The organism is Clostridium sp. BL-8, assembly GCF_002006495.1.
Taxonomy (GTDB): Bacteria; Bacillota; Clostridia; order Clostridiales; family Clostridiaceae; genus Clostridium.
On sequence record NZ_LZZL01000018.1, the window covers coordinates 1 to 57,671 of the forward strand.

The window sequence follows — 57,671 nt, forward strand, 5'->3', positions numbered from 1 at the left end:
GACGCAAAATATGCGTCGCATCTTTGGTCTATTATTTTCTTTCATGTGCCTTATTATTAGAAAAATAAAAAGCATTTTCTTAATTTATAGAAAATGCTTTTTATACATAAATAAAACTCTCTTCCGTGAGTTTTTTTATTTTAATCTCTTTATTCTTTCAACACTGCTTACTATATTAGTTATTCTTATTCCGAAGTTTTCATCAACAACAACAACTTCTCCAAGTGCTATCTGCTTTCCGTTAACTAATATTTCAACAGGTTCCTCTGCAAGTTTATCTAATTCTATTAATGAACCATTTCCCAAATTTAAGATGTCCTGAATGCTCTTTTTAGTTCTGCCTAAAACTACAGATATATCTAAAGGAACATCCAAAATTAAATCTATATTTTTTATTGGTGGAACATTGCTTTGAGGTACTAACGGTTCAAATGCTGCTGAATGTACCTCAACTGGCTGCTCCATTCTTTGCATTGGAGCTTCGTATTGTGACTGATAACCATAACTAGGCTGAGCTTCTATAGTTGCTTTATTATTAATTGATTCCTCACTTATACCTTTATTAATAATATTGTCTTCTTTTACAGCTTCTACAGTTTCTGTTTTAGCTGCTTTTTCACTATTCTCTTCCCCAGTCATTATTGCAACAATATTTTTTGCCGTCTCTATTGGAAATATTTGCATTATATTACTATCTACTATATCTCCAATAGTCATTTTAAATGATACCCTTACTATCGGCTGATCTTCTGGTATTGCATCTGATATCGGCATACTAGCCTCAGTAATCACTTTCGATGTAGGCGGTGATATATCAACCTTTCTTCCAAACATAGTAGCCATAGAAGTTGCTGCTGAACCTATCATCTGATTCATAGCTTCTGATACAGCACTTATTTCTATTTCAGATAGTTCATGAGCTTCTGGAACATTTCCATCTCCACCCATCATAAGGTTAGATATAACTAATCCATCTGCAATTTTTATAATTAAAATGTTTCTTCCTATTATACCAGAAACATACTCAATATCTAAAACTATATTTGGAGTTTCAAATCCTTCTTTTATTTCTCGGAGTGTTGTAACACTCACTACTGGTGTAGTTATATTTACTTGTTGATTTATAAGTTGATATAATGCTGTTGAAGCTGATCCCATAGAAATATTTCCGATTTCTCCAAGCAAATCTTTATCTAATTCTGTAATAGCATTAACATCTAATTCCGGTTTTGCTTCAGATGCTGACATATCTTCTCCTGCTAGTAATGCATTTATTTCTTCTTGTGACAAAAAGTTATTACTCATACCCATTCACTTCCTTATCTGCTATATCTAAAATCATAACGCCTATATTTTTACCTGTTACACCAGGTTTTGCGTAATAACACTCTTCATCTCCTACATATACTCTTATTGGGGATGAACTCTTTGTATCAAGTTTTATTACATCACCTACAGTTAATTTTAAGAAGTCATCTACTGTCAAGTTTGTCCTTCCCAATTCAGCCACTACATCTAATTCTACCTTATTAATTCCCTTTTCTAATTTTCCCCTTGATTCAGCCATTAAAGCTTCATCATCATTCCTAAATGCATATTGTACAACTAGTCTATCTAATATTTTTTCTATGCTCAAATACGGGATACACATATTTATAAAAGTACTGCGCTTATTCACCTCAACTGAAAATGTAATTAAAGCCACTGGATCATTAGGTGCCATAGTCTGATTTACCGCTGGATTAGTTTCAATTGCTTCAACTTCTGGCTCAACCTCTAAAATACTGTCCCAGGCTAACTTTAAATTACTTATCATTCCTGATGTAATCTGCTTCATTATATTTTTATCAATATCCGTAAATTCTTTTGTTTCAATTTTTCTGTCCCCTTTCCCTCCAAGCAATACGTCTATTACCTGAAGAGAAAATTGAGGGTTTGTCTCAAGCATAATTGTACCCGCAAGCGGCGGCATTTTGAATATTGTCATAATAGTAGGGTTTTGAACAGAGTGAATAAATTCCTCGTATGTAATCTGCTCTACAGTTTCTATCTTTACTTTTACATTTTGTCTTGTTTGACCAGTTAAGTAATTAGAAATAATTCTCGCGTAATTATCATGAATAAGTTCAAGAGTTCTTATATGTTCTTTCGAGAATTTTTGAGGACTTCTAAAATCATAAAGTTTAATCTTGTGTTTTTCATCCTCTTTACCAACTTCTTCTGATTCTAACTCTCCTGTAGACAGGGCAGATAACAAGGCATCTATTTCACTTTGCGATAAGACATCTGCCATATTTCTCCCTCATTTCAATAAATTAATTTAATAACTTGTCAATATCTATTATTGTTAGAAGTTTTTCATCATAATTTAATATACCCTTTATGTATGGTTGAACTTTATTAGCATCTTTATCTACTTTTTGTATATTTTTTTCATCTATATCTAAAACTTCTTCTACTTCATCTACTGATATTCCTATTTCTTCATCCTCTACTGTTAAAATAATTATGTTATTTTGTTGTTCCCCTGGAGTGACCTCTAATAACAAATTTATATCAACAAGAGACTTGATGCTTCCACGTAAATTAATTAACCCTTTAATATAACTTGGAGCTTTAGGAACTTTTGTAATCCCCATAGTATCATTGATGCTTTGAACCTTTTCTGTTTCCACTGCAAAATGTTCTTCCCCTAACTTAAATACTACTATTTGCATCCTTAACCCTCCTTTACACTTGATTAAATTGACAATTTACGATGTACAATTAATTCCCTTTATGGATACCCTGTGGGCAATTAAGGCAGAAAGCTATAAGCTTTCTCATTTATATTCAAAAAATCCTTAGGCCTTTTCCCCTAACTGTAAACTGTAAACTGTGCACTGTTAACTGACTTAACTATCCTACAACTTTCTTTATAGCTTCTAAAACTCTATCAGCTTGAAATGGCTTTACTATAAAGTCTTTAGCCCCTGCTCTTATAGCGTCCATAACCATTGATTGTTGTCCCATTGCTGAACACATAATTACCTTAGCATTTGGATCAAACGCTTTTATCTGTTTAACTGCTTCAATCCCGTCCATGTCTGGCATTGTTATATCCATTGTAACAACATCCGGTTTTTCTTTTTTGTAAAGATCCACAGCCACTATTCCATTGTTTGCTTCTCCTACAATTTCAAAATCATTCTTTTCTAAAATATCCTTTATCATCATTCTCATAAATGCCGCATCGTCTACGATTAAAACTCTAGCCATATACTTTTCCCTCCAAAATTAATTTATTCCTATAGATTTCAATATTTTTTCTAATGATCCCGGCATAGGGATGTAATAAAAATGTCCCCCTATATTTTCTTCAGTGTCATCATCCAAAAATACAGTTTCAATATCTAATATATATTCATCATATTGATTAGATTCAATAAATGTTGTTGTTAGTATTGCACCTAACATATCATACGAAGTAGCTGGTACTGATGGTGCGATAGCTAGATTAGTTAACTGTGCTATCGAATTCATATACGATGCTGATATTATATTTGCTATCTCGCATAATACAGAACTACCCATTTCACTTTCTGGTGACTGTTTACTTCCAACTAATTTCATTATTATATTTTCAGCAATTGGTTTTTCAAACACTAAGAGGATATTTCCTGCAATATCTCCAAGCACTCTTACAACTGTACCAGCAACCTCACACTCTCCATTTTCTTCAACAATATCTTCTAATCTTACCACATTTACTGCTGGCACTGTCATATCTACTTTTTTCCCTATCATCATGGAAAGAGCAGTTGCTGCATTTCCTGCACCTATGTTAGAGACCTCTTTAAGTGCATCTAATTGTAAAGCGCTTAAATTAGAATACTCCACTTATAACCCTCCTTCAAAATTTGTCCCATGTCTTTCGCTTTAACTTTTCTAAATATGCTTAAAGTTAAAGCTGGCAGCATAACTTTAAATAAGTTAAACTAAGTTAAGTAGAATCCTTCTTAAGAAGTTTAATCTTATAGTAATGCACCTATATCTAATATTAGTGTTACTAATCCATTACCTAATATAGTTGCACCAATATATTGATCTAAATTCTTTAATGTTTTTCCTAGCGGCTTAATAACTATTTCTTGTTGTCCAAGTAATGAATCGACTAATAATCCAATAGTTTTATCACCTACATTTACTATTATAACAAATTTCTTATTAGTTTCGCTAGCCTCTATATCTAAACTTTCATTTAATCTAATTAACGGAATTACATTTTCTCTGTAAACAATGACTTCTTTTCCATTACTTCTCTTTATATTCTCTTCTTTATAATCTATTACTCTATCTATAAAGCCTAGTGATATTGCAAGTGTTTCTTCTCCAACTTTTACAAGTAGAGCTTGTATTATTTGTAATGTAAGTGGAAGTTTAATAACAAATGATGAACCTTTTCCTTCTTCACTTACTACATCTACTGTACCTCCAAGTGCTGAAATTTTTGTCTTAACAACATCCATTCCAACGCCTCTTCCAGAAATATCTGTCACTACATCATTAGTACTAAAACCTTGTGCAAAAATTAAGTTCTTGATGTCACTATCAGACATTCCATCAGTATTTATTCCCTTTTGTTCAGCTTTTGCTTTTACCTTTTCAACATTAATTCCAGCACCATCATCTGTAACTTTTATTAATGCTTTTGTTCCTTCTTGATATGCAACAAGTCTTATTGTTCCAACTGGCGGCTTTCCTTGAGCTACTCTCTTTTCCGCTGATTCTATTCCATGGTCTGCTGCGTTTCTCAATAAATGTATTAATGGTTCGCCAATTTCATCAATTACTGTTCTATCAAGTTCTGTGTCAGCACCTTCTATAATAAAGTTAATTTCTTTATTTAACTCTACTGATACATCTCTTATCATTCTTGGGAATCTGTTGAATACTGTATCTAATGGCAGCATTCTAATCTTCATAACTAAATCTTGAAGATCTGATGTTGTCCTTCCAACTTGTTCTAAAGTTTCATTTAATTCTTGTGATTTATGTACATTCACAATTTGCTCTAGTCTTGTCCTATAAATTACAAGTTCAGAAACCATATTCATTAAGTTATCTATTCTTTCCAAATCAACTCTTACAGATTGATGTGCTTTCTTAACTTCTTTCTTTGGAGCTGTTTTCTTTGCTGGTACATTCTTAGCTTCTTCTTTTGGTACCTCTACCTTTTGTACCTCAGCTTTTTCTTCAACTTTAACTTCTTTAACATCTGCATCTTTAGGTTCTATTTCTAAATCATCAAATTCTATCAATGAAGCTTCAACTTTTGCAACTTCTGATATTCCATTTACAACCTCTATTATTTCATCTACTGTATCTTTAGTCACTAGAACAAATTTTAGCTCAAAATCAAATTCTTCATTTTCAATATCTTGAGTTGATGGTTCTGATTTTAATATTTCTCCATGATCTTCAAGGTCTTTCACAATTAAAAATGCTCTTGCTGATTTTAATAATGTATTTTCACTTAAGATAACCTTTATTTCAATTGAATTATATCCTTTTTCTCTTGCCTGCCTAATTACTGATGCATCGTATTGATTTAAATCCAAATCCTTAACTTCAGCTTCATCTGAAACTTCACTAGCTTGTACTTGTTTAACTTGAGTATCTGAGGCCTTATTTCCGTTATTCTTGATATCTGCTAATGCTTGCATTATTCCTTCCATCTCTACTTTTTCGTCTGATCCCTCCTGTACATTATCAACCATTTTTTCTAATGTATCAAGGCAATCAAACAATACTGTTACCACATCTTGAGTTACTTTAAGTTCACCTTCTCTAAATTCAGCTAATACATCCTCCATTTTGTGAGTAAGTTCTGCAAGATCAGTGAATCCCATAGTTGCAGCCATTCCTTTAATTGTATGTGCAACTCTAAATATTTCATTTACCTTATCAGTGTCTTCTGGGTTTTGTTCTAAATCCAATAGTGACTCATTCAATGTTTGCAAATTATCTAGTGATTCCTCTAAAAACATTGACATATATTGAGATGTATCCATCTTTATTCCTCCTTTATACTTTTTTATAAATAAAGGTTGACGCTTTTTCAAATCCATAGTCTCTATAATTATATATACTTTCTGTAGCTCCTACAAATAAAAGCCCACCCTTTTTTAATGAATTACTAAATTTTTCATAGATTTCTTGCTTAATATCATTATTGAAATAGATCACAACATTTCTGCATACAATTAAATCAAAATTATTATCATATCTATCTAATATTAAATCGTGCTTTTTAAAAGTTACCATATCTTTAATTTTAGACTCGATATAATATTTATCGTCTATTATTTTAAAATATTTACTTAAATCAGTATTTTTTATACCTTTCATTTCATTTTGTGTATATTCACCAATTTTCGCCTTTGAAAGTATAGTGTTATCTATATCAGTTGCTATTATATTATGTCTTCCACTCGGCGCAATCCTATCTAATATTATTCCTAAAGTATATGGTTCACAACCTATGGAACAAGCTGCACTCCAAATTTTTAAATTGCGGTTATTAGGTAACAATTCACTTGTAATTTGTTTTTCTAAATCAGCAAATAATTCAGGATTTCTAAAAAACTCTGTCACATTAATTGTTATAAAATCCAAAAATTTTTGTTTTTGTTCTGAGTTATTTTTTATAGCTCTAGAATATTCATCTAATGTTTTTATTCCAACCCTTGTCATTAAGCTATTTATTCTTCTATTAAGCTGCTCAGGTTTATACGCTGATAAATTTATTCCCAATTCTTTATGAACCCATTTATGAAATTCATTAAAATCCATGTCTCCTCCTACACCTGTTTTATTATGTTAATTATACTATTAGCTATTTCATATAGCGGAACTACAAAATCTACTTTTCCAGTTTCAAATGCAGCTTTTGGCATTCCATAAATTGTACATGTTGATCTGTCTTCTGATATTGTTACTCCACCACTATCTTTTATATTCTTTGTTCCTTCCGCACCATCTCTGCCCATTCCTGTTAAAATTGCAGATATTAAATTTCCCTTATAAACATTTATAGCAGAGTCAAATAGTTTATCTACAGCTGGTCTCACTCCCCAAATAGGCGATTCTTCATTAAGGTGTATTAAATTATCTAAGCCAACTGTCATATGTTTGCCACCTTTGGCTATGTATATAGTATCACTTTTTATTTTCATACCTTCCGCTGCTTCAATTACATTCATATGACATAATTTATCCAGCCTTTCTGAAAATACTTTTGTGAATCCTTCTGGCATATGTTGAACTACAAAAACAGGAACTCCTAAATTCTTTGGAAATTTAGTCAGCACTTCTTGAAGTGCCCTTGGTCCTCCTGTAGATGCTCCTATAACAACTGCATCTATTTTTTTATTCTTAGGTATGGACACTGACTTAGCTATTTTTGAGTTAAATTTTTTTTCTATATTTGTATTATTAGTAATAGAATCTTGTGTAACCTTATGCTTTACACTATTATCTATAGAATTAAACTTTTTCCTATATTTTGCAGCTGTAGTTATACTTTTTATCTGTTCAATCAAATTCTTCTGAACCTTAATTATATCTAATGAAATGCTTCCTGATGGTTTAGTTACAAAACTAATAGCACCATTATCTAAACATTCTAAAGTCAACTCCGATCCTTCAGTAGTTGCACTGCTTATCATTATAACAGGATAACTTTTACCTAATCTTTTTAATTCCTTAAGAGTTGCAAGTCCATCGAGGTCTCTCATATGTACGTCTAATGTGATAAGGTCTGGATTGTATTTATCTACCTTTTCAATTAGTTCTCTTCCATCTCTAAACTTTGCTATAACTTCAAACCTATTTTCCAGTTCTATCATGTCTGATATTGCTTTTCTCATAAAGGCTGAGTCATCAACAACGATAATTTTGACTTTATCCACCTAATCACACCTTTCCTTCTAAAATTTATAATTCTATAATTCCATTCCCTACAACTTTAAGTACTACTTTTCCATCACTTGCATAAAGAACCATAGTCCTTCCTTTATTTCCACCAGTTTCTTCTGCAATTATTGGAATTGCTTCATCTTTCAATGTTTTCTTTACTGCATCGCTGTTTCTTTTCCCAATATCACTTATTATGCTCTTATCAGAGAAATTAAACATCGATGCTCCTCCAGCAATCTTTGCTGTAAGGTTTCTCTTTTTACATCCCTGCTTCTCCATTTTTTCAATTAATATTGGAATAGCTAAATCTGCAAACTTCATGGGGTTTGTATTACTTTTAAATTGAGTACTATCTGGAAGCATTATGTGTGCTAATCCTGCAACCTTAAGTGCTTTATCATATAAGGCAATTCCTATACAGGATCCTAAGCCTATCGTCATTATGACTCCCGGATCTAGCACTAAATTCAAATCAGCTATTCCAACTTTTATCTCTGCACTTACCATTTTTACCCCCTAAAAAATATTCCCCTCATCCTCTAAGGATAAGATTTTCTCTAAATCTAATAAAATTACTATGTTATTTTCTAGTTTTATTAACCCTGAAATATACTTTTTATCTATTGTTGCTGTTATCGGTGGTGCTTCCTCCATTAGTTCACTATCAATATCCCTTACCTCATAAACATTTTCCACAATAATTCCAAACTTATTTTCTTCTCTTTTTATAACTATAATTTTTCTTTCTTCGCTTTCCTTATCTTCACCAAACTTAAATTTTTTTGATAAGCTTATTATTGGAAGAATTTTTTGTTCATAGTTTATTACACCTTTTACAAAGGATGGTGCATCAGGAAGAATAGTTGGTTCTTGATATCCAAGTATTCTTTCTACCTCCCTTATATCAGTTGCATAATGTTCTCCATTCAATCCAAATATCAGCATTTTAATCTCATTGCTTGCCATTATTTAAGCCTCCTATAAAACAAATTTATCAATAGTTATATCTCCATTTTTATCTAGATATACTTCTACATTTTTAGATGAAACTTCTAACATTTTTTGCTTTTCACCAAAACAAAAAATTGTATTATTATAAGCTATATCCGCCTTAATACGGCCACCCTTGGGAACTTTTAACATAGTATTAACTCCGGCTACGCTACCTACTGACTTTAATATTATTTCAGTACCAGCACTTAGTACACCGCCTCTACAGGCAGACTTTTCACCAGTAAACTCTATCTTATTTAAAGCTGTTATGTTAGATGTATATTGTCCCTTTCCTGTAACATAAATGCTTCCTGAAGCTTCTATGGTAGCCCCTTGAGCATATGCAAAATAAATATCAGTAGGAATTACTATTAATGTCTCTATTTCTTCAATTTCCTCCTTTAATATTTCTTGTAAATTAGTTAATTCTCTAAAGTCTTTTATTTTTAATGGTCCAAGGCCTAATAATTTATTTATTATAAATGTAGTTAGATCACTATGTTGAACTCCTTCAGACATATTATAATTTAAAATACTTCGCGATAACTTGGGTAATGATTTAAATTTATTTTCTATTAATATTTTAATTATTTCACCATCTTGCTTTTGCCCTAACAAATTATTGGCTTTTACTTGTTCAGTTGAAGCACTTAAATCACTTAGAATATCCTTCAAATTCACCAAATTATCTAAATATTGCTTTCTTTCAACATTTTCACTGCCTGCAGTTACAGTTGAATTTAATATGTTTCCATTTATAATAATTTCTCCTGAAGATCTAACTTTTGCTGATTCCACATTCTTTCCAACATGAAGTTCATTTCCCACCTTAACTTCCATTGCTTCGCAAACATCTCCAGCTATCTCAACATTTCCAACAAAGTCTATATTTCCACTTTTTAAATCAACTTGATCAACTTTGTATAGCTTGTTTACGGTAAATGTATTAGCCCTATATGCTGGTTTACCTTCCTCAGTCGCTATAACATTATTATTTTCAAGTTTACATCCCTCACCAATTTTTACAACCACTCTTTTGGCAGTTTTTCGTTTTATTGGTACTCCAAATATATTCTGTCCATCATCTCCAGGTCTTCCAGGCACTATTTTACCTATAATATCTCCTATGTTTGCATTTGCAATTAAAAATCTATTTCTATAATCAACTCTCTCGTTTGAGTCCTCGTAATCTATTACTTCCTCTAATTCTTTAAATAATACTTGAATTTCATCAGAAATATCATCTTTAGCAGGCAATCCTCTGGCTATTAATACATTATCAGCTCCATATTCACTGCATATTACCGCTAATTCCTCTTCAATAATTCCAAATAGAATACCTTTATTTTTTATTAATTCTCTTATCTCTGTCACCGTGTACCTCGGTGGATATTTATCACTATTTTTTTTCTTTGAAAGAACTAAATTCTTATGATATTCTTGATCTACCAATTCATACGTATGTGATGGAATATACTTTATTGTTATATAGGCTTCCATTTTATCATTCGTAATAGATATATCAACATTTCTTATTGGTTCAATTTCTTCAAATTTATATTCTACTGTATCTTCTGCTGTAACCGGAGTTATTCCATTAACCTCCTGTCCATTAATTAGCAACATCATGCCTGGGCATGGCTTTATTGTAATAATTTCATCTTTATTTTCAGACTCTGTTACTATTATTTTTCCATTTTCCACCTTTGCTCCAGAAGGTTCTGTCACCTCTTCTACTTCTGTAATTATATCTTTTCCCCTAATATCTATTTTATTTTCTTCTTCATTTATTACTTCTATTTCCACTACTTTTTTAAAAAATTTTCTTTCCTCTTTAGTTACCCTATACTTTAAGTCATCCTTAGAAATATCCAATTCAGTACATGCTTTTTCAATGCAATTTTCCAAAGATGCTGCAGAAAATTTCAACCCCATAAATATCTCCTCCATAAAAATGCTTCTTCTCTTAGTATACCACAGCATAATTTATTTTTATATCCATTATTTATATTAATCAATATTATTTTACAGTATTATGTAAAATAATTCATTTTCTAACAATTTCTAATATATGCAACAATCTTATCATCATATTCTTTCATAAGCTTCCTAATAATATCATTATTAGGATTTAAATCAATATCATTTACTTTTCTAATGGGTAGAACTTTAGGCGATGTTCCTGAAATAAACATTCCATCTAATTTATCAATATCCAAATATTTATACTCTACTTCCTCTACTTGAATTTGCATTTTTTTTGCTATTTCTATTATCTCTCCTCTGGTAACGCCTGGTAATACAGCTTTTACTGGCGAAGTCAAAATTATATTATCCTTAACCATAAATATGTTCGATCTGCTTCCTTCAGTTATATATCCGTTTTTATCAACTAATATAGCCTCATACACTTGCGTATCTCTTATCTCTTTGTTTACCTTTTCTCTAAAATTATCATTAATTATTTTTGCATTTGGATTCTCTCTCTCTCCAAAATATAAAATTGTTTCAACTCCATTTTCATACATTTCTTTAGATGGATATGAGTGCTCTACAAAAAATACATTTAATGTTTTTTCATTAACTGCATACGTTATCTTAATATTTCCATTGTCCTTATTCTCATTTTTTATTAATAATTTAATTCTATCGCTAATTTTTTCATAGGTTAATGTAAATTCCTCATTTATTAATTTAAATGAATTCTCCATTCTTTTTAGATGATTTTCCAAAAAAATTGGTTTCCCGTTCATTACTCTTAACACTTCATATATTATTTTATCACACATAATTTATCATCCTTTCTATTTCCATTTTAATATTTCTATATCATGACTTTTCTTGTAATTTATTAAATATGGTTTTCCAACCAAATCTAATAAAGGTTTATCAGATAAGGAATCTGAAAACATATATGATTCTTTAAAATCAACTTCTATTTTTTCATTCTTAATTACTTCCTGCAGCCTTCTTACTTTTTCCTCACCTTTACAGTTCTCACCATCCATTTTCCTTACAAAAGTTCCATTATCAAAACTAAACTTGGTTCCTATTATTTTATCTACCTCTTTTATATTATAAAACTCATTTATATAAAACTCAGGAGATGCAGATATTAAATATATTTCACACCCTTCTTTCTTGAGCCTTTTCATCATCTTAAGTGCATCTTCATACAATATTGTACTTAATTTCTCATGATAAAATTTTTTTACTAGGACCGCTAAGTCTTTTTCATTTATCCCATCAATAAATTTTAAAAACGTTTCTTTTACCTTTTTCTCATCATATATTTTAAGTGCATACATAATTCCACAATATATAGCCCTTGGTACAAATCGAATATTTTTTATATCATTAATTATCACATATTTAAATAATTCCATTAGTGTTTCTTTTTTTGTAATAGTATAATCTATATCAAATATAGCAAGTTTCTTCAAAATTAATTGTCACCTTCTTACTTTTTTCATTTAAATCATTTAATGGTAGGTAATTTCATTTATAGTTTACTACCCTCGTGTTCGAGAGCGCTATAAATGAATTTAACCTACCATTTCCAAGTAAAATCTTCACTCATTTTATGAAACATATATATTATATTATTTTATTTTGCTTAAAAATGTTGAAATTCTATCTATCCCATTTTCTATTATATTCACAGATGTTGCATAGGATAATCTTATATAATCATCTAATCCAAATCCAGCTCCTGGTATCACAGCAACTTTTTCTTCTTCTAATAATACCTTTGCAAAATCTACAGAATTATTTATTTCTTGACCTTTAAAAGTAGTATTTAAATATGCAGATATATTTACCATTATATAAAATGCACCACTAGGTCTTATTATTGTTACTTCATTCAACTTTTCTAATTTCGCTATCATGAAATTTCTTCTATTCTCAAATTCTTTCACCATGTTATTTAAATCTTCCACTGGTCCGTTTAATGCTTCTATTGCAGCATATTGTGCTATTGTATTTACATTTGATGTCATATGGCTTTGGATACTGGTCATGAGTTTAGTTATTTTTTCACTAGCTGCCACATAACCTAGTCTCCAACCTGTCATTGAATATGTCTTTGACACACCATTTATCACTAATGTTCTATTATATGCATCTTCATTTAATGATGCAATACTTATATGCTTTTCATCATCATAGATTAATTTTTCATAGATTTCATCTGATATGATTATTAAATTATGTTCTTTAGCAAAGTTCGCTATTTCAAGTAATTCTTCTTTATGATAAATAGTTCCTGTTGGATTATTAGGACTATTTATTAAGATTACTTTTGTTTTATCTGTTGTGGCTCTTTCCAAATCAGATATTGTATACTTATAATTATTTTCTTTTGCTGTTTCTACAAATACCGGTATCCCATCAGCCAATTTCACTAATTCTGGATAACTAACCCAATAAGGAACTGGAATCAGAACTTCATCACCTGGATTTAAAACAGCCATAAAAGCATTAGCTAAACATTGCTTAGCACCTGTTGAAATAGTTATTTGACTTGGTTTATATTCTAGGTTATTATCATTTTTAAATTTATTGCATATGGTTTGCTTCAACTCCAATAATCCCCCTGCTGGAGTATATTTTGTTTTCCCATCATGCATTGCCTTTATAGCTGCTTGAATTATATTTTCCGGTGTATTAAAATCTGGCTCCCCAGCCCCAAAACTTACTACATCAACACCTTGGCTCTTTAATTCATTAGCTTTTGCTGTAATTGCCAAAGTAATTGATGGATTGATATTCCCCGCTTTTTTAGATAATTGCATTGCTTTTCCCTCCAAGTTCAGGCATAAAAATAACTCATTAAAAATGCATATAATTCATAACTTATAATTGTTTAATATACTCTAAAAATTATAAGTAATAAATTAAATTCTTTATTTGTTTGTCTACATAAGATTACTTTAGTGTTTCTTTATTGTAATTCAGGTTTATAACTATTACGAAGCATTTTAATTTATCATTTATTATACATGCCTTAAATTCAATTATACATTCTTGTCATATACTAAAAATATATCATTAATATATAAAATTGTAAACAATATGAAACATAAGGCATAATCAGCATACAACAAGTCCATCTGTCAGCATATTTTCCCATGAAGGACGCTCGATTCCCTATGATGACACTTTTCCTCATTACCTAATGAAAAATATTCATGGACGCTTTAAGCTTTGGACTTATTATTTTATTTCATATGCCAAAAGACTTCAGTAATAAATTACCAAAGTCTTTTTAATTATATTTATTCTTCGCCTACTAATTCATCTTGATAGTAAGCAGATACTCTATCAAATTCCTCTTCATCTGGGACTACAAGTTCTTCTCCATCTAGTCTAAAAAGATAAACTGAATCTTCTTCTGGATTTTGAGCTAAGTAGTAGGAGTTATTTTCGTATTCAAATTCATCGATTATTGGGCATGTAACTACATTTCCATTTTCATCTTCTAAATCTATAACGAAGTTTTCATCTTCATCATTGCATCCACATCCGCACTCATGATCGTGATCATGGTCATTTCCGCAATTACATTCATGTCCTTCATCGTGATTATGTCCACCACATCCACATTTTTCTAAATCTTTTTCCATTCTTAAACCTCCTCTTGGTTATATACATCAAAAATAGCTGCTTTGTAAATTTATATCTACTGTTACAGTACTACATTAGTAATTTTCAAATCTCTAAAGTATCATACCACAAAATATGTACTCCTATGCAGTAATTATTTTTGATAATATCTTAATTAATTTTACCCTTTATTCACATAAATTAAAACCCTAAAATAAAAATATTTTTTTAAATCTATGTTAAAGCTAACACTTTTAAAAGTATAGTTTACAATTATAGATAGAATTATTTCTATATTCTTTAAAATTTTATTTTTTATTCCAAAAAGCTGTAAGCTTTTTTCTCTAAATTATCCATCATCAATTATTAATTGCCATCTTTCCTTATTTTCAAAACGCATCTACAGTTCTATCAAGTTATAACTTATTTAAAGAATAAAAAAAGAAGCCACTATATTTATAGAAATCTTCTATAAATAAGCGGCTTCTCCTTTTCGCGCAAATTTAGTTATTTAATTATTTTAATACTATTGTTGATTAGCTAATTTCTTGTATCCTTCTAATCTTTCCATAGCATCTTTCTTAGTCTTTTCAAATAAAGCATCTGCTTGTTCTGGGAATGCCTTAGCAAGTGAAGAGTATCTTACTTCTCCCATTAAGAATTCCTTGAAGTCTGCAGTTGGTTCTTTTGAGTCTAATGTAAATGGATTCTTTCCAGTATCTTTTAATTCTGGGTTGAATCTATATGTTTGCCAATATCCACATGCACTAGCTCTCTTAGCTTCTTCTTGACTGTTACCCATACCAATTCTTAATCCGTGGTTGATACATGGTGCATAAGCTATTATTAATGATGGTCCTTTATAGCTTTCAGCTTCTGCAATAGCTTTCATAACTTGGTTCTTATCAGCACCCATGTTAATTTGAGCTACATATACATAACCATAACTCATAGCCATCATTCCAAGATCTTTCTTCTTAGTCTTCTTACCACTTGCAGCAAATTTAGCTATTGCAGCAGTTGGAGTAGATTTAGATGATTGACCACCAGTGTTTGAGTAAACTTCTGTATCTACTACTAATATATTTACGTCTTCTCCTGAAGCTAATACATGGTCAACTCCACCGTATCCGATATCGTAAGCCCATCCATCTCCTCCGAAGATCCATTGTGATCTCTTAACGAAGTAGTCTTTTTCAGCTAATATTTCTTTAGCAGCTTCAGTGTTAGATGCTTCTAACGCAGCAACTAATTTATCAGCTCTTTCTCTAGTTCCTTCACCTTCATTAATGTTGTCTAACCATTCTTGTAATTCAGCTTTTGCTGGATCATTTGCAGCTATAGCAGCTTCAGCTTTTTCTGCAATTCTTTCTCTTATAGCTTTAACTCCTAAGAACATACCTAATCCATATTCAGCATTATCTTCAAATAATGAGTTAGCCCAAGCTGGACCATGTCCATTTTTATTCTTAGTGTATGGAGTTGAAGGAGCTGATCCTCCCCAAATTGATGTACATCCAGTTGCATTAGCAACCATCATTCTATCACCAACTAATTGAGTTATAGCTTTAACATATGGAGTTTCTCCACAACCTGCACAAGCTCCTGAGAACTCAAGTAATGGTTGCTCAAATTGGCTACCCTTAACTGTAGTCTTGCTCATTGGGTTCTTCTTAGCTGAAACATCATGAGTTAAGTAATCCCAAACATCTATTTGATCATGTTGAGATTCTTGTGGTTTCATAACTAATGCTTTTCCTGGAGCAGGACAAATTTGAGCACAGTTTCCACAACCTGAACAATCAAGTGGTGTTACACCCATTGTGTATAATAATGGTTCTTCAGTCTTTAATCCCTTAGCAGCTACAATTTTAGCTGCACCTGGAGCCGCATTCTTTTCTGCATCTGTTAATAAGAAAGGTCTTATAGCAGCATGTGGACATACCATTGAACATTGGTTACATTGAATACACTTTTCTGAATCCCATTCAGGAACATTTACTGCAATTCCTCTCTTTTCGAAAGCTGCAGTACCATTTTCAAAAGTACCATCTTCCATACCTGCAAATGCTGAAACTGGAAGTTGATCTCCTTCTTGTCTATTCATTGGAATAACTATATCTTTTACAAATTTAGTAGCATGCTTAATTTCTACTGCTTCTTCATCTGCAACTGTCTTCCAAGCTTCTGGAATATTTACTGCAACAATTGATTCAACACCTTTATCTATAGCAGCGTTGTTCATATTAACAACTTTTTCACCCTTCTTACCATAAGAAGTTACAACTGAATCTTTTAAGTGTTTAATAGCGTCTTCAACTGGGATAATGTTAGCTAACTTGAAGAAAGCTGATTGCATTATCATGTTGATTCTTCCACCAAGACCGATTTCTTGAGCAATACCTACAGCATTGATAATGTAGAACTTAATGTTGTTGTTTGCTAAGAATCTCTTATATGAAGCAGGTAATTTTTCTTCTAAATCTTCTGGAGTCCAGATAGTATTTAATAAGAAAGTAGAACCTGGTTTTAATCCTTCAAGTACATTGTATTTGTGGATGTATGATTGGTTAGAACATGAAACAAAGTCTGCTTTGTTTATTAAGTATGGTGACTTAATTGCTTTCTTACCAAATCTTAAGTGAGATACAGTAATTCCTCCTGATTTCTTTGAATCATAGAAGAAATATGCTTGAGCATACATGTCTGTATTATCTCCAATGATCTTGATTGCACTCTTGTTTGCTCCAACAGTACCATCTGATCCTAATCCCCAGAACTTACAAGATGTAGTTCCTTCTGGAGTAGCATCTATATCTTCAGTTACTTCTAATGAAGTATTTGTAACGTCATCAACGATTCCTATTGTAAATCCATTTTTTGGTGTAGCTTGTGCTAAGTTAGCATAAACTGCAGCAATATGTCCTGGATTTGGATCTTTTGAACCTAAACCGAATCTTCCACCAACAATAAGTGGTGCATCAGCTTGTCCATAGAATGCATTTCTTACATCTAAGTATAATGGTTCTCCAGTTGATCCTGGCTCCTTAGTTCTATCTAAAACAGCGATTTTCTTAACTGTCTTTGGAATAGCAGCTAATAATCTTTCATTTGAGAATGGTCTAAATAATCTTACTTTAACAACACCAACTTTTTGTCCGTTAGCATTTAAGTAATCTATAGTTTCTTCACAAACGTCAGTAGCAGAACCCATAGCTATGATTACTCTATCAGCATCTGGTGCTCCATAGTAATCGAAACAGTGATATTCTCTACCAGTTAATTTAGTGATTTCAGCCATATAGCTTTCAACTGTTTCTGGTAATTCATTGTAGAATTTATTAACAGATTCTCTTTCTTGGAAATAGATATCTGCATTTTGAGCAGTTCCTCTAGTTACAGGATGATTTGGGTTTAATGCTCTTTCTCTGAAAGCTTTAACTGAATCCCAATCAAGTAGGCTTGCTAATTCATCATATTCTAAAACTTCAATTTTTTGTACTTCATGAGAAGTTCTGAATCCATCAAAGAAGTTTAAGAATGGAATTCTTGTTTTAATAGCAGTTAAATGAGCAACTGCTGCTAAGTCCATAACTTCTTGAACTGATCCTTCTGCAAGCATTGCAAAACCAGTTTGTCTTGCTGCCATAACATCTTGGTGATCTCCAAATATGTTTAAAGCAGAAGTAGCTAATGCTCTAGCTGATACGTGGAATACTCCTGGTAACATTTCACCAGCAATTTTATACATGTTTGGTATCATTAATAATAAACCTTGTGAAGCTGTATAAGTTGTTGTTAAAGCTCCAGCTTGTAAAGATCCGTGAACTGCACCAGCTGCTCCAGCTTCTGATTGCATTTCCATAACCTTAACAGGTTGTCCAAAAATATTTTTTCTTCCTTGAGCTACCCATTCATCAACATGTTCTGCCATTGGTGATGATGGTGTAATTGGGAATATTGCAGAAACTTCTGTAAATGCATAAGATATATGAGCTGCTGCAGTATTACCATCCATAGTTTTCATTTTTCTCATCGCGTTTGACCCCTCTTTCTAATTTTAAAACTAAATTTAGAGTAATTTAAATTTATATAAGCTAGTCTGTAAGACCACCTAATATACACAACAATATTCAGCTAGTTAAAATATTATTCTTAAATTTACACATATAGAGTAAAAATCAGCATATTACTTTGCTAATTTTCTTCCTAATTCTTTAATAATATCTGATTGTACCTTAGTCGGTGAATCTTTAACTGCTAAATCTCCAATGACATTAAAACCATAGGATGTCATTTCATCCTTCCATATTTTCATGAAAGTATCCTCTATCCATCCATAGGTTGCAAATAAAATACATTTCTTATTCTTATTCTGTTCATTGAAATTTATTAACTGTTCTAGAAATGGTTTCATTTCCTCTTGTTCTATTTTAGTGGCGTCCACTGCAGGACTTCCAAAAGCAACAGAATCTGAATTCAACACATCTTCAACTGTAGCATCTCCCACATGTATTACATTTACCTCTGCTCCTTCTTCCCTAGCACCTTCTGCCATGACATTTGCAAGGGCCTCTATGTTTCCACCACAACTCCAATAAATGATTGACACTTTTTTCATCGAAACAGCACCTCATCTTTTCGTTAAATAATTAACTTACGTCTCTAACTAAAATTGAACTTACCCTTTTATTATATCTCACATATTTTTTTTTGCAAGATTTGATTGTATAATTTGTATTATTTTAAGTTATAAATATATATTTTATCGCCGCTAACCACATAAACATCTCAAATATGAATTAGATTTCTAGCCTGTAACTAATGTTTTTTATGGTTAATCAAGAAAATTTTTTAACCAGTTATTAGTCAAATAAGAAAAGCTCTTAGTCAGTTTACAGTTACGAAATTCAAAGCTTACAGTTAAGGAAAAAAGCATACAGGCTTTTCCAAAATATATATTTCAAAACTTCCTTTCAGGATTTCATCCTTAACTTATAACTTTCATAATATCAATTACTTTCTGATGCTTTCTAGTATTACATTTACTATCGCTTCAACACCATTTTTAGCTTGACTTTTCTCCATATTGTCTATAAGCTTTTTCTTTTTTTCTTTTAATTCTAAAATCTTTTCATATAATGAATTCTTATTAATTTCTTCTTCTTGAAGCATTAGTGAATAACCTTCTTTTTCGAAAGATTTAGAATTTAAAATTTGATCTCCTCTGCTAGCCTTCTTCGAAAGAGGTATCAACAATGTAGGTTTCTTTAATGCTAAAAACTCAAATATGGAATTTGCTCCAGCCCTTGAAATCACATAGTTTGCTGCCTTCATAAGATCTGGTAATTCCTCACTTACATATTCAAATTGCTTATACCCCTTTTTATCTATAAGATTTCTATCTATGTTTCCTTTTCCACAAATATGAATTAAATTAAATTCCTTCAGAAGCTTATCTAAAATTCCTCTTATTTCCTCATTTATTAACTTTGAGCCAAGGCTTCCACCCATGATGAGCAGAATTTCTTTATCATCATTAAAATTACATAGTTTCTTTCCTTTTATTTTATCTCCATGAAGTATTTCTTCTCTTATGGGGCTGCCTGTAAGAACTCCCTTATTTCCTTTTACATAATTTAAGCTCTCTCTGAATGTTACACATAACTTGTCGCAAAAAGGTGCTGACAATTTATTTGCAAGGCCTGGAGTCATATCAGATTCATGTGCTACTACTGGTATTTTTTTTATGGAAGCAGCAATTACAACTGGTACAGCTACGAAACCTCCCTTTGAAAAAATAACATCTGGGTTCTCTTTGGATAAAATCCTTAAAGCCTGCATAATTCCCTTCATTATTTTAAATGGATCTGTAAAGTTCTTTACATCAAAATATCTTCTTAACTTACCACATGAAATTCCGAAGAAAGGTATATTATTTTTATTAATAATTTCCTTTTCAATCCCATCGATGCTTCCAATGTATTTTATTTCAAATCCTCTTTCTTTTAATTTTGGTATTAACGCTAAATTAGGAGTAACATGACCTGCTGTTCCTCCTCCTGTCATTATTATTTTATATTTCAACAAAAAACACCCCTCTTAGTTAGTTTACAATTTACAGTTATAGAGAAAATTCATGTTTCCAAATATAAAATTTGGACATTCACTTTTTTGGCTTTTCCTTCAAATTTTGATTTTCACTTTTCCTCGCAGGATTTCTTTAATTTTATTAAGCTCTGAAAGAGTTTAATACTTCAACTGCGCACTGTAAACTGTGAACTAAATTAACTATCTGTAGTTTTGCACTACAATTTGAATTGTAACATTACCATTATATTCATTAATACTAGGATAGAATACTAAATCTAACCTTACATCATTATATGCTCCATCATAAAGTTTTTGCAGTTCCTCTACTCCAAACTTGTCTGTTATTAGCGCTTCAAATTCACTAATATCTCCAAAATAAATTGCATCAATGAACTTATTCTGCCTAGTCTTTACCTTCAATTTAAGTACATTATTATTCTTGCCAAGTATTGCGGCCTTTAACAGATTAACATCTTTTTCAGCAAATAAAGGTTTAGAATTTGCCTTACCGAACGGCTCCAATTTTTCTAAATTATTAATTAGTTCATAACTTATTGAGTCTAGTGGAAGCACACAATCTATAGTAATTTTTTTCAGCAAATCTTCATCATCTAAAGTTGTATTTTCATTCAATCTTTTTCTAAGCTCATCTATATTTTCTTCTTTTAATGAAAAACCTGCTGCCATGGGATGTCCTCCAAATTTTTCAAGTATATCTTTGCACTTAACAAGTTCCTCAAACATGTTATATTCTTCTATAGATCTTCCAGAACCTTTTGCGCCACTTTCAGATTTAGTTATAATTAAAGTTGGAACATTATATTTTTCTCGTATTCTTCCGGCTATTATTCCTGCCAAACTTTCATGTACATCTGGAATATAAATAACAAATACCTTGTCATCTATAAATCCATTCTTTTCAATAATTTCTGTAGCAGCCTCCACGCCTTTCATAGTCATGTCCTTTCTTTCTTCATTTAACCTGACTATTTCTTTTGCAAGCTTAACTGCTTCTTCCTCATCATCTGAAAGCAATAATTTTAATCCTTTTTTAGCAGAATCCAATCTCCCAGATGCATTTATACATGGTCCTATTATGAATCCTAAATGATATACAGATAAATTTTTCTCTCCTAATTCTGATTCCCGTATCAATTCCATTAATCCTAAATTAGTAGTGCTATTTATTAATTCAAGTCCTTTTTTAACAAAAATTCTATTTTCATCAACTAAATCTACAACATCACAAACAGTTGCTATTGCTAAGAATTCTATAAATTTATAAGCTTCTTCTCTACCTATACTTAAATTTTTATAAAGCACTTCTACAAGTTTAAAAGCCACTCCTGCACCACATAATTGTTTAAATTTATACTTGCATTCTTCCTGCTTAGGGTTCACTATTGCATCTGCACTTGGGCTAATAAATCTCCTATTCTCATCTTTCTCTTCGATAAATGGTATATCATGATGATCTGTTACTATTACAGTCATCCCTAAATCCTTGGCATACTTTATTTGTTCTATAGCTGATATACCATTATCGCAAGTTAAAATCGTATCTACTCCATCTTCTTTTGCTTGTTTTATTATATTGATATTTATTCCATATCCATCTCTAATTCGATCTGGAATTTCATAATCCACATTAGCATTACATCTTTTTAATGCCTTATATAAAATATAAATGCTTATAACACCATCTACATCATAATCCCCAACAATTCGAATTTTCTTACCTGACTTTATTTTATCAATAACTATTTGAGCAGCTTTATCTAAATCCTTCATTTCACCTGGATCATGAAGTTTATCTAATCCTGGATTTATATAACTTTTTATCATTTCATCATTTATAATATTTCTGTTTACTATAAGCTTACTCATAAGTTCTGTTATTCCATATTTTTTTGATATCTGCTTATAATCAGCTTTTATATTCTTAATGAACCATCGTTCTGTCATTATTTCTCCTCTACGCACCACTTCTAGTTATGAATTATAAATTATGAGTTATAACTAAGAAAATTGGGTTATCCTATAAACATTTTATATAACATACCTGAAGAAATTCCCTCTACCTTATGACTATACCCAAGAACTTCTAATAATTTATAAGCAAATGTCATTGCTGTCGCAGGTCCTCTGCTGGTTATTATATTTTCATCCACAACTACAGCTTCTTCTAAATATTCACAGTTTGGTAATTCATCCTCATATCCTGGATAAGATGTTATATTTCTTCCTTCAGTAAGTCCGGCTCTTCCAAGTACTATTGGGCCTGCGCATATTGCTCCTAATAATTTTCCTTCTTTATTTTGTTTTTTAACAAACTTTATTACTCTCTCATCATCTCTTAAATTAGTTGCTCCTGGCATCCCACCTGGAATAACTACAAGATCATAATCCATATTTTCTTCAAAAATCTTATCTGCCTCTACTGTTACCCCATGGCTTGATTGCACCTTTTTTCCTCCGATTGAAACTAAATCACATGTTACTTCTGCTCTTCTCATTATATCTGATACAGTTAAAGCTTCTATCTCTTCAAAACCTTCTGCTAATAATATGCATACTTTTTTCATATAAATTCCTCCTCAAATTTATGACACATCAAAAAATATATAATCAAATATTTTACTAACATGATTAAATGAGGATATTCTAAATTTAGTTTAGAACATCCTCATTCTATAAATTTCATATTTATATCTATATTATACCACCACAAATTCAAAGTTAAAAGTTATAAGTTGCTATATAAAATAATTTTCCAACTATAACTCATCACTCATAACTAGTTAAGTGTTACATCTTTTATTTCATCATCAAGTACAATCATCATTATACTTGCACCTCTTCCAGCTCTATTTTGAAGCTTTATATCATTTATCTTGACAACCGATTTTTTCTTTGATTTTGAAGTCAATACTATTTGTGCATCATTTGAAGATAATGTTACACTATTTCCTTCACTACTTATATAATTACTATGGTACTTTCCAAAAATGACTTCATCTTCGTCCCTTAAACTTATTCCCGTAACACCTGACGCTACTTTTCCCATAGCACTAACATTTTCAACTGGAAATCTTATAGCCATTCCCTTTTTAGTTATCGTAATCAAATGACCGAACTTTGCCTGATTTACCTCTACCGAGATTACTTCATCATCTTCAAATTTAAATTTATAACATACTTGTTTAAAAAATTCCCCTTCAAATTCTTTAAGTAAAGTCTTTTTAATCATTCCTTTTTTAGTAAACGTGTATACTCCTAGTTCATCATCATAAGAATCAAGTGAAGTTATACTGATAATCTTTTCTCCTTTTTGAAGCTTTCCTAAAAATGCTTCTACTGGCACTTCACCGGCTAATACGTTCTTCATTAAAAATACAGGCACTTTATATACATATCCTTTATTACTAAACATCAATAATTCCTTCAATGAATTAGTTTTAACCTTAAGAGGATCTTCCTTGATTCTCTCAAAAGCCTTAAACTTATTCTTATCCGTAATACCAATATTTAATTCAAAAAATTCTATTTCTTCGCTATCCTGAACTTCAACAATTTCATCATCTTGAGCAAAATTAAATAATTGAATAGGTAATATATTTCTAGAAGTATCTTCAAGTTTTTTTACTTCAAGAGTAAATTCAAGTCCTAGCTTGCTCTTGAATTTCAAGAACTTAGGTACTTCGTCTGAGTCTCTTATGGTTACATCTATCAATTCATCTTCATCCCTAAGCTTTAAAGCTTGAAGCTTAGCATATGATGTTTGAAATTTATCTAAAGAACTTAACTTAATTCCTCCACCTTTAGTTATAAATCTAAATGCTTTATCTGGAGTGAAATTATCTAAAGATATTACACCAACTATCTTCTCATTATCAAGATTTAATGATTTAATAATTCCATCTAATCTGTCCCCTTTTTCTTTCCATTTTAGTTCTGGAATATTAATACCTTTTGTCTGATACATAAAGCCTTTATCAGTAAATATTAACAATGTATCCTTAGTATTTGAATTTATTAAATATTTTAAGGAATCTCCTTCTCTATATTCAATATCTTCTGGCTCTGAGTTAGATCTATTATAGTTTTTAACAGGTATTCTCTTTGCAAATCCCTCTTTTGATATTGTGATTACTACATCTTCTACTACTATTAATTCTTCAATATCTATTTTACTTTCATTATCATCATGTATAATTTCAGTTCTTCTCTTATTAGAATATTTATCGCTTATTTCTTTCAATTCAGTTTTTATTACTTTTAGAAGTTCTTTTTCACTAGACAGAATTTTTTCAAGTTTTTTAATTAATTTTTCAAGTTGTGCATATTCCTTTTGGAATGTCTCTATTTCAAGACCTGTTAATCTATATAACATAAGTTCCAATATAGCTTGAGCCTGTGCTTCTGAAAATTCAAATTTACTTATCAAATTATCTGAAGCATCTTTTTTAGATTTTGAACTTCTAATTGTTGCTATAACTTCATCTAAAATGCTTATTGCCTTTATGAAACCTTCCACAATATGATGTCTTTTCTTAGCTGCATCAAGTTCTTTTTGGGTCCTTCTTGTTATTATTTCCTTTTGATGCTCTACATAGTATTTTATTATCGCTTTTAAACTCATGGTTTCCGGTTTACCATTTGCGAGCGCGACCATATTAAAGCTTATATTGCACTGTAAATCAGTCTTTTTAAATAAATATTTTAATACCTTATCTGCAATATCTTCATCTGCATTTTTCTTTAATTCTATCACAGCTCTAATACCATTTCTATCAGATTCATCTCTAATATCTGTTATAGACTCTAAAGCTTTTGCATGTCTTTTATCTCCTGTCATTTCAGATATGATTTGAAGTATCCTAGATTTATTTCTTCTATATGGGAATTCAGTTATTACTATTCCTATTCTTCCATTTTCTAGTTTTTCTATATTAGTCTTAGCTCTATATGCAACTTTACCTTCTCCAGTTTCATATGCAGACAAAATAGAATTTTCTCCAATTAAGATTCCGCCTGTAGGTAAATCTGGTCCTTTTATGTGTTGCATTAACTCAGAAGTAGTAATTTCATTATTATCTATATAAGCTAGTACCCCATTAGTTACTTCTTCTAAATTATGAGGTGGTATATTTGTTGCAAGACCAACTGCTATACCAAAAGCACCATTTACTAAAAGATTAGGATATCTGCTTGGTAATACTTTAGGCTCCATTTCACTATCAGAGTAATTCGGAACCATTTCTACAGTGTCTTTATCTATATCTCGCAGCATTTCCATTGCAATTGACGACAATCTTGCCTCTGTGTATCTCATAGCTGCTGCTCCATCACCATCTATAGATCCCCAGTTTCCATGACCTTCAATCAACGGTTCTCTTGTAGAAAAATCTTGGGCCAAAATCACCATTGATTCATAGACTGATGTATCTCCATGAGGATGGAATTTACCTAAAATATCTCCAACTATTCTTGCTGATTTATAATAAGGCCTATCTGGAAAAGCTTTAAGCATATACGCCCCATATAGAATTCTTCTATGTACAGGCTTAAGCCCGTCTCTGACATCTGGAAGCGCTCTATCTTTAGCAACTTCTATTGCATATGGTAAATAATTTTCTGGCATTGCCTCTTCAAGGGGAATACCAATTATGTTATTATCCTTAGGTATAATATTTTCATTTTTCTTTGCCATAACATATCCCTTCTACAATTAACATTTGACAATGTACAATTGACAATTACTGATGAAAAGCCTTCGCCTTTTCTAAATTATATATTTTATAGAAATCTCTTAGAGATTTCCTCCTTAACTGTAAACTGTGCACTGCAAACTGTTAACTAATTAAAATTCTCCGTATTTATACATATAATTCTTTCTAGGCTCTACAATATCACCCATAAGTAAAGAAACCATCTTTTCTGCCTTTGCAGCATCGTCTATAGTGACTTGTAAAAGAGTTCTGCTTTCAGGATTCAGTGTTGTTTCCCACAATTGGTCTGGATTCATTTCCCCAAGCCCTTTGTATCTTTGGATAAGAGCACCTTTTCCAACCTGTTTTTTAGTGCCTTCTAATTCTTCATCACTATATGCATATTTAACTATATTCTTACCTTTTGATTCTTTATACACCTTATATAAAGGAGGCTGTGCTAAATATAGATGTCCATTTGCTATTAACGGCCTCATATATCTATAAATATAAGTCATCCAAAGAGTTCTAATATGATATCCATCAACATCTGCATCACTCATGATTATTATCTTATCATATTTCAAATCTTCTTCTCTATAATTATCTAAAGTCCCCGTTCCAATTGCTGTATTAAATATTTTCAACTCTTCTGATGCTAATACATTTTCAAGCTTTTGCTTTTCTGTATTCATTATTTTACCTTTTGATGGCATTATAGTTTGAAATCTTCTGTCTCTAGCTTGTTTCGCAGATCCACCTGCCGAATCTCCTTCCACAACTATAAATTCATTTACAGTCTTATCTTTTAAAGTACAAACTGCAACCTTACCTGCTAATGGTGCAGTACCTTTACCTATTTTCTTTTTTTCTGCTTCATTTATTTTTTTTATCTTATCTCTTCTTTTAGCCGCTTCTAATGCATTGTTTATTATGCTTGTTGCTAGTGGTTTATTATCTTCTATCCATTCAGAAAATTTAGTATAAACCAAATCATTCATCATTGTGTAAGCTTCAGTATTACCAAGTTTAGTTTTAGTTTGACCTTCAAAGATAGGATTCGTAATTTTAATTCTTACAATTGCAGTCATACCTTCTCTAAGGTCATCACCTTCAAACTCCTTATCCTTTTCTTTAACTAGTCCTAATTTTTTAGACCATTCTTTAAAAGATCTTGTCATTCCAGTTTTGAAACCCGTCTCATGAGTTCCAGCTTCAGTAGTCGGAATATTATTAACATAGCTTGCAATATACTCAGTTGTTGAGTCTGTAAATTGTATGCAGACTTCACCATACATTTGAATATTTTCCACAGTTCTTTCACCATCAAAAATTATAGGTGTTTCATGAATTGGTGTCTTACTTTCATTTAAATAATTTATAAAATCTAAAAGACCATTTTCAGAATAATATTCCTTTGCAATTTCTTGTCCTTTTCTTTTATCTATTAATTCTAAAGTTATACCTTTATTTTGAAAAGCCAATTCCTGCAATCTACTATCTATTATGTCAAATTTAAAATCAGTTGTTGAGAAAACCTCATTATCTGGTTTAAATGTGATTTTAGTTCCAACTTTATCTGTTTTACCAATTACCTTTAAGCTTCCTACTGGAGTTCCTGGCATATCTCTTTTTAATTCTTTGTCAAAAGCATATTCAAATCTCTGCCTATATATATTTCCGTTTTGATATACTTCAACCTCTAACCATTTTGATAAAGCATTTACAACAGCCGCTCCAACTCCATGCAGTCCTCCAGAAGTTTTGTAATTTTTATTATCAAACTTTCCTCCTGTATGTAATTCGGTATATACCATTTCAACTCCAGACTTCTTCTTAACTGGATGAATTCCTGTAGGGATACCTCTTCCATTATCAATTATTGTAACACTTCTATCTTCATTTAAAACTACAGTTACTTTATTTCCATACCCATTAGCTATTTCATCTATGGAGTTATCAATTATTTCCCATATGCAATGATGCAAACCTTTGCTTCCTGTAGAACCAATATACATCCCCGGTCTTATCCTAACAGGTTCTAATTTCTCTAGTGAGGTTAAATCCGTCACATCATAGGTATCAGTTCTCTTTGCTTCCATAAAACTCCTCCATTTGAACACCAGTTCTTATTTGTTCGTAATTTTTTACTCTATAAAAATATACTTCCTTTATCGTCGAATGTCAAAAAAACTTAAATACATTTAATTTTTCAAATACAATATCATAAATTTTTAGTTTAGTCAAAATACAATATAAAAGGGTATTATAAAATAAATTACAATCATTTTATAATACCCATATTACTTAAATTATATATTATTTTTTAATATTTTAAAGTCTAAACATCACATATTTCTATCTTTCTAACGTGCTTAGTATGATTCCATTCTTTATTGTTTTTATTTAAGATACCTTGAATTGTTATTGGTATCCATGTTAATGTATATAATCCATACAACCAAAACCTAAAGAATAATAATAGATTTTTCTTACCTAATAATACTCCTGTCAATATTAAAAATCCTACATTATATCCAATTCCTATTAACCATGAAATTACCCAGTTATGAATATTAGTAGCTAAATAAGGGACTATAAAAACATTTGTTGAATATAATGCCATAATCAATAAAAATGGTTTTGTAACCTTCTTATCTATTGCTAATACTAATGGTGTAATTAAAAACTGAATAACTGCAAAAGTTTTTAATCCAACATCACTAAGTCCTAAATTATCAAACAAGTAATTTATAATAAATATATGAGCAGGTGTATTTGCTTGTATTAATGTCAATACCGCTGAAACTCCTAATAATAATGTTATAAATGGCTGCAATACATATAAAGCACAATCAAACATATAGAATTTTCTCTCCATAATTGACTTTTTAATTAATTTAAAGAAATATCTAGAAGCAACATCAGTAAATCCCTGCATCCATCTTTTTCTTTGTACCCAGGATTGCGCAAGTTTTAGTGGCTTTTCATCATATATGATAGCATCATGAGCCCATCCAACTTTTTCACCATTTAAAACAAGTTTACAAGTGAATTCTAAATCCTCTGTTAAACAAGTTGCACCCCAACCTAGTTTCTTTAATGTACTAGTTTCAATTGCAAATCCTGTTCCACCAATTTGATTTGAAAATCCTATATTAGCTCTTGCTAATTGGAACATTCTATTTTGTGTCCAAAAGGCTATAGAATATGCTGCTGAAATCCATGAGTCATCAGGGTTCTTACTATCTATATATCCCTGTACCACTTTATATCCTTCTAGCATTTTTGAATTTAATTCTTTTAAGAAATCTTTATGTACAAGATTATCTGCATCAAATATTGCAACAGCATCATATTGTTTCTCCATAGCAAATAATTTTGCAAACATCCACTCTAATGCATAACCTTTCCCTCTTTTATCCTTTGCAAATCTTTCACAAACATTAACATTTCCGCCATAACGTCTAGATATCTTGGCAGTATCATCTGTGCAGTTGTCTGCAATAACAAAAATATCATACATATCCTTAGGATAATCTAGTTTTAACATGCTCTCTATGAGACTACCAACAACAACTTCTTCATTATGCGCAGCAATTAGCAATGCAAATTTATTTTTAGGCGTATAATCTTTATTTTCTTTTCTTCTAAAAAGTCCTATAAGTCCTAATAATAAATAATAACAAGTTATCGCAAAAACAAAAATCTGAAAGAAGGCTGTTATGGTAAAAATATAGTTTCCCATTACATTCACTCCTAATATTTAATGAGATATATTCCCATTCATTATTTTATATATTTCTTTTCGTACTATACCTATTTAATAATATTTCAATAAAAATAAAAAATCAAGCTATATTTCTTAAGATAAAATTAATATTAATAAAGTTTAATCCTTTTCAGTATCTATTTTCAATCAAATTGCATGTTATAGAAATTTAAGGAACATTTACCTAAAACTTATTATGTTTTTTTCTAACTAATATATAACTAATGTATCCTGATACGATACCTCCAACGAGACCTCCAATATGTGCAAAATTATCAATATTTTTTATACTTAAACCTATAAACAGATTTATAGCAATTATCTGAAGCAAGCTTGACAAAAATTTCTTTTGAATCCTGTTCCTTTCTATAAGGGCAAATGCTAATAATGCTCCCATTAGTCCAAATATTCCGCCTGATGCTCCAACTGCTATGCCATTTGGATTCAAAAAATAACTTGATATTGATGCAGTTATACAAGAAATAAGATAAATACTTAAATACTTTCTAATACCATAGATTTGTTCAATCTGAGGACCGATAATATAAAGAGAATACATATTACACACGATATGTATCAAACCAGAATGTAGGAATGCGCAGGTTAATAATCTCCAAATTTCTCCATGATCAATTAATATATTTATTTTTGCTCCAAAATAAATCAATACCCTTGTATCAATATCAAAAATATTACCAGATATAAAAGCTGTTAATAGAAATACAACTATATTTATTCCTATTAAAATAAACGTTAGAATATTATAATTCTTATGCTCTTTTTTACTTTGACCATTTTTTCGTTCATTTATTTGTAAATTCCCCTCAAATATCTGTCTTAATGGTATGCATGAATTATCACATTGTATAACACTATTATTTTCTGTATTTATTATTAGTTTATTTCCTAACGATGAATTATTCGTATATGTATACTCACCCTTAGATAAAATTATTACATTTAATGAAAAAGACTTTCCCAAAGATCTTATATATTCAAATGCTTCCGAACTATCTATGTCTGAATCTTCTGTTTCGCTTATTAATACACAATATATGCCATCTCTTAATTCCTTAATTGCAATATATCTTTCCTCTTTATGATAGCCACTGTAATATTGCTTCATATAAAAATTTTCTCTATTTATTAAAATCCTATAAAATTCTTCTTTAAAACCATTCATGTTAATCTACCATTCCTACATATAAAATTATCAAAATTAATTAAGGCATCATCAAAAAATAACAAGTCAGTCCGCCTCTCTATTTTTACTATATATGTATATTGCAATAATAATTCTAATTTTTAAGAAATCCTGTAAGGATTTTAACTGCAATTGTACCTTGTGAATTGTTAATTGCGACATATATAACTAAAATATTTTAAAGTATAGCTATAAAACTCTAAATATAATGCACAGTTCACATTGAACTATGCTCTGTGAATTGTGCATTACTTGGAGTTTACTTTTCTATCATATCTAAAAGTTCATTGAATCTCTTTATTGTAGCTTCTATTGGTTCATTTGTGGTCATATCCACTCCTGCATTTCTTAAAATATTTATTGGATAATCACTACCTCCTGCTTTTAAGAATCCTTTATATTTCTCCACAGCACCTTCTTTTCCTTCCAAAATTGATTTTGAAAAAGCTGATGCAGCAGCATAACCAGTAGCATATTGATAAACATAAAAGTCTGAATAAAAATGAGGTATTCTTGACCATTCAACATCAATTTCTTTATCTATTACAATTTCATCTCCAAAATATTTCACATTTAAATCGTGCCATGCTTTATTGTAATCCTCTGCTGTTAATGGTATTCCACTCTCTAAAGTTTTATGAGTATAAAGTTCAAATTCTGCAAACATTAGTTGCCTAAATACAGTAGTCCTTATCTGCTCTAACTCTTGGTTTATTAAATAAAGCTTTTTCTTTTCATCTTTTTCTTTTTCAATTAAATGATGGATAAGTATAGATTCATTAGTAGTTGATGCAACTTCAGCACAGAATAAAGTATAGTTTGCATAATAATATGGTTGTTCTTTTCTTGAATAATATGAATGGATTGAATGCCCCATCTCATGAGCTAATGTAGAAACATCTCCTAATTCATTATTATAATTTAAAAGTACGTATGGCATAGTGTCATATCCTCCCCAGGAATATGCTCCACCTCTTTTACCCTTGTTCTCATATATATCTATCCAACCATCTTTTATTCCATTTTTGAATATTTCTAAATATTCTTCTCCTAATGGTTTTAATGCTTCTAGTACTATTTCTACTCCAGAATTAAATTCTATTTTTTCTTTTGGGATTTCTATTACAGGTACATATAGATCATACATATGAATTTCATCTAATCCCAATAACTTTTTCTTTACTTTAACATATCTATGAAGAGAATCTAAATTTTCATTTATAACTTTAACAGCATTTTCATAAACTTCTAATGGAATATTGTTAGGCTTTAATGATGCTTCTAATGCACTATTATATTTCCTTACTCTACTGCTAAAATTAAAAGTTTTTATTGATGCTGTTAATGAAGTTGCTAAAGTATTCTTTAACTTATCATATTCACCAAATAACTTCTCAAATGCAGCTTTTCTAACCTTGCTATCTTTGCTTTTTATAAACGATGAGTAACTCCCCTCTGTTAATTCTACTTCATTGCCTTCCTCATCTTGTATCTTTCCAAATGTCATATCTGCGTTAACCAAAATACTATGTATAGCTGAAGGTGCATCTAAACAATCTGAAGCAGCTGCTAATAGTTCCTCCATCTCCTTTGATAGTATATGGGGTTTCTCTTTCAATATATCCTCAATTAAAAATTTGAACTTCTTTAATTCATCTAGTCTATCAGTCTCATCTCTAATAAATTTTTCATCTAAACTTAAAATTTCTGGCACGAAAAACGCAGTATAGCTACCAAGTTCAGCCATATATATATCTACTTTACTCATTAAGCTTTGATAAGTAGGGTTTGATGTATCTTCATCATATTTTAAATGTGCATATATAAATAGATTTTCTGCTTCTCTAGATATTTTCTCATTTACCTTAAAGTATTCTAGAATCTTCTCTCCATTTGTAAGCTTTCCTGAGTAATCTTTTAGTTTAACAGCTTCATTTTTTAACTCTTCAAAGTCTTTTTCCCAATCTTCTATACTTTTATAGATTTTGTCTACCTTCCATTTGAACTGATCTTCAATTTCTTCTCTTTTTTTTAAATCTCCCATATTAACACACCTTTCTATTAGTTTACAGTGTACAATTCGCAGTTTACGGTTAAGGACAGAAAGCTTACAATCTTTCTTTTTTATAATACTTTTTAGAAATCCTCTTTGTTGGATTTCGCCCTTAATTTTCCACTAAACTGAAGTTATACCAAACAAAACTTATATTCCATAACTCTACATATCACGAAATACTTCATACTTTATTCTGAGTATTCCGCTTCTTTTCCTTCAATAGCCTCAAAAACTGAATTCATCTCTTTTTCTATTATAGATACCGCTTCTTGTACTTTTTCTTTCATTGCATCATAATCATTTTCATATTTAAATTTTATTATATATGTAGGATTATATTCATCTAAATCCTCTTCAATTTCATAGCCATTTTCAATAAATATACTTGTATTAAATAAATCGTATATTGCTGAGTATTCCCATTCTTCCACATTTTTATTTGTATCAAAATGCATGTGTACAATTTCATCTAATACATAAAATTTTTTCACAAATAAAGCACCTTCATTTACCTCAAAGCTTCCGAGTTCACTTTTTATAAATCCCGTTTCTTTATCCTTTTCCATTAACACTAAACTTGAAAAATCCATTTCTTCACCATCCTAATAGTTTTATAATAATTATTCCCATTCTTAATAAATAAAAAACACATATGACTTCATTAAACATCCATCTCTAATTGTAAATTATAGACAAATGATATATTAAAAATAATCTGCACATACATTTTAGTTAATTTATTTATATAAATTATATCAAAAAAGGTATTTTATAACCACAAAAATAAAACAGTTATAAACCCTTTTAATATATTTGATATCTATATATACCTACACTTCTTATTTTCATGCTTCTCATATTGTAATAAATTATTAATTTATCCATTTGTAAATATATGGTAATATAGTTTTGTGTCTATACACAAAAGTTTTTTAATATTTTAAGATTAAGGAGATACCTAAATATGATACATGATTTACCACTTGAAAAAACTTCATTCGTTTACAAAAGAAATAGAAGACTTGAACGGCATCTTAAAGCACGAGCTAAACGTAGGAAAACATTATCCTTAGTGATTTCTTTGGGACTTATAATAACTACTTCATTTTTTATTGCATATAAAACATACATTCATAGCAATTCTAAAAATTTAGGCTTTGCAGTTGAGCATAGTTTCACAACAGGTTTTTCATCAGAAAATAAACTACTCAGAGTTCAAAAAATGTCCCTAATTTACTACGATGATGAAACTGCTATTGTTGAAGCATCAGGACTTGCTAAAGTTCCTCCTCATAAATCAACTTCTATCAGAGGTAGCTTTAAAAAAGACAGTGATAATAGCTGGTATTTAGAAAAATTTATGTCATCATAAATTAATATATTATTAATTTATAAATCATAGGTTTTATTTAAATAATCAAAATTAGTAACAAATTAAAAGTGATAAGTTTATTGATTAAATCTATACTAAAATTTCTATAAACATATTTTAGAAACTTTTAAACAGATTTCACCCTTAAAACTTATCACTTATAGTTTAAGCTATATAGCTTTATTCTATAAATTTATTTATATGTTTGCAATTGTTTATCTATAAATCACAATTTATTTTCTATTTTCTAAGAATGCAGTTAACTTATTAACTGTTGACATATCTTCTCTTTCTAAATCAGTAGGCTGCAATTTTATTCCTAGCTTTTCTTCTAATTGAAGTAACACTTCAATTATTGCTAATGAGTCCAAAAGTCCTGCATCAAAAAGATTTAAATCTAAATCTTCTGAAATCTCGTCATTTCCTGTAACTTCAATAAATATTTCTAGCACTTTTTCTTTCATAATAATATACTCCTTTGCATTTATATAACTTATATATTCTCTAATAATTTTTTTCTATCAATTTTTCCATTAACATTAGTAGGAAATTGTTTTACAATTTTTACATTTCTCGGAACCATGTATGAAGGAATGAATTTACTTAGCTCCTTTTTTATTGCTATTCCATTTTTCAATCCACTTAGCCCATTATCTTCTTTTAATTCAACAAAAGCTGTAAGATATGCTATTTTTTCTTCCTTATAAATTGGAACTACTGCTGCATTCTTAATATTACTAACCTTTACTAAATTATTTTCTATATCTTCTATTTCGATTCTATACCCATTAAGTTTTATTTGAAAGTCTTTTCTACCACAATAATATAAATTTCCATCTACATAGTATCCTAAGTCCCCAGTTCTATAGGCTCTGCATTCACTTCCATTATAATTATCATAGAAAAATGCTTTTTCTGTCATTTCTTCGTTTTTGAAATAGCCTTTACTTACACTAGGCCCTACAATTATAATTTCGCCTTTTTCTCCGTCGCCTAATACATTTCCATCTTCATCAACAATCTTTACAACAGAAGTTTTCATAGGGTATCCAATAGGTAAACTACCTTCTTTAAGTAATAGTTCTTTATTCATATCATTTGCACTAACTGCAACTGTTGCTTCCGTTGGGCCATATCCATTTACAATCCTTGTTTCTGGGAATCTGTTTAAAAGTTCTTCACATAATGGTTTAGGCAATACTTCTCCTACAAATACCATAGCCTTTAAACCAGGTAGCATTTTCGAATTAAAATCTTCTTCTACGACACACATTCCTGCAAAAGATGGTGTTGATACCCAAATGTTTATTTCTGATTCTCTCATGTCATTAAACATATTCTTTAAATTTGAAAGGGTTTCTTTTGAATACCCATGCAATGTTTTTCCGTAGCATAATCCTGGATAAATTGATGTTACTGATAGATCAAAAGAGTATGCAGCTTGATTCATAAATACTTCTTCACTTTCATCAAGCTTTAAATATTCTGCTATCCATTCAACAAAATTGTCTAAATTATTACTACTTATTTGTACTCCTTTTGGCTTTCCAGTACTTCCGGAAGTAAATAAAATATAAGCACTTTCATCTTCTTTTACCCAGCTCATCCTATCAACTTCATAGCCTTGATATTCCTGTTCAATTTCATTTATTTCTTTTTCCTTTAAAATACGTACACCATTAAATATATTATCTTTACTAAAATCTATAAGTATTTTGGGATGAACTTCACTAATAATAGCTTCAACTCTTTCCTTAGGATAGCTTATATCAATTGGTATGTATGCTCTTCCAGACTTTAACGCAGCCATCATAACTGCCATCATTAGATTTTCTTTATTCCCATATATTATAATTGGTGTCCTATCCTCTCCCAAATCTTTTAATAGGAATGCGGCTACATGTTCTGAAATATCATCTAATTCTTTATATTTCATGACTTTTCCATCACACTTTAGCGCAATTCTATCACTCTTAGAATACTTTTTTATTCCTTCCAAAATCTTCATTGTCTTTTCTCCTTAAACTCACTTATATAAATATCATTTAATTAAAATTGTGATATATTTTATTCTCATAATTTAAGTTACTGTGTCATATAAATTCTACCATATTTTTTTTCTAGTGCAAATTATAATATGAATTTCTATTGCAAATGATTTGCAATAAAGTGTATAATATAATAATGTTTTAAGGAGTTGATTATTTGATTACCATAAAGAATCTATCATTTTCATATATAAAAGGAACAGATTTATTAAAAGATATTAATCTTAATATTCCAAAAGGAGTTTATTTATCTATCTTAGGTGAAAACGGAAGCTGCAAAAGTACATTAATAAAACTTATATTGGGACTTTTAAAACCCGACTCAGGATCAATCATTTTAGATACTAATAAAGTTTCTTATGTTTCACAAAGATTGGACAATTTTAACGCTGAATTTCCAATAACAGTTAAAGAAGTTCTATCTTGTCACGCAAAGACAATTGGAATTAGAAATTTAACTTATGTTGATGATGCTCTAAATAAAGTAAATATGTCCGAATTCAGTAAAAATTTAATTGGTAACCTTTCAGGAGGCCAGCAACAACGAATTTTTATTGCAAGAGCATTAATTGGAGATCCAGATTTAATTATCTTGGATGAACCCTCAACTGGAGTAGACGAAAAGAGTCAAAAAGAAATTTATCCATTACTCCAAAATTTAAATAAAGATTTTAACAAAACTATTATTTCTGTTGAACATAATACAAAAGTTGCACTGAAATATTCAACACATATTCTAAGAATAGAAGATGGTATCTTAACTTTATACACAAAAGAAAGTTTTAAGAACTACTTAGAATCTGAAACTTCATTTTCTAAGATCATATAGTAGTAATTTGGAAAGGTAATATTTTATGTTTGAATTAGGTTTTATGCAAAATGCATTTATTGTAGGTTTTATTGTTTCTATACTTTGTCCATTTATAGGACTTTTTATTGTACTTAGGCGCTATTCAATGATTGGAGATACATTATCTCATTCATCCTTTGCTGGAGTTGCAATAGGTCTTGTTATTGGCACCGATCCACTTTTAACCGCATTTTTATTTACTAGCATTTGTGCTTTAGTTATTGAATTTTTAAGAACTTATTTTAAAAAGTACGGTGAGCTTGTAATGTCTATAGTTTTGACCTTGAGTTTAGGAATAGCGATTATTTTAATTAGCAGTGGAAAAGCTTCTGCTAAGGTTGATTCATTTTTATTTGGAAGTATTTTAACCGTTACACACTCTGATATATTATTAATCACAATCGTCGGTGCAATCTGCCTTGCAGTTCTTTTATTTCTTTATAATAAATTAATTTATGTAACCTTCGATGAAAATGCTGCAAAAACAGCTGGCATTAATGTTAAATTAATAAACTATATTTTTACTTTGCTTGTTGGTGCTACTATTTCCCTATCAATAAGGGTAATGGGAATTCTAGTTGTATCTTCAATCATAGTTGTTCCCGTAGCAACAGCTATGCAGTTAAAAAAAGGATTCACAAAAACATTGATTCTAGCAATATTTTTCGGATTACTGGATGTTATGGCTGGACTTGTTCTTTCCTATTATGTAAATAGTGCTCCTGGTGGAACAATAGCATTAACATCAGTTATAATATTAGTATTAACAATAACTTTCAAAAGATTTTTCAGTTATGAAATTGCTTAAAAAATTACAAGTAATAATCCCAAACTTGATTATTACTTGTAATTTTTTGATTATACTACATACAATAATGAGTTATGAATTATAGGTTATGAGTTAAAGATGAAATATGTATTTTTGAAAAGCCTGTAGGCTTTTCTTCCTTAACTCATAACTCATAACTCTTAACTTTTAACTGGCTGAAGTATTCTTCTAATATCTCAATAAATTTAGTCATATTTTCTGGATATATCTGTCCTATATTAGCTATTCTAAAAGTATTTTCGAATGATATTTTTCCTGGATATATAGTAAATCCTTTACTATATAAATAATCATGCAAATCCTTAAAATTATAGTCATAAATTTGTGGCTCAATGATTGTAGTTAAAAGCATAGATGATGCTTCATCCTTTACCAATCTCTTTAATTTAAGCTTATCTAATCCGTCCCATAATATTCTGCAGCAGGCTTTATATCTCTCATATCTGCTTTCAATCGTTTCTTCCTTTGCTTCAATTATTGCTTGATTTAAAGCATAAAGAATTTGCACTGGTGGAGTAAATCTCATTTGGTAATTATCTATGAAATATAAATATTGTTTATACATATTAAGGTATAGATTTCTAGGCTTAATATTCTTTGTCTTTTCCAATGATTTCTTATTGGCTATCACAAAACTTATTCCAGCCATTCCTTGTATACATTTGTTAGAACTTGAAGCTAAATATTTTATGTTCATCTCTTCCATATCTATAGGAATTCCTGCAAAAGAACTCATTGCATCAACTATCATCTCAATATCGTATTTCTCACATATTCCTCCTATAGTTTTTATATCATTTAGCAATCCCGTTGTAGTTTCATGATGGATTACTGCTAAATGGCTTATATATGTTTTCTCAGATTTCTTATCTTTTGAATTATGTTTTTTTATTATCTCTTCTAATTCATCCAATTTAATCTCTTCTATTGGTGAGCTTTTAAATTCTATATAGTTTAAATTATAAATTTTAGCTATCTCACACATTCTCTTCCCATAAGCCCCGTTGTTTATGATTAAAATAATATTATCATCTACCGCCGAACTTAAGATTGCTTCCACTGCTGCTGTCCCAGAACCTCCAAATAATACAGTTGTATATTGGTCATTCGAGCCTACAAAATTAGTAAGTTCTTTTGACACATATTCCATAACATCTCCAAATTCTTTTTCTCTTGGACATATATCTGGTACAACTTGAGCAAGTTTCACTGTATCTGTCGTAGTTGCAGGACCAGGATTTAATAATATATTTCTCTTAATTTCCACTCTAATACCTCCACTAAATATTCAAAAAATCCATAAAAGCTTCTTTATTTTCTATTGGTGCTAACGTTGGTCTCCCCAAATCTCTTCTTGAGCCTCTTTTTACTTTAATCTCTAAAAATACTGGTCCTTCTATATCTTTTATTTCTTTTAATAACTTTATCAATTCTACTTTTGAAGAACAGGAAAAGCCCTCATTATAACCGCATGCTTTTGCAACCGCTACAGTATCTACTTGTAATCCAACAGTTTCTTGACCTCCAACCGAATCATGTGCGCCATTGTTTATTAAAATATGTTTAAAATTTTTAGGTTTTTGATTTCCTATAATGGCTAATCCACCAAGATGCATTAACAATGCCCCATCCCCGTCTATACAATAAATTTCATTACTTTTTTTGCTTAGTGCAATGCCTAAAGCAATCTGCGATGCATGTCCCATTGAACCCACTGTTAGAAAATCTTTATTGTGATCTTGCTTATATTTTTCTCTTAATTCAAATAGTTCTCTAGATGCCATTCCTGTTGTTGATATTACCACTGCATTCTGCTTCATATTAGTTACTAACATCTCTATAGCCTCTTCCCTTGTAATATCAAAATCATAGACTGGATTACTCTTAAGTTTATATTCATCAAATGTCTCTTTTCTTATTACTAAAGCATAAGGCTCATTATTTTCCTTCATATGATCATGTGCTTTTTTCACTATCAATTTCATTTCATTATTATTTATAGTGTTATCTATAATTTTATATTTGATTCCTAGTACATCTAAAATTTTAGTAGTTATTATACCTTGTTTTATATGCTGAGGTTCGTCTTTTTTACCCGGTTCACCTCTCCATCCTATTACTAAAAGCATAGGTATACTATATACTAATTTGTCAGCAAGGGAGACAAGAGGATTCAATGCGTTTCCAATTCCTGAATTTTGCATATATACAAGTCCTATTTTTTTTGTTGCTAAATAGTATCCTGCCGCTAGCCCAACAGCATTTCCTTCATTTGCTGCAATTATATTCTTTCTTTCGCTAACATTATCCTTAATAAATGCACAAAAAGACTTAAGTAAAGAATCTGGTACTCCAGTGAAAAAATCTATATCATTATTTAATAACTCATTATAAAATTCTTTAACATCAATCATTTACTTCACTCCTAAAATACAATTATAAGACTTGATCTGTCCGTATTTATTTCAATTCATTAACTTTAAACTGTTCACAACATGCCATAAAGGGCATAAATTGATAACTGTTACTGTTAACTATAGATATCCAAACTATGAATTGAACTTATATATGTAATGCTTATCCATACTCGTTAAACTTTAAGTTGATATCTTCACTAGAAATTATAAATATTTTTGTGGAGAAAACATTTGAAAATGAGCTGTCAAAGGTTCTTAGTTCTAGGTTGTTCCTCATTAGCTTGTTAAACTGAAAGTTGGAGCATGCCAATGTGGATGCAACCTGGAACTTAGAACCTTCAGCGATATTTTCATAGTTTTTCGGAATAAAAATATTTGTAATTTCGGTTAGTTATCACATAATTTTAAGTTCTCAATTGGATATCTATACTTTAATTTCCGCCTGGAATTAAAGTAAGAATTTCTTTTATAGGCATGCAATTCACTGATGCTTCTTTTGACCTTCCATTTTCTAATATACTTTTTGCGGTATTAACCATAGCTGGATAAGCACTTCTAATTAAATGATTCGCATAAATAACAACGCTGACACCTAATTCAACCAGCTCCTCTTCTGTCATAAAATTATATGAAGTTGGAACTACTATTAACGGAACTTTATTTTCAAATTCATTATATCTTTTACAAAATTCTCTAATTTCTTCTCCATCCTTTTCCTTGCTATGAATCATGATTCCATCGGTACCAGCTTCAATGTAAGCTTTTGCCCTGTTAACTGCATCTTCCATACCTGCCTTTGCAATTAAACTCTCTATTCTTGAAATTATCATAAAATCGCTAGTAACCCTAGCCTCTCTTCCAGCTCTTATCTTGCTTTTGAAATGCTCTATAGTATCTTGAGTTTGAGTAACGTCAGTTCCAAATAATGAATTCTTCTTAAGGCCTGTCTTATCTTCAATAATAATTGCCGATACCCCTAGCCTTTCCAAGGTTTTAACTGTATAGACAAAATGTTCAATTTGCCCACCTGTGTCTCCATCAACGATTATTGGTTTAGTAGTAACTTCTAAAATATCATTTATTGTGTTTACTCTAGATGTTAAATCCACTAATTCTATATCCGGTTTTCCCTTAGCCGTTGAATCACATAATGAACTCACCCACATACCATCAAATCCTTTTATTCTTCCATCTTTTTCAATTTTAGTTTTTTCTACTATTAATCCAGTTAATCCATTATGAGCCTCAAGTATTCTAACTGGTTTTTTTGAATAAATTAATTCCTTAAGACTTTTCATTCTCATTTGAGGCGTTATACCTATTCGAGCTATCTCTTCATCTAGCTTTGAAATAGATACACCTTGCGTATATGGTACTTCTACAAGCTCTCCTCCCCATTCTTTTATTGCCTCTATAACATTTTCTCTCAGATCTTTTTGAAACCCTTCTTTCCAGTCATCTCCATGAAGAACATAGTTTGGTTTAAGCTTTATTAGGTTTTCAACTTGATCTAAACTATCCTGTGGCACTACAGAAACAACTCCTTTTATATTGCTTACAACTTCTTTTCTTTCTTCATACTTCATTATAGGATTTCTCCAATACCCTCTTATGACATCATCTGTATGTAATCCAACTATTATATCCCCAAATTTTCTTGCCTCATTTAGTACATTTAAATGACCTTGATGAATTATATCGGCGCTCATAGCAACATAAACTGTTTTCATATCTCTAACACTCTCCTATTTTATTTAATAACAATTTTTTATATAATTATTTTTTCTTCTGAATTCTTTTCTAACTTAGGAAGGACAATCTTTTGTATTCTTTCAAGATGATTCTTATCATCAACTTCTCCCCATACAAGATCTTCGATCTTTAAATAACCTACTTTTCTATTTTTAGCAGAATCAAATATTGCATTTTCGTAATCATATTTTGGTGTTTTTCTATTTTTAAAGAAATATTCCCCGCTTCTAAAATCATATATTTCACTATTAAACTTTCTGTATTGCTTTAGCATCTCTTTATATAATTCTTTTGATATTTTAGAGATTCCAACTAATTCTCCATATACATTTTGAATATCAGCTTTATTTTTAGAAATTTTATATAAATTATCATCTTTAACTTCTACATAACATTCATCACCCGAATTTGTTTTTCCACTCAATAAAATACAATCATCTTCCTTATAATTCAAAGCCTTTATTAAACCATAAACTTCGTATATTAAGTCACTTTCTAGCAATAAAAAGTCCTCTTTTAGCTCATCTTCTAAAATCGAAAGAGATGTCATACTTCCTGTAGCTTTATACTTTCTGTTTCTTCTTGTTACAATATACTTCTTATCTTTTGCAAATTCATCATAGAACTCATGTAAATGCCCAGTTACAATAAAAACTTTTTCTATCCCCAAACTTCTTAATTTCTCCACGGACCTTTCGACTAAGCTTTTTCCATTTATCTCTATTAGCCCTTTAGGTATCATATCATTTGTTACATCCTGTAATCTTGACCCCATACCTGCTGCCAGAATTACAGCTATTTTTACTTTTCTCATTACCTTACACTGCCCCTCTCCTTGCAAAATAAAATTGTTACTTTATAATTTTTAAAGCTTTTATCGTAATAAAAGTGCTCACATTCAATTATCAAGTTCATTTTTTGAACAAAATCATCTTAACATCTTTCATTGTTCAAAACAACACGTTCATATAAACAATTTTATAAATAACAAAAAAAACTATACCAAATGATTTCTAACCATTTAGTATAGTCTTAAATAATAAGGCACTATCAAATAAATAACGAATCCACTTGCAAGGCTATTTGGGACTCGTTATTTATTTTCATGTGCCTTATTTATTTCACTTTGCTATTTTGTATTTACTGTATTTGTTCCTTTACTTACACTTGGTGAAATTAACAATTTTATATACTCATCTTGTGTAACTTTAAGTGTACTAGTTGGAAAATCTATTGTCTTAACTTCACTCTTAGCACTTGCGGCCTTCATAACTAACGAGATTGTTCCAAAATTTTTGATTTTTAAATCCATATTGAAATTATCATTATAAGTAGAATCTGTAAAATCTTCTTTGGAAGTAATAGTTGATCCTGCTAAAGTTTCCTTAAGATTATTTAATTGAGTGTCAAAGCTTGCATCATTAACTGCAGTTTTTATTTGTGCAAGACTTTCAGCGGGTAATCTCATATTAAATGTACTATTTATATTATCTAAATTATTACTTGCGGCTTTTATAGCTTTTCCAGCTAAGTCCACTGTTTTATCTGCATCAAGATTAATTGTATATTCTCTTCCATTTTGAACAAATGGTAAATCTAAATCATTATTTTCTCCAAATACTAGTTTAGCAAATTGGACCATTCCATCTGGTTCACTAAATGCTTTTATCTGATTGACATTCATTCCTGAAGAAGCTAAATCAATTCCTATATAATCTTCTTTTATATTAGCCACTCCTTCCGGAACTGCTTGTCCTGTTAAAGCAAATATACCTTCAAAATAACCTTTATTTATATAAGCTGTAGTTCCATCATTATATGCTTTAATTTCTGGAATATTAAGTGTACCTGAAGGATCTATAAATTTCATATCTACATATGATTGATCTTTAGCCTTATACCCAGTAGATGTAAATTTAATTTCTTTGCTTATTCCTTGTGCATTAATATCGATGGTACCTTCAAAATTTGATGTTGCTGCTTCCCATTTTGCTGTATTTGCGATTTCCTTTGAATAATTTAATGTAGCTTGGCTACATCCAGTCATTGTACCAACCGTCAAAGCCGCTGCCATAATAAATGCTAAAGTTTTTTTAATTCTCATCTCTATCTCCCCTTATAAATACTTATATCTTATGATAAAAACACAATATATGTTAATAAATGGATTAACATCATATCTTTATTATACATATTTTTTATCAATAAATTATAGACCAAATATTAAATTTATCTTAATGTATACTTAACTTTATATAAGTATCTCTTCCTTTATTGTTATTTTCTATTTCTTTTCTAATTTTCTAAAAATCTTTTCTTTCACAAATCTTACATGAAATCTTATATGATGAAATTGCTACTATTCCTAAAGCTACTATTCCTACTATAAGTATAACAGCACCATTATTAATAATAGCAGCTTGGATAATTTCTTTATTTCCATCCGAAGATAGCTCAACTAATTTAACAATCAGCCATGGAGCTGACATGCCTAATATCATAAGAACAATATTAAAAACCTGTATTCCCTTCTTAGGTAATCTGTATAATATAGCATATTCTATAAATTCTATTATTAATAATATAATTGCTATTATTCCAAAAATCATAATAGTTTCTTTATTCTCAATCCCACCAAAATATACATAGATAATCCCAAATACACTAATGGCACATATTATCAATATAATCGAAATTAAAAATAGAAACCTACCAAGTACCATTTCTGATATCTTTGCTGGAAACATATTATATATATATTCACTATTTTTTTCATTGTCTTCAATAAGAAACGGAATTTCTTCTATAAATAAAATACTTCCAATTAAACAAAGCATAAGTTCAATATGAAAGTTTCGGGAGAAACTAATAAAAGGAATTCCTAAAAAAATTATTAAAGTTATAAGTAAAGTCATACTTTTTTTCTTAATCATCCTTAAATCAAGCTTAAAATAGTTTATGGCTCTTTTCATCTTTTATACCTCTTTCTCTTTACATATCTTACATGATAACCAATAAGATATATACCCAATTAAACATGTTACAAATACTCCTAAAGCTAATAGTAATATAAATACTACATCGAAATTTTTATATAATTCTATGCTTGTATTACGCACAGAATCTAGTGCAAAATTTGGCACAGTAAACACAATAAAAGCTGGTACAAGATATATGACTGTTGATAACATCTTTCCTCTTACAAATCCAAACTTGTAATAAAGTGGATATTGAATCAGGCAAATTATAGAGCTCAACAAACCTGAATAACAAAGTATAATAACTTCCAACTTATTAATTTTATTTATTTCATATAAATAAGAAGTAGTGAAGCCACTTATCATAAATGTAATTAATATAAATACTATCAAATACAAGAATCTTCCCATTACCATATTTGATACTTTAGATGGGAACATATAGTACATTTCTAAACTCTTTTCATTTCCCTGGCTGTTAAATGGGCTCATTCCTAAAATAACCATCATAAATAGTAAATACACTATTCCAAAACTATATGAATGAGCAATATAAGCGAAGAAAATATGAAAGGTAATTCCTAACAAACCGGTGTACTTTATAGCCTCCTTAGTAAGTCTTAAATCAAATTTTAAATAATTCATCGCATTTTTCATAATGTCCAAACCTCTTTTATTCTATAAATTCTAAATTAAATAACATATTTCTGAATAACTCCATAGAAGTCATATTTTAAAGTAGCAGAGCTTTTTTGACTCAATTATATTAATTTTTCTTTGAACCATTAATGTAAAAGACCATAATATCTTCCATAGAAGGTTTCTCAAACAACAAATTTTCATCTAAATATTTTCTATCTTCTGAGTTAATTAAACCTGTAAAATTAATATTTGAACATCTATACCCAATTAATTTTTCTTTTATTTCCGGATTTAATTCTCCTGTCCCACCTTTAACTATTAAGTGATTTTCAAGTACATTTTCTGTTGTATCAAATAATACTTTCTCTCCATTATTAATAAAATAAATATAATCAGTTATTTTTTCTAAATCACTAGTAATATGAGTGGAAAATATAACACTCCTCTCTCCGTCTGAAATATACTCTTGTAGTATTTCTAACACCTCACCTCTAACAACGGGATCAAGGCCGCTGGTAGGCTCATCTAATAGAAGTAACCTTGTATTTCTTGATAAAACACTTGCAAAGGATAGCTTAGCTTTCATCCCTTTTGAAAACTCCTTGACTTTCTTCTTATAAGGGAGCTTCCATTTATCAGCATACTCTTTGAATTTAACTTCATCAAAAGAATCATAGAAATCTTTAAGCGTACTAATTATATCTTTTAACGTAAAGCTTGTTGGGAAATAACATTCATCCCCAATAAAGCCTATCATGTCTTTGTATCCAGCTTCATCTTCTTTATATTCTTTTCCAAATATTTTTATTTTACCGCTATCAGATTTTAATTGATTCATTATAAGTTTTATTGTAGTAGTTTTTCCTGCTCCATTTTGTCCTATATATCCTAAAATATATCCTTTTGGCAATTCTAAATTTATATTTTTAAGATTAAAATCACTAAATTTTTTATTTAAATTTTTTATTTCAAGTGCATTCATATTTCTATACTCCTTAAGCAATTTTCATATAATATTTACTAAACATACCTATAAAAAACTCTTCTAAAACATTTATTCATCCATCAATGTTTTTAAAATTAACATTAATTCATCATTTGATATATTAGCCAATTTCCCATTTTCTATTGCGCTCATAAATGCTTCTTCTATTTTCTTTAGATATTGCTCCTTAACCATCTCACTATCTTTTGGAAGTACATAGCTCCCTTTTCCTCTAAGGGTTGCTATAAAGCCTTCACTTTCAAGATCTGAATAAGCTCTTGTTGTAGTAATTACACTTATCCCTAGATCTTTAGCTAATTGTCTTATTGATGGTAAAAATTCGTTTTCTGCAATAACTCCAGATATAATTTGCTCTTTTATTTGAGATTTAATTTGCTCATAAATAGGCAAATCAGATTTATTTGAAAGTAATATCTTCAAAATTATTACTTCGCCTCCTTTGTGTTCATACTGTATATATACAATATATACAGTATGAACAGTTTTGTCAACACCTTTTATTTTTTACTACAAAGTAAAACCTAAACAAAATAACTCATTGCACGAGTTACCTATCGATTTAGCTTTAATACAATTTTTTAGAGAACAAAAAAATAACTATTATAAACAGAATTAAGATTCCCAAAACTGTTTATAATAGTTATACTGTAGTTTTTTATTCATGAAGCCGTCTAATTATCTTGTAGGCAACAACATTTTCCATGACTAGAGGTGATTTATGGGCAAAAAATATTATTCCATCTGTAGGAGATATTATTTTTTCTATAACCTCACCCTCGTAAGGATGAATTATTTCTCCAAGGACATCTCCTCGTTCTACACCATCACCTGGATTTTTCAGTCTTCTATAGATACCTCCTGATGTAGTTTTAACAGAAAGAAGATCATCTTCCTTCAATACACTTGCAATATATCCACTATGGCTGCTATATTTTATTACACCCATCCTTGTCAAAAATCTTAAAACAGCGACAACTGCATGTTTAGCTGAAACTTCATCAATTTGGTCCGTAGCATTTGTATATAATGAGAAGGCGCTTGCCTCCCACATCTGCCAGTTATAATTTAATGTCATGGTATCATATGGCTTAGGCTTACGAATTATAACATATTGAAGGCCAAATAAATTTGCAAGACTCGGGCTTTGATACCCTGTCTCCATCATCCTTATATGAGGTATAAAATCACCTGGCATATAAAAACTTGTAAATTGAATTCCATAAGGATACTCTTTTACCTGCTCAAAAACGCCACTTGCAATCCTTTGAGTTGTTTCCCCATTTTGCTGCCCTGGGAACATTCTATTAATATCAGTATTATCCATTGTCCAAAATCTTTTTCCTATATTCATAGAATGAGGATTTACACACGGAATTACAAGAATTTCACGATCTTTTGAAATTGCTCCCCTCTGCTCTAACTTAGTTAATGTTTTAATTAATTGAGAACAAGTATATAACTGCTGTATTTCATTACCTCTTATCGCCCCTACTATGCAAGCTGTTTTTTCACCCTTTCCGAATTTATATCCTGTAATTCTCATGTCATCCCTATGGGGTGATTTTAACGTATATATTATCTCCTTCCTCATTTTGCACCTCCAAGTACCCTGGCAATAAGAGAACCTTCATAAACCACTGGATATTCTCTCAATGTAAATATTACTCCATCACAAGGTGAAACAACCTTTTCATGTATTTCACCAGTTAATGAATTAAATATCTCACCAATTTCCTCACCTTTCTTTATTTCTGCTAAATGTCTTACGCAAGGCATAAATGTTCCTGATGTATTTGCATTTACAAAATTCACTTCTTTTTCAGCAGATACGATAGGCTCCCTTACAGAAGCCACTTCTCCAGTCCAAATACCTAATTCTTTCATTAATTTAAATATTCCATCTACCAATTGATCTCCATATTCTTTTGTGATTCGCATACCAACTCCCATTTCTACAAGCAGTGTTGGTATATTTCTATTATTTAAATTATATGTTAGTGTTGATTCTAAAACGGTTGCTTCTGGCTGTACCCATATGAAATCCATATTTAATAACTTTGCATAAGGTATTAATTTGTCCTTCATATTTTCACTTATTCTAACTTGTGGCACTTCTCTCAAAAATATATTGCTTGCATGCAGATCTATACACATGTCTGCTCTTCCTATATCTTCAATAATCTTAGCCGCAACATGTTCAGCCATAGCTCCGCTTTCAGATCCCGGGAACACCCTATTCATGTCTAAATCAAATGTAGGCATACCTCTATGGATTGTATCTATTCCAAGTGGATTTAGCGATGGATATATATCTACTATCCCGTTCAAATATTCTTTGTTTTCTTGTATTTCTTTTATTAACTTATAGCATACATATTGTCCTTCAAGCTCATCTCCATGAAGCCCTGTAATAATACATATTCGTTTTTCTTTTCCATTAACTTTTTCCGGAATCAGCCTATTTTTCTTAATTATTAAATTTTCATCAACTGATAATCTTAAAGATACTACCGTTTCTACCATATTTACCTCCATAAGCTCAACAACTCATTTTATTTATTCCCTTTTAATAAACATCTGAGTTTTTATCATTTAGTCATTTTTATTGAAAAAACTCTACAACAAATTTAATTATTTGTAAAAAAGTTTTCTTCTAATATAAATAAAGAAGCAAAGACTCTCACTTTGTGAGCTTCTTTGCTTCAATTTAATATTACTACTTGAAAATTTTCTTGTCAATCAATTTTCCATCATATTTCCATAATTACTATTCATATCTTAACTAATATGAAAAGTTTCGATAATACTGTTTAATGATAAAGTTATTTCATTTAAATTGTCTGCTAAGACACTTAGCTCAGAAATATTACTCTCTTGAATCTCCATGACATTCAAAACTTCTTGAGATGAAGCAGCTGTCTCTTCAGTAGCTGCTGATATATCAGAGAATTTTTTAATTACTTCCTCTTTATGATCGTTAATTCTACTAAGTGAATTTACTAAATTTGAAACACTTTTTGACATAATGCTGACTTTATCATTTATCTCCATAAATACATTTTTTGTTTCATCCATACTTTCAATATATTCATTTGTTGATTTTTCAACTACATCCATATTGGATTTTGTGAGTCCAATTTCTTGTTGAATTTCATTGATTATTTCTATTATGTTTTTTGTAGAGTCAGCTGTTTGTTCAGAAAGTTTCTTTATTTCATTAGCTACAACTGAAAATCCTTTTCCATGCTCTCCAGCTCTAGCTGCTTCAATTGAAGCATTAAGTGAAAGTAAATTCGTTTGAGTTGCTATCTCACTTATTGTATTGCTTATTTCTCCAATATATTTTGACTTTTCAGCTAAGATTGAAACATTTTTATTTGCTTTATCTTGTGCTGAAGCTGTCTCTTCTATTTTGCTTGATAAAAGTTCTATACATGATATTCCATTATTTATATTTTCTGAAGTTATAGCTGATAGTTTTTCTAACGTATTTGTATCTTTTGCTGCATTACTAATCTGTTCTGATAGATTAGAAAGTTGTTCTATTCCATATTGAGAGTCCTGTGCTTCAATTTCAATTGCATGTGCAATTTCTGAAAGTGTAGCTGAAACTTCTTCAATAGATGCAACACTCTCATTTACAACATTAGATAAATTTGAGCTTTCATCTACTACTTTATTAGACTCTCCTTGTAACTTATGTACAATACTAAGCAAATTACCTCTTAGTTCATCTACTGATTTATAGATTGTACTTATTTCTTTACTTGAATTTTTTGCTTTTCCTTGTTTATTACTATATTCACTATTAGATAACTTCAAATTTTTAACTTCGTCAATTATAGCTGTCAATGTAGATATAGGATTTGCTATTTTTAGGCTTAACATATGTCCTAAAATATATGTTGCAATTGACGCAACAACAATTATAGCAATAAACGTACCAATTAAAATTTCAACAGAAGAATTATAAATTTGAGAAGGTATAGCAAGTCCGACTTTCCAGCCTGAGCTTGGTATTGTAGTAAACATTATAAATCTATCTGTGCTGTCATAATCCTTTATTTTACTAGTACTATATACTCCATCGCTGCTTTCTATTTGTGCTGCATTTGAAAAAGCACTTCCAAGTATATCTTCAATACTTGTTGATTTATCTTCTTTAGGCATATAATCTTCATTAGGATGCACTACTATATTATCTTTACCATCAAGTGCAAAACCATATATACCACCATTATTTCTAGTTTCATTAATGGTTTCTGCTAAAACCTTTAAATCTATATCCATTGAAACTACACCTACAACCTTATTTTCTCTGACAATTGGCTTCGAAACTGCAACAGCCATTGTATTTGTTGTAAGATCATAATAAGGATCACCATAACATAAATCATTTTTATTAATAGCTCCTGTAAACCAACTTCTCTTAGTACAATCAAAATCTGCAGCTGGTACCCAGCTCGATCCATCTAAAAACGTCTTATCCATTAAACCTACATAGATATCTGTTGTTGATTTATTATTCTTAAATTCATTTGTTAAATAAGAAAGAATTTTTTCATTATCAAAATCAGGCATTGTTTGCAAATAATTATCTATGGTATCTATTGTATTTCCATGAACTTTAAGATATCCATCAATTTTTGCTGAATAGGCTTCTATCTGATTGGAATATTTATATTCTGTCTCTTTATATATCATTTTAGATGAAATAAAACAGCTTATACACATTGCAATAAGTAAAGAAGTTATACATACTATACTAAAAATAGAAATTAATTGCGCTTTTATACTTTTCATAATTTCTTCACCCTCTTTGTTTTATTATATATTTAATGCGTCAATATGAATTTATTTGTATGTATTATTTATCAGAAAACAAAAAAACACCTAGATTTATTTTAGGTGCGCCTTTGCTTAAAATACTTAAATTTTACTATATTATCAATGTTATCACATAATAAAATATAAGTCTATTAAGTTTATGTAAATTTCTTTACAATATCGGTATTTTTTCCAATATAAATATATAAATTAAATAATTATAACTTAATGTACAATATATGAAATATGAATTCTAAAAATCATATATTGTACATTAAATAAGTCCATCAATACATTTGTTTTCTTATATATGCTTAAACGCACTCTTTAATCGATTCTTCTAATATATCCATTCCATATTTAACTTGCTCATCTGTTATTACTAATGGAGGCAAGAAACGTATTACATTACCAAGTATTCCTGCATTTAAGAGGATAACTCCTTTTTCATAACATTTTTTAATAACAGCTTTAACTATATCTGCTGCTGGTTCTTTTGTTGTTCTATCTTTTACAAATTCCACACCTATCATGGAACCAAGTCCTCTAACTTCACCTATAACATCATACTTTTCTCTCATTTGATTTAATCTTTCAGTAATATATTCTCCAAGCTTTTGTGACTTTCCACATAAATCTTCTTTTTCTATTTTTTCAATCACTTTTAATGCTGCAACACACCCAAGTGGACTTCCGCAGTATGTTCCACCTATTCCTCCAACACATGCTGAATCCATTATCTCCTTTTTAGCAACTACAGCACTTAATGGAACTCCTGCTGCTAATGATTTCGACATAGTTATAATATCTGGTTCAATACCATAGTGTTCATGGGCAAACATCTTACCTGTTCTTGCAAATCCTGCTTGTATCTCATCAACTATAAGCACTATGTTATTTTCATTACAAAGCTTTTGTAATTCTTGCATATACCTTGCAGATGGTACTATAAATCCGCCCTCTCCTTGTAACGGTTCTATTATTAAGCATGCTATCATATCCGGAGAAAGCGTAGTTTTAAGAGCTGTTTTTAATTTATTAAGGCATTCATCTGCATAATCTTCAGCTGAAACTCCAAGCGGTGCTCTATAAGAATATGGATAATCAAATTTATAAGTTTCTGGCGCAAATGGTCCAAAACCATTTTTATATGGTTTGTATTTACTTGTTATTGACATGGTCATATTTGTACGTCCATGAAAAGAACCTGTAGCTGAAAGTACTCCAGTTTTCTTAGTATAAGTTCTAGCTATTTTTATTGCATTTTCCACAGCTTCTGCTCCACTGTTTGCAAACATAACCTTTTTTTCAAAATCCCCTACTGTTATCTCAGTTAACTTTTTAGCTAAAGCTCCATAAGACTCATATGTTACTACATTATATCCTGGATGAATATATTTTTCTGCTTGCTCCTTAATTGCTTTAACTATTTCATCATCGCAATGTCCAACATTTTGAACACCGATTGCTCCTGCAAAATCTAAAAATACATTTCCATCAACATCTTTAAGTAGTGCTCCCTTTGCTTCTGCTATAGCAATTTCAGTTGATACAGAAACTCCATCTGCTACATATTTTTTTCTTTCCTCAAATATTTCCTTAGATTTAGGTCCTGGTATTGAAGTTATTAATTTTACATTTGATTCTTCTATCATTTTAAATCCCCCTATGTCTTACATATTTCAAAATAAATAACTCAACATTCAATTGATTTATTTTTTCTTCTATATGTACCAAATTTATTATTTACTTATCTAACCTTATAAAAATAGAGCCTTCATGCATATATTCATGAAAGACCCCTTTGTCTACCGGACTATTTTTCTATTTGTTAGCTTGACTATATAATAATACTCTCTCTACCCATTTTCTATGTCCATGCAATATAATATTTTTGTCTATTTTGACTAAAACCTGCTATAGCTTAGCTCTAAGAATAAAACCTACAAAGTTTTACTTATATATAAAGCCATTTTTATTTTAAGACATTCTTCAAAATTATGCAGATTACAGTTAAGCAACTGTTCTATTTTTTTTATTCTATATGTAAGCGTATTTCTATGTAAATACAATTTTTCTGCTGCTATACTAACATTACAATTTTCATTTAAATACATATCCAATATTTCGATAGAACTAGTATCTTTATTTTTATTTGATCTTTCCATAATTGGTCCAATTACCTGCCTGCAATAATTCTCCAATATTTTTTTGTTCTCAATACCAAATATCAAGCTATATACTCCTATTTCACTATATTTTCTAATTACTTGCGTAAGTCCCTCACACTTCAAGCTATCAATAACTATTTTAGCCTCGTTAAAAGAATCTTTCATTAAATTTATTTCATCATAACCATTTCCAATACCAATATTTATAGAAATTCCATTCATATGACTTTTAATCATCTCTTGTATTTCAACTAATGCTTTGTTAAGCCTATTCATAGAATTTTCTTCTGCTCTATTCAAAAATATGATTTCATCATCATTATCGATAATAGGAACTTTTAATGAGTATTTTGCTAATATATCTTGTACTAATTTTCTAAATGTCAGCCTGACTTTTGATATACTTATTTCATATTCTATATTTCTTACCTTCTCATTCTCTTTAAAATCATTAACTTTTATGATACATATACAACACTTTCCCTGCAAATTATACCCAAAATAATTTGCTTTTTCTTTTATATTTGCACTTAAATCCATCTGGCCAAATAATACATTATTTAAGAAATCATTCATGAACTTTTCTTCAATTCGTGCTAATATGATTGTATTGCTTATTTCCTTTGAGACTTCAACTAATCTTACTTCCCATGGCAATGTAAATAATGGCAACTCTAACTTGTCTGCTTTCTCAATAGCTTCCTTTGGAATATCCTTTATGTACCTCCCTACATTCACAACGAGCCCTGCTCCGCCTCTTTCGTTTATTCCCTCAATAAGCTTAGTTAAAACACTGCCATCACTTTTTATTCCTACTCCAGTTATAATAACTATTTCTCCTCCTTGCAGCCACTTAATTCCCTCTAAAGGATCCTCAAGACACTCCGATACATATACCCATTCTATAGATTTTTCTAAACCCGAACTTCCACCCACAAGCTTCATTTTTTTAAGAGTCTCTAATTTTAAAATATCTTTCACTAAAATTGCCATATAATCATCCCTTTACTAAGTTAATAATTTATAATAGAAGAGCTAATGCTTGTACTAAAAAACAGCTTTTCATTTAAATATAATCCTTGCTTTTACCTATCTTAAACTTTTGTTAATTGAATTTATAAAAACAAAAGTCTATCACTACAAGTGATAGACTAACATTGCCCATTCAATATTTCTTATTTCTACACATTATATAAAATTCTTTTAATATTTTATATGTCCAAAAGACATATAAATTTTGTTCATAATATCTAAAACATCATTTTTTCAATACAGTATTAACATATAATGCAATTTTTACTTTTATACAGTCATTAAAATTATGCAAATCACAATTCAGTAATTCTTCTATTTTTTTTATTTTATACTTAAGAGTATTTCTATGTAAAAACAACTTTTCTGCTGTAGCTGTAATATTACAATTTTCATTTAAATATGTTTCCAGTATTTCAATTAAATTATTATCTTTATTATCACTGCTGCTTATTTCTCCTAAAACTTCTGTAAAATAATTTTCTAGTACAGTTCTATTTTTTATGCTAAAAAGCAATCCATATATTCCTATATCCTTATACCTAGTAATTGTATCATCTAGTCCTTGACATTTTGCACTATCAATTGCTAATTCTGCTTCGCTTAATGATTGTTTCATCATTTTTAAATCCTTATAATGATTTCCAATACCTACACTTACAGAGAGACCATCCATACGCTTTTTTATCACTTCTTGTATTTCTACTAATGCCCTATTTAATCTATTTATATAATTTTCTTCTGATCTGATAAAGAAAATTACTGCATCATCCTTATCAATTATAGGTACCTTTAATGCATGTTTTTCTAATATATCTTGTACTATTTTCCTAAATGTAATTTTAATTCTAGAAATACTCACTTCATCTTCCAATTTTTTCAGCTTTAAATATCTTTCAAATCCATCAATGTCTATAACACATATGCAGCATTCTCCTGCTAAATTATAACCAAAATAAGCAGCTTTCTGTATTGCATCCCCTTCTATCTCTCCATCCCCAAATAAAATATTACTCAGAAAATGAGTTAGTGAATTTTCTTCTATACGAGATAGAACTATAGCATTACTAATCTCTCTAGAAACCTCAACTAGTTTTACTTCCCATGGAAGCGTAAATAGTGGAATTTGAAGTTCATCTGCAAGTTCTATTGCTTTTTCAGGTATTTTTTTTATATATGGACCTATGTTTACTATAAGTCCTGATCCATTTTTCTCGTTTATACCTTTGATTAGATCTAATAATAGCTCAATATTATCCTTAATTCCAACTCCAGTTATAAATATAATTTCTCCCCCCTGAAGCCACTTAATCCCTTCCAATGGATCTTCAAAACATTCTGCTACGTATATCCACTCTATACCTTTTTCTAGCCCCGCTTCTCCAGCAACAAGACCTATTTTTTTTAAAGAATCTAATTTGAGTATATCTTTTACCGAAATTGACATAGAATTCACCTTTACCCTCTACTTAGGCATTATCAAAAAATAACAAGTCAATCTGTCTGCATATTGGGACTTGTTACTTTATTTCATATGCCTCATTAAAATAATTGCTTACGCTTATTATATTTTTATCATATATTTATCCATAAAAAAAGAGCTAATTACATAAAATTTATATTATTCATAATATAGTCAAATATAACTAGATCAGATATCTATAGTCAATTATCTTAAATAAAGCTTTGACTACAATTATCTGATCTAAATCTCTTATTTAAATATACAATTAACATTAATTGAACAGGGTAACATTCTTTAAATTAGATTTTTAATTATAATTTTTTTCTAAATCAATTACACAAACGAAAATAATTTATCAATCAATGCTTAATTACTTATTAAATTTAAATTAATTTAGTTAAACTTAAGCATTTTCTTTTCCACCAATTTTACTAATTGAGAAAGCGGCAAACTTAATACTAAATAAAATCCTGCCAAAATTGTATATGATTCAATAGTTAAAAAGGATTGTGAAGCATAACTTTGAGTACGCAATAAAAGCTCGCTGACTGACACATATGCAAGTAGTGATGTATCCTTTAACATCATCACTAAATAATTTCCAAATACAGGTATTGAATTGCGTAGAGCTTGAGGTATTACTATTTTAAATAAAGCTTGATTATTTGTAAGCCCAAGTGCCAATGCAGCCTCAGTTTGTCCACCATCTATTGATACTATTGATGAACGGATAACTTCTGATATATAGCAACCATAATTAATTCCAAGACCAATAGTTCCTGCTGCTAATGAACTTATTTTAAGTTGATATCCTGGACTCCAAATTTGTATAACCATAGATAATAATAATGGTACTACGTAATACATGTACACTAATTGAACTAATA

At 29.9% G+C, this 57,671-nt stretch carries 47 protein-coding genes (1 of these 47 running past the window's edge); 3 read left to right on the forward strand and 44 right to left on the reverse strand.

Features of this window, described 5'->3' with window-relative positions; genetic code table 11:
- Positions 1–135 precede the first annotated feature (135 nt).
- From fliY to CLOBL_RS08275, 26 genes are all read right to left on the reverse strand, one after another.
- Positions 136–1,311, reverse strand: a complete 1,176-nt coding sequence (fliY, locus tag CLOBL_RS08150) for a flagellar motor switch phosphatase FliY (protein WP_179117707.1) — start codon at positions 1,309–1,311, stop codon at positions 136–138.
- A complete protein-coding gene (gene fliM, locus CLOBL_RS08155; protein ID WP_077858567.1) occupies positions 1,298–2,293 on the reverse strand; it encodes a flagellar motor switch protein FliM in 996 nt (331 codons plus the stop codon). The genes fliY and fliM overlap by 14 nt, the downstream gene beginning before the upstream one ends.
- Before the next feature lie 22 nt (positions 2,294–2,315).
- Entirely contained in the window at positions 2,316–2,717 is a 402-nt protein-coding gene (locus CLOBL_RS08160; protein WP_009172160.1) for a chemotaxis protein CheW, read from the reverse strand.
- 181 nt (positions 2,718–2,898) lie between these two features.
- Positions 2,899–3,258 carry a response regulator gene (locus CLOBL_RS08165; protein WP_009172161.1) on the reverse strand — a complete coding sequence of 120 codons (360 nt, stop codon included), beginning with the start codon at positions 3,256–3,258 and terminating at the stop codon, positions 2,899–2,901.
- Positions 3,259–3,276: 18 nt separating this feature from the next.
- A complete protein-coding gene (locus tag CLOBL_RS08170; protein WP_009172162.1) occupies positions 3,277–3,879 on the reverse strand; it encodes a chemotaxis protein CheC in 603 nt (200 codons plus the stop codon).
- Positions 3,880–4,013: 134 nt separating this feature from the next.
- Complete coding sequence (locus CLOBL_RS08175) at positions 4,014–6,053, reverse strand: chemotaxis protein CheA (RefSeq protein WP_077858624.1); 2,040 nt, start codon at positions 6,051–6,053, stop codon at positions 4,014–4,016.
- A 13-nt stretch (positions 6,054–6,066) separates the two neighbouring features.
- Positions 6,067–6,834, reverse strand: a complete 768-nt coding sequence (locus CLOBL_RS08180) for a protein-glutamate O-methyltransferase CheR (protein WP_077858568.1) — start codon at positions 6,832–6,834, stop codon at positions 6,067–6,069.
- 8 nt (positions 6,835–6,842) lie between these two features.
- Positions 6,843–7,952 (reverse strand): chemotaxis response regulator protein-glutamate methylesterase, encoded by a 1,110-nt coding sequence (locus tag CLOBL_RS08185; RefSeq protein WP_077858569.1) that lies wholly within the window; start codon positions 7,950–7,952, stop codon positions 6,843–6,845.
- A 25-nt stretch (positions 7,953–7,977) separates the two neighbouring features.
- A complete protein-coding gene (locus tag CLOBL_RS08190; RefSeq protein WP_077858570.1) occupies positions 7,978–8,466 on the reverse strand; it encodes a chemotaxis protein CheD in 489 nt (162 codons plus the stop codon).
- A 9-nt stretch (positions 8,467–8,475) separates the two neighbouring features.
- Positions 8,476–8,925: a chemotaxis protein CheW gene (locus tag CLOBL_RS08195; RefSeq protein ID WP_009172167.1), complete on the reverse strand. Its 450-nt coding sequence runs from the start codon at positions 8,923–8,925 to the stop codon at positions 8,476–8,478.
- 12 nt (positions 8,926–8,937) lie between these two features.
- Positions 8,938–10,887, reverse strand: coding sequence for a FapA family protein (locus CLOBL_RS08200; protein ID WP_077858571.1), 1,950 nt, complete (start codon positions 10,885–10,887; stop codon positions 8,938–8,940).
- A gap of 119 nt (positions 10,888–11,006) precedes the next feature.
- A complete protein-coding gene (locus CLOBL_RS08205) occupies positions 11,007–11,741 on the reverse strand; it encodes an aminotransferase class IV (protein ID WP_077858572.1) in 735 nt (244 codons plus the stop codon).
- A gap of 15 nt (positions 11,742–11,756) precedes the next feature.
- Positions 11,757–12,395, reverse strand: a complete 639-nt coding sequence (locus CLOBL_RS08210) for an HAD-IB family hydrolase (protein ID WP_077858573.1) — start codon at positions 12,393–12,395, stop codon at positions 11,757–11,759.
- A gap of 159 nt (positions 12,396–12,554) precedes the next feature.
- On the reverse strand, positions 12,555–13,748 hold the full coding sequence (locus CLOBL_RS08215; protein ID WP_077858574.1) for a pyridoxal phosphate-dependent aminotransferase: 1,194 nt from the start codon (positions 13,746–13,748) through the stop codon (positions 12,555–12,557).
- 483 nt (positions 13,749–14,231) lie between these two features.
- Positions 14,232–14,579 (reverse strand): DUF1292 domain-containing protein, encoded by a 348-nt coding sequence (locus CLOBL_RS08220; protein WP_077858575.1) that lies wholly within the window; start codon positions 14,577–14,579, stop codon positions 14,232–14,234.
- 506 nt (positions 14,580–15,085) lie between these two features.
- Complete coding sequence (gene nifJ, locus CLOBL_RS08225; protein ID WP_077858576.1) at positions 15,086–18,595, reverse strand: pyruvate:ferredoxin (flavodoxin) oxidoreductase; 3,510 nt, start codon at positions 18,593–18,595, stop codon at positions 15,086–15,088.
- A 153-nt stretch (positions 18,596–18,748) separates the two neighbouring features.
- Positions 18,749–19,180, reverse strand: a complete 432-nt coding sequence (locus CLOBL_RS08230; protein ID WP_077858577.1) for a flavodoxin domain-containing protein — start codon at positions 19,178–19,180, stop codon at positions 18,749–18,751.
- Positions 19,181–19,575: 395 nt separating this feature from the next.
- On the reverse strand, positions 19,576–20,649 hold the full coding sequence (locus tag CLOBL_RS08235) for an undecaprenyldiphospho-muramoylpentapeptide beta-N-acetylglucosaminyltransferase (protein WP_077858578.1): 1,074 nt from the start codon (positions 20,647–20,649) through the stop codon (positions 19,576–19,578).
- 201 nt (positions 20,650–20,850) lie between these two features.
- On the reverse strand, positions 20,851–22,617 hold the full coding sequence (gene recJ, locus CLOBL_RS08240; protein WP_077858579.1) for a single-stranded-DNA-specific exonuclease RecJ: 1,767 nt from the start codon (positions 22,615–22,617) through the stop codon (positions 20,851–20,853).
- Positions 22,618–22,685: 68 nt separating this feature from the next.
- The gene (locus CLOBL_RS08245; protein ID WP_009172177.1) at positions 22,686–23,237 is read right to left on the reverse strand and encodes a DJ-1 family glyoxalase III; all 552 of its coding nucleotides are present in this window, start codon (positions 23,235–23,237) and stop codon (positions 22,686–22,688) included.
- Between the two features lie 212 nt (positions 23,238–23,449).
- Positions 23,450–26,365, reverse strand: a complete 2,916-nt coding sequence (locus CLOBL_RS08250; RefSeq protein WP_077858580.1) for a DNA topoisomerase IV subunit A — start codon at positions 26,363–26,365, stop codon at positions 23,450–23,452.
- A gap of 150 nt (positions 26,366–26,515) precedes the next feature.
- Complete coding sequence (locus CLOBL_RS08255) at positions 26,516–28,465, reverse strand: DNA topoisomerase IV subunit B (protein WP_077858581.1); 1,950 nt, start codon at positions 28,463–28,465, stop codon at positions 26,516–26,518.
- Positions 28,466–28,704: 239 nt separating this feature from the next.
- Complete coding sequence (locus CLOBL_RS08260; RefSeq protein ID WP_009172180.1) at positions 28,705–30,111, reverse strand: glycosyltransferase family 2 protein; 1,407 nt, start codon at positions 30,109–30,111, stop codon at positions 28,705–28,707.
- Positions 30,112–30,319: 208 nt separating this feature from the next.
- Positions 30,320–31,318: a rhomboid family intramembrane serine protease gene (locus tag CLOBL_RS08265; RefSeq protein WP_077858582.1), complete on the reverse strand. Its 999-nt coding sequence runs from the start codon at positions 31,316–31,318 to the stop codon at positions 30,320–30,322.
- Between the two features lie 280 nt (positions 31,319–31,598).
- Complete coding sequence (gene pepF / locus CLOBL_RS08270) at positions 31,599–33,383, reverse strand: oligoendopeptidase F (RefSeq protein ID WP_077858583.1); 1,785 nt, start codon at positions 33,381–33,383, stop codon at positions 31,599–31,601.
- 200 nt (positions 33,384–33,583) lie between these two features.
- Positions 33,584–33,985 carry a DUF6762 family protein gene (locus CLOBL_RS08275; protein ID WP_077858584.1) on the reverse strand — a complete coding sequence of 134 codons (402 nt, stop codon included), beginning with the start codon at positions 33,983–33,985 and terminating at the stop codon, positions 33,584–33,586.
- Between the two features lie 374 nt (positions 33,986–34,359).
- Between CLOBL_RS08275 and CLOBL_RS08280 the strand changes: the two genes are divergently transcribed.
- Positions 34,360–34,767: a hypothetical protein gene (locus CLOBL_RS08280; protein WP_077858585.1), complete on the forward strand. Its 408-nt coding sequence runs from the start codon at positions 34,360–34,362 to the stop codon at positions 34,765–34,767.
- A gap of 233 nt (positions 34,768–35,000) precedes the next feature.
- On the opposite strand, the gene dltC is transcribed toward CLOBL_RS08280, so the two are convergent.
- Entirely contained in the window at positions 35,001–35,231 is a 231-nt protein-coding gene (gene dltC / locus CLOBL_RS08285) for a D-alanine--poly(phosphoribitol) ligase subunit DltC (protein WP_077858586.1), read from the reverse strand.
- Between the two features lie 29 nt (positions 35,232–35,260).
- Entirely contained in the window at positions 35,261–36,775 is a 1,515-nt protein-coding gene (dltA, locus tag CLOBL_RS08290) for a D-alanine--poly(phosphoribitol) ligase subunit DltA (protein WP_077858587.1), read from the reverse strand.
- Between the two features lie 197 nt (positions 36,776–36,972).
- Between dltA and CLOBL_RS08295 the strand changes: the two genes are divergently transcribed.
- Together CLOBL_RS08295 and CLOBL_RS08300 are read left to right on the forward strand one after the other, a co-directional pair.
- Entirely contained in the window at positions 36,973–37,644 is a 672-nt protein-coding gene (locus CLOBL_RS08295) for a metal ABC transporter ATP-binding protein (RefSeq protein WP_077858588.1), read from the forward strand.
- A 25-nt stretch (positions 37,645–37,669) separates the two neighbouring features.
- On the forward strand, positions 37,670–38,473 hold the full coding sequence (locus tag CLOBL_RS08300) for a metal ABC transporter permease (RefSeq protein ID WP_077858589.1): 804 nt from the start codon (positions 37,670–37,672) through the stop codon (positions 38,471–38,473).
- Positions 38,474–38,618: 145 nt separating this feature from the next.
- On the opposite strand, the gene CLOBL_RS08305 is transcribed toward CLOBL_RS08300, so the two are convergent.
- The 16 genes from CLOBL_RS08305 to CLOBL_RS08380 all read right to left on the reverse strand — a co-directional run.
- Positions 38,619–39,761, reverse strand: a complete 1,143-nt coding sequence (locus tag CLOBL_RS08305; RefSeq protein ID WP_077858590.1) for a 2-aminoethylphosphonate aminotransferase — start codon at positions 39,759–39,761, stop codon at positions 38,619–38,621.
- 13 nt (positions 39,762–39,774) lie between these two features.
- Positions 39,775–40,908, reverse strand: a complete 1,134-nt coding sequence (aepY, locus tag CLOBL_RS08310) for a phosphonopyruvate decarboxylase (protein WP_077858591.1) — start codon at positions 40,906–40,908, stop codon at positions 39,775–39,777.
- A 434-nt stretch (positions 40,909–41,342) separates the two neighbouring features.
- Entirely contained in the window at positions 41,343–42,641 is a 1,299-nt protein-coding gene (aepX, locus tag CLOBL_RS08315) for a phosphoenolpyruvate mutase (protein WP_077858592.1), read from the reverse strand.
- A gap of 38 nt (positions 42,642–42,679) precedes the next feature.
- The gene (locus CLOBL_RS08320) at positions 42,680–43,477 is read right to left on the reverse strand and encodes a phosphocholine cytidylyltransferase family protein (protein ID WP_077858593.1); all 798 of its coding nucleotides are present in this window, start codon (positions 43,475–43,477) and stop codon (positions 42,680–42,682) included.
- Positions 43,478–43,792: 315 nt separating this feature from the next.
- Positions 43,793–44,767 carry a hypothetical protein gene (locus tag CLOBL_RS08325; protein WP_077858594.1) on the reverse strand — a complete coding sequence of 325 codons (975 nt, stop codon included), beginning with the start codon at positions 44,765–44,767 and terminating at the stop codon, positions 43,793–43,795.
- 199 nt (positions 44,768–44,966) lie between these two features.
- Positions 44,967–45,635: an ABC-2 transporter permease gene (locus CLOBL_RS08330; RefSeq protein ID WP_077858595.1), complete on the reverse strand. Its 669-nt coding sequence runs from the start codon at positions 45,633–45,635 to the stop codon at positions 44,967–44,969.
- Positions 45,636–45,638: 3 nt separating this feature from the next.
- Entirely contained in the window at positions 45,639–46,298 is a 660-nt protein-coding gene (locus CLOBL_RS08335) for an ABC-2 transporter permease (protein ID WP_077858596.1), read from the reverse strand.
- A 109-nt stretch (positions 46,299–46,407) separates the two neighbouring features.
- A complete protein-coding gene (locus CLOBL_RS08340; RefSeq protein WP_077858597.1) occupies positions 46,408–47,265 on the reverse strand; it encodes an ABC transporter ATP-binding protein in 858 nt (285 codons plus the stop codon).
- A 72-nt stretch (positions 47,266–47,337) separates the two neighbouring features.
- The gene (locus tag CLOBL_RS08345; RefSeq protein WP_077858598.1) at positions 47,338–47,709 is read right to left on the reverse strand and encodes a GntR family transcriptional regulator; all 372 of its coding nucleotides are present in this window, start codon (positions 47,707–47,709) and stop codon (positions 47,338–47,340) included.
- Between the two features lie 235 nt (positions 47,710–47,944).
- Positions 47,945–48,880: a M14 family metallopeptidase gene (locus tag CLOBL_RS08350; protein ID WP_077858599.1), complete on the reverse strand. Its 936-nt coding sequence runs from the start codon at positions 48,878–48,880 to the stop codon at positions 47,945–47,947.
- A complete protein-coding gene (locus tag CLOBL_RS08355) occupies positions 48,877–49,812 on the reverse strand; it encodes a M14 family metallopeptidase (RefSeq protein ID WP_077858600.1) in 936 nt (311 codons plus the stop codon). Before CLOBL_RS08355 ends, CLOBL_RS08350 begins: the two co-directional genes overlap by 4 nt.
- A 255-nt stretch (positions 49,813–50,067) precedes the next feature.
- Complete coding sequence (locus CLOBL_RS08360) at positions 50,068–52,092, reverse strand: methyl-accepting chemotaxis protein (RefSeq protein WP_077858601.1); 2,025 nt, start codon at positions 52,090–52,092, stop codon at positions 50,068–50,070.
- Between the two features lie 338 nt (positions 52,093–52,430).
- Complete coding sequence (gene gabT, locus CLOBL_RS08365; RefSeq protein ID WP_077858602.1) at positions 52,431–53,771, reverse strand: 4-aminobutyrate--2-oxoglutarate transaminase; 1,341 nt, start codon at positions 53,769–53,771, stop codon at positions 52,431–52,433.
- A gap of 288 nt (positions 53,772–54,059) precedes the next feature.
- Complete coding sequence (locus CLOBL_RS08370; RefSeq protein ID WP_077858603.1) at positions 54,060–55,280, reverse strand: PucR family transcriptional regulator; 1,221 nt, start codon at positions 55,278–55,280, stop codon at positions 54,060–54,062.
- Between the two features lie 265 nt (positions 55,281–55,545).
- Complete coding sequence (locus CLOBL_RS08375) at positions 55,546–56,766, reverse strand: PucR family transcriptional regulator ligand-binding domain-containing protein (protein WP_077858604.1); 1,221 nt, start codon at positions 56,764–56,766, stop codon at positions 55,546–55,548.
- Positions 56,767–57,177: 411 nt separating this feature from the next.
- Positions 57,178–57,671 carry the 3' portion of an amino acid ABC transporter permease gene (locus CLOBL_RS08380; protein ID WP_009172204.1) on the reverse strand. It continues 214 nt past the right edge of the window, so only the last 494 of its 708 coding nucleotides appear in the window; the start codon falls outside the window, past its right edge; it ends in the stop codon at positions 57,178–57,180.

What these genes read in the sequence shown, in the direction of transcription:
- fliY (WP_179117707.1), bottom strand. Translation starts at nt 1,311, where the DNA reads ATGGGTATGAGTAATAACTTTTTGTCACAAGAAGAAATAAATGCATTA.
- fliM (WP_077858567.1), bottom strand. Translation starts at nt 2,293, where the DNA reads ATGGCAGATGTCTTATCGCAAAGTGAAATAGATGCCTTGTTATCTGCC.
- CLOBL_RS08160 (WP_009172160.1), bottom strand. Translation starts at nt 2,717, where the DNA reads ATGCAAATAGTAGTATTTAAGTTAGGGGAAGAACATTTTGCAGTGGAA.
- CLOBL_RS08165 (WP_009172161.1), bottom strand. Translation starts at nt 3,258, where the DNA reads ATGGCTAGAGTTTTAATCGTAGACGATGCGGCATTTATGAGAATGATG.
- CLOBL_RS08175 (WP_077858624.1), bottom strand. Translation starts at nt 6,053, where the DNA reads ATGGATACATCTCAATATATGTCAATGTTTTTAGAGGAATCACTAGAT.
- CLOBL_RS08180 (WP_077858568.1), bottom strand. Translation starts at nt 6,834, where the DNA reads ATGGATTTTAATGAATTTCATAAATGGGTTCATAAAGAATTGGGAATA.
- CLOBL_RS08190 (WP_077858570.1), bottom strand. Translation starts at nt 8,466, where the DNA reads ATGGTAAGTGCAGAGATAAAAGTTGGAATAGCTGATTTGAATTTAGTG.
- CLOBL_RS08195 (WP_009172167.1), bottom strand. Translation starts at nt 8,925, where the DNA reads ATGGCAAGCAATGAGATTAAAATGCTGATATTTGGATTGAATGGAGAA.
- CLOBL_RS08200 (WP_077858571.1), bottom strand. Translation starts at nt 10,887, where the DNA reads ATGGGGTTGAAATTTTCTGCAGCATCTTTGGAAAATTGCATTGAAAAA.
- CLOBL_RS08205 (WP_077858572.1), bottom strand. Translation starts at nt 11,741, where the DNA reads ATGTGTGATAAAATAATATATGAAGTGTTAAGAGTAATGAACGGGAAA.
- CLOBL_RS08215 (WP_077858574.1), bottom strand. Translation starts at nt 13,748, where the DNA reads ATGCAATTATCTAAAAAAGCGGGGAATATCAATCCATCAATTACTTTG.
- CLOBL_RS08220 (WP_077858575.1), bottom strand. Translation starts at nt 14,579, where the DNA reads ATGGAAAAAGATTTAGAAAAATGTGGATGTGGTGGACATAATCACGAT.
- nifJ (WP_077858576.1), bottom strand. Translation starts at nt 18,595, where the DNA reads ATGAGAAAAATGAAAACTATGGATGGTAATACTGCAGCAGCTCATATA.
- CLOBL_RS08230 (WP_077858577.1), bottom strand. Translation starts at nt 19,180, where the DNA reads ATGAAAAAAGTGTCAATCATTTATTGGAGTTGTGGTGGAAACATAGAG.
- recJ (WP_077858579.1), bottom strand. Translation starts at nt 22,617, where the DNA reads ATGACAGAACGATGGTTCATTAAGAATATAAAAGCTGATTATAAGCAG.
- CLOBL_RS08245 (WP_009172177.1), bottom strand. Translation starts at nt 23,237, where the DNA reads ATGAAAAAAGTATGCATATTATTAGCAGAAGGTTTTGAAGAGATAGAA.
- CLOBL_RS08250 (WP_077858580.1), bottom strand. Translation starts at nt 26,365, where the DNA reads ATGGCAAAGAAAAATGAAAATATTATACCTAAGGATAATAACATAATT.
- CLOBL_RS08255 (WP_077858581.1), bottom strand. Translation starts at nt 28,465, where the DNA reads ATGGAAGCAAAGAGAACTGATACCTATGATGTGACGGATTTAACCTCA.
- CLOBL_RS08260 (WP_009172180.1), bottom strand. Translation starts at nt 30,111, where the DNA reads ATGGGAAACTATATTTTTACCATAACAGCCTTCTTTCAGATTTTTGTT.
- CLOBL_RS08265 (WP_077858582.1), bottom strand. Translation starts at nt 31,318, where the DNA reads ATGAATGGTTTTAAAGAAGAATTTTATAGGATTTTAATAAATAGAGAA.
- pepF (WP_077858583.1), bottom strand. Translation starts at nt 33,383, where the DNA reads ATGGGAGATTTAAAAAAAAGAGAAGAAATTGAAGATCAGTTCAAATGG.
- CLOBL_RS08275 (WP_077858584.1), bottom strand. Translation starts at nt 33,985, where the DNA reads ATGGATTTTTCAAGTTTAGTGTTAATGGAAAAGGATAAAGAAACGGGA.
- CLOBL_RS08280 (WP_077858585.1), top strand. Translation starts at nt 34,360, where the DNA reads ATGATACATGATTTACCACTTGAAAAAACTTCATTCGTTTACAAAAGA.
- dltC (WP_077858586.1), bottom strand. Translation starts at nt 35,231, where the DNA reads ATGAAAGAAAAAGTGCTAGAAATATTTATTGAAGTTACAGGAAATGAC.
- dltA (WP_077858587.1), bottom strand. Translation starts at nt 36,775, where the DNA reads ATGAAGATTTTGGAAGGAATAAAAAAGTATTCTAAGAGTGATAGAATT.
- CLOBL_RS08300 (WP_077858589.1), top strand. Translation starts at nt 37,670, where the DNA reads ATGTTTGAATTAGGTTTTATGCAAAATGCATTTATTGTAGGTTTTATT.
- aepY (WP_077858591.1), bottom strand. Translation starts at nt 40,908, where the DNA reads ATGATTGATGTTAAAGAATTTTATAATGAGTTATTAAATAATGATATA.
- aepX (WP_077858592.1), bottom strand. Translation starts at nt 42,641, where the DNA reads ATGAAAACAGTTTATGTTGCTATGAGCGCCGATATAATTCATCAAGGT.
- CLOBL_RS08320 (WP_077858593.1), bottom strand. Translation starts at nt 43,477, where the DNA reads ATGAGAAAAGTAAAAATAGCTGTAATTCTGGCAGCAGGTATGGGGTCA.
- CLOBL_RS08325 (WP_077858594.1), bottom strand. Translation starts at nt 44,767, where the DNA reads ATGAGAATTAAAAAAACTTTAGCATTTATTATGGCAGCGGCTTTGACG.
- CLOBL_RS08330 (WP_077858595.1), bottom strand. Translation starts at nt 45,635, where the DNA reads ATGAAAAGAGCCATAAACTATTTTAAGCTTGATTTAAGGATGATTAAG.
- CLOBL_RS08335 (WP_077858596.1), bottom strand. Translation starts at nt 46,298, where the DNA reads ATGAAAAATGCGATGAATTATTTAAAATTTGATTTAAGACTTACTAAG.
- CLOBL_RS08340 (WP_077858597.1), bottom strand. Translation starts at nt 47,265, where the DNA reads ATGAATGCACTTGAAATAAAAAATTTAAATAAAAAATTTAGTGATTTT.
- CLOBL_RS08350 (WP_077858599.1), bottom strand. Translation starts at nt 48,880, where the DNA reads ATGAGGAAGGAGATAATATATACGTTAAAATCACCCCATAGGGATGAC.
- CLOBL_RS08355 (WP_077858600.1), bottom strand. Translation starts at nt 49,812, where the DNA reads ATGGTAGAAACGGTAGTATCTTTAAGATTATCAGTTGATGAAAATTTA.
- CLOBL_RS08360 (WP_077858601.1), bottom strand. Translation starts at nt 52,092, where the DNA reads ATGAAAAGTATAAAAGCGCAATTAATTTCTATTTTTAGTATAGTATGT.
- gabT (WP_077858602.1), bottom strand. Translation starts at nt 53,771, where the DNA reads ATGATAGAAGAATCAAATGTAAAATTAATAACTTCAATACCAGGACCT.
- CLOBL_RS08370 (WP_077858603.1), bottom strand. Translation starts at nt 55,280, where the DNA reads ATGGCAATTTTAGTGAAAGATATTTTAAAATTAGAGACTCTTAAAAAA.
- CLOBL_RS08375 (WP_077858604.1), bottom strand. Translation starts at nt 56,766, where the DNA reads ATGTCAATTTCGGTAAAAGATATACTCAAATTAGATTCTTTAAAAAAA.